49 protein-coding genes, 1 tRNA gene and 2 other RNA genes (2 of these 52 cut by a window edge) are annotated in these 57,671 nt (G+C 37.9%); 17 read left to right on the forward strand and 35 right to left on the reverse strand.

What is annotated here, in order from left to right:
* Together ACFIMK_RS07710 and ACFIMK_RS07715 are read left to right on the forward strand one after the other, a co-directional pair.
* Positions 1-70 carry the 3' end of an MFS family transporter gene (locus ACFIMK_RS07710; protein ID WP_375612015.1) on the forward strand. The gene continues 1,241 nt to the left of window position 1, outside the view, so only the last 70 of its 1,311 coding nucleotides appear in the window; the start codon falls outside the window, past its left edge; its stop codon occupies positions 68-70.
* A 654-nt stretch (positions 71-724) separates the two neighbouring features.
* Positions 725-2,032, forward strand: a complete 1,308-nt coding sequence (locus ACFIMK_RS07715; protein WP_375683077.1) for an MFS transporter — start codon at positions 725-727, stop codon at positions 2,030-2,032.
* A gap of 68 nt (positions 2,033-2,100) precedes the next feature.
* Here the strand turns inward: ACFIMK_RS07715 and ACFIMK_RS07720 are convergent, their stop codons facing one another.
* Positions 2,101-2,406: a DUF2853 family protein gene (locus ACFIMK_RS07720; protein ID WP_375638327.1), complete on the reverse strand. Its 306-nt coding sequence runs from the start codon at positions 2,404-2,406 to the stop codon at positions 2,101-2,103.
* A 97-nt stretch (positions 2,407-2,503) separates the two neighbouring features.
* Between ACFIMK_RS07720 and ssrA the strand changes: the two genes are divergently transcribed.
* The 5 genes from ssrA to ACFIMK_RS07745 all read left to right on the forward strand — a co-directional run bounded on the left by ssrA (position 2,504) and on the right by ACFIMK_RS07745 (position 6,504).
* Positions 2,504-2,860, forward strand: a transfer-messenger RNA (tmRNA) gene (gene ssrA / locus ACFIMK_RS07725).
* A gap of 179 nt (positions 2,861-3,039) precedes the next feature.
* On the forward strand, positions 3,040-3,591 hold the full coding sequence (locus ACFIMK_RS07730; RefSeq protein WP_375612012.1) for an SspB family protein: 552 nt from the start codon (positions 3,040-3,042) through the stop codon (positions 3,589-3,591).
* 8 nt (positions 3,592-3,599) lie between these two features.
* Complete coding sequence (locus tag ACFIMK_RS07735; RefSeq protein ID WP_375612011.1) at positions 3,600-3,782, forward strand: DUF4169 family protein; 183 nt, start codon at positions 3,600-3,602, stop codon at positions 3,780-3,782.
* A 10-nt stretch (positions 3,783-3,792) separates the two neighbouring features.
* The gene (locus tag ACFIMK_RS07740) at positions 3,793-4,044 is read left to right on the forward strand and encodes a ribbon-helix-helix domain-containing protein (protein ID WP_375612010.1); all 252 of its coding nucleotides are present in this window, start codon (positions 3,793-3,795) and stop codon (positions 4,042-4,044) included.
* Between the two features lie 120 nt (positions 4,045-4,164).
* A complete protein-coding gene (locus tag ACFIMK_RS07745; RefSeq protein WP_375683076.1) occupies positions 4,165-6,504 on the forward strand; it encodes an ATP-dependent helicase in 2,340 nt (779 codons plus the stop codon).
* A gap of 56 nt (positions 6,505-6,560) precedes the next feature.
* Here the strand turns inward: ACFIMK_RS07745 and ACFIMK_RS07750 are convergent, their stop codons facing one another.
* Complete coding sequence (locus tag ACFIMK_RS07750; RefSeq protein WP_375668342.1) at positions 6,561-7,190, reverse strand: DapH/DapD/GlmU-related protein; 630 nt, start codon at positions 7,188-7,190, stop codon at positions 6,561-6,563.
* Positions 7,191-7,326: 136 nt separating this feature from the next.
* Here ACFIMK_RS07750 and ACFIMK_RS07755 point away from each other — a divergent pair, with 136 nt between their 5' ends.
* The 4 genes from ACFIMK_RS07755 to ACFIMK_RS07770 all read left to right on the forward strand — a co-directional run bounded on the left by ACFIMK_RS07755 (position 7,327) and on the right by ACFIMK_RS07770 (position 11,969).
* Positions 7,327-7,908 (forward strand): SCO family protein, encoded by a 582-nt coding sequence (locus ACFIMK_RS07755; RefSeq protein ID WP_375628847.1) that lies wholly within the window; start codon positions 7,327-7,329, stop codon positions 7,906-7,908.
* A gap of 28 nt (positions 7,909-7,936) precedes the next feature.
* The gene (locus tag ACFIMK_RS07760; RefSeq protein ID WP_375668341.1) at positions 7,937-8,806 is read left to right on the forward strand and encodes a 50S ribosomal protein L11 methyltransferase; all 870 of its coding nucleotides are present in this window, start codon (positions 7,937-7,939) and stop codon (positions 8,804-8,806) included.
* A 22-nt stretch (positions 8,807-8,828) separates the two neighbouring features.
* Positions 8,829-10,655 (forward strand): aminopeptidase P family protein, encoded by a 1,827-nt coding sequence (locus tag ACFIMK_RS07765; RefSeq protein WP_375671893.1) that lies wholly within the window; start codon positions 8,829-8,831, stop codon positions 10,653-10,655.
* A gap of 909 nt (positions 10,656-11,564) precedes the next feature.
* Entirely contained in the window at positions 11,565-11,969 is a 405-nt protein-coding gene (locus ACFIMK_RS07770; RefSeq protein WP_375638329.1) for a hypothetical protein, read from the forward strand.
* Positions 11,970-12,681: 712 nt separating this feature from the next.
* Here ACFIMK_RS07770 and ligA read toward each other — a convergent pair.
* From ligA to ettA, 24 genes are all read right to left on the reverse strand, one after another.
* Complete coding sequence (gene ligA / locus ACFIMK_RS07775) at positions 12,682-14,841, reverse strand: NAD-dependent DNA ligase LigA (protein ID WP_375638330.1); 2,160 nt, start codon at positions 14,839-14,841, stop codon at positions 12,682-12,684.
* A gap of 111 nt (positions 14,842-14,952) precedes the next feature.
* Entirely contained in the window at positions 14,953-16,614 is a 1,662-nt protein-coding gene (gene recN, locus ACFIMK_RS07780) for a DNA repair protein RecN (protein WP_375628839.1), read from the reverse strand.
* 6 nt (positions 16,615-16,620) lie between these two features.
* A complete protein-coding gene (locus tag ACFIMK_RS07785) occupies positions 16,621-17,514 on the reverse strand; it encodes an outer membrane protein assembly factor BamD (RefSeq protein WP_375638331.1) in 894 nt (297 codons plus the stop codon).
* Positions 17,515-17,672: 158 nt separating this feature from the next.
* Positions 17,673-18,557 carry a UDP-3-O-acyl-N-acetylglucosamine deacetylase gene (gene lpxC, locus ACFIMK_RS07790; protein ID WP_375683075.1) on the reverse strand — a complete coding sequence of 295 codons (885 nt, stop codon included), beginning with the start codon at positions 18,555-18,557 and terminating at the stop codon, positions 17,673-17,675.
* 214 nt (positions 18,558-18,771) lie between these two features.
* The gene (gene ftsZ, locus ACFIMK_RS07795) at positions 18,772-20,544 is read right to left on the reverse strand and encodes a cell division protein FtsZ (RefSeq protein ID WP_375638333.1); all 1,773 of its coding nucleotides are present in this window, start codon (positions 20,542-20,544) and stop codon (positions 18,772-18,774) included.
* Positions 20,545-20,607: 63 nt separating this feature from the next.
* Entirely contained in the window at positions 20,608-21,909 is a 1,302-nt protein-coding gene (ftsA, locus tag ACFIMK_RS07800) for a cell division protein FtsA (RefSeq protein WP_375613372.1), read from the reverse strand.
* On the reverse strand, positions 21,906-22,817 hold the full coding sequence (locus ACFIMK_RS07805; RefSeq protein ID WP_375618227.1) for a cell division protein FtsQ/DivIB: 912 nt from the start codon (positions 22,815-22,817) through the stop codon (positions 21,906-21,908). Before ACFIMK_RS07805 ends, ftsA begins: the two co-directional genes overlap by 4 nt.
* Positions 22,805-23,725, reverse strand: coding sequence for a D-alanine--D-alanine ligase (locus ACFIMK_RS07810; protein ID WP_375611998.1), 921 nt, complete (start codon positions 23,723-23,725; stop codon positions 22,805-22,807). Before ACFIMK_RS07810 ends, ACFIMK_RS07805 begins: the two co-directional genes overlap by 13 nt.
* Before the next feature lie 237 nt (positions 23,726-23,962).
* Positions 23,963-24,940: a UDP-N-acetylmuramate dehydrogenase gene (murB, locus tag ACFIMK_RS07815; RefSeq protein WP_375638334.1), complete on the reverse strand. Its 978-nt coding sequence runs from the start codon at positions 24,938-24,940 to the stop codon at positions 23,963-23,965.
* Positions 24,918-26,345, reverse strand: coding sequence for a UDP-N-acetylmuramate--L-alanine ligase (gene murC, locus ACFIMK_RS07820; RefSeq protein ID WP_375632331.1), 1,428 nt, complete (start codon positions 26,343-26,345; stop codon positions 24,918-24,920). Before murC ends, murB begins: the two co-directional genes overlap by 23 nt.
* On the reverse strand, positions 26,329-27,465 hold the full coding sequence (gene murG / locus ACFIMK_RS07825) for an undecaprenyldiphospho-muramoylpentapeptide beta-N-acetylglucosaminyltransferase (RefSeq protein ID WP_375638335.1): 1,137 nt from the start codon (positions 27,463-27,465) through the stop codon (positions 26,329-26,331). The genes murC and murG overlap by 17 nt, the downstream gene beginning before the upstream one ends.
* Positions 27,458-28,612, reverse strand: a complete 1,155-nt coding sequence (locus tag ACFIMK_RS07830; protein WP_375638336.1) for an FtsW/RodA/SpoVE family cell cycle protein — start codon at positions 28,610-28,612, stop codon at positions 27,458-27,460. The genes murG and ACFIMK_RS07830 overlap by 8 nt, the downstream gene beginning before the upstream one ends.
* 143 nt (positions 28,613-28,755) lie before the next feature.
* The gene (murD, locus tag ACFIMK_RS07835; RefSeq protein ID WP_375613367.1) at positions 28,756-30,150 is read right to left on the reverse strand and encodes a UDP-N-acetylmuramoyl-L-alanine--D-glutamate ligase; all 1,395 of its coding nucleotides are present in this window, start codon (positions 30,148-30,150) and stop codon (positions 28,756-28,758) included.
* A gap of 4 nt (positions 30,151-30,154) precedes the next feature.
* Positions 30,155-31,225, reverse strand: coding sequence for a phospho-N-acetylmuramoyl-pentapeptide-transferase (gene mraY, locus ACFIMK_RS07840; RefSeq protein WP_375611992.1), 1,071 nt, complete (start codon positions 31,223-31,225; stop codon positions 30,155-30,157).
* Between the two features lie 22 nt (positions 31,226-31,247).
* The gene (gene murF / locus ACFIMK_RS07845; protein ID WP_375668336.1) at positions 31,248-32,669 is read right to left on the reverse strand and encodes a UDP-N-acetylmuramoyl-tripeptide--D-alanyl-D-alanine ligase; all 1,422 of its coding nucleotides are present in this window, start codon (positions 32,667-32,669) and stop codon (positions 31,248-31,250) included.
* Positions 32,666-34,117, reverse strand: coding sequence for a UDP-N-acetylmuramoyl-L-alanyl-D-glutamate--2,6-diaminopimelate ligase (locus tag ACFIMK_RS07850; RefSeq protein WP_375611990.1), 1,452 nt, complete (start codon positions 34,115-34,117; stop codon positions 32,666-32,668). The genes murF and ACFIMK_RS07850 overlap by 4 nt, the downstream gene beginning before the upstream one ends.
* A gap of 23 nt (positions 34,118-34,140) precedes the next feature.
* Entirely contained in the window at positions 34,141-35,883 is a 1,743-nt protein-coding gene (locus ACFIMK_RS07855; RefSeq protein ID WP_375638338.1) for a peptidoglycan D,D-transpeptidase FtsI family protein, read from the reverse strand.
* On the reverse strand, positions 35,883-36,287 hold the full coding sequence (locus tag ACFIMK_RS07860; protein ID WP_375638339.1) for a hypothetical protein: 405 nt from the start codon (positions 36,285-36,287) through the stop codon (positions 35,883-35,885). Before ACFIMK_RS07860 ends, ACFIMK_RS07855 begins: the two co-directional genes overlap by 1 nt.
* Positions 36,284-37,282: a 16S rRNA (cytosine(1402)-N(4))-methyltransferase RsmH gene (gene rsmH, locus ACFIMK_RS07865; RefSeq protein ID WP_375638340.1), complete on the reverse strand. Its 999-nt coding sequence runs from the start codon at positions 37,280-37,282 to the stop codon at positions 36,284-36,286. Before rsmH ends, ACFIMK_RS07860 begins: the two co-directional genes overlap by 4 nt.
* Before the next feature lie 264 nt (positions 37,283-37,546).
* Positions 37,547-37,937, reverse strand: an RNA gene (gene rnpB, locus ACFIMK_RS07870) — RNase P RNA component class A.
* Between the two features lie 83 nt (positions 37,938-38,020).
* Positions 38,021-38,530: a lytic transglycosylase domain-containing protein gene (locus ACFIMK_RS07875; protein WP_375613362.1), complete on the reverse strand. Its 510-nt coding sequence runs from the start codon at positions 38,528-38,530 to the stop codon at positions 38,021-38,023.
* A 1,362-nt stretch (positions 38,531-39,892) separates the two neighbouring features.
* The gene (locus ACFIMK_RS07880) at positions 39,893-40,270 is read right to left on the reverse strand and encodes a hypothetical protein (protein WP_375613361.1); all 378 of its coding nucleotides are present in this window, start codon (positions 40,268-40,270) and stop codon (positions 39,893-39,895) included.
* A gap of 2,163 nt (positions 40,271-42,433) precedes the next feature.
* On the reverse strand, positions 42,434-43,372 hold the full coding sequence (locus ACFIMK_RS07885) for an ArsR/SmtB family transcription factor (protein WP_375613360.1): 939 nt from the start codon (positions 43,370-43,372) through the stop codon (positions 42,434-42,436).
* Between the two features lie 666 nt (positions 43,373-44,038).
* Positions 44,039-45,688, reverse strand: coding sequence for an energy-dependent translational throttle protein EttA (gene ettA, locus ACFIMK_RS07890; RefSeq protein ID WP_375638341.1), 1,650 nt, complete (start codon positions 45,686-45,688; stop codon positions 44,039-44,041).
* A 161-nt stretch (positions 45,689-45,849) separates the two neighbouring features.
* Here ettA and ACFIMK_RS07895 point away from each other — a divergent pair, with 161 nt between their 5' ends.
* Both ACFIMK_RS07895 and pncA read left to right on the forward strand, forming a co-directional pair.
* The gene (locus ACFIMK_RS07895; RefSeq protein ID WP_375613358.1) at positions 45,850-46,386 is read left to right on the forward strand and encodes a hypothetical protein; all 537 of its coding nucleotides are present in this window, start codon (positions 45,850-45,852) and stop codon (positions 46,384-46,386) included.
* 46 nt (positions 46,387-46,432) lie between these two features.
* Complete coding sequence (gene pncA / locus ACFIMK_RS07900) at positions 46,433-47,041, forward strand: bifunctional nicotinamidase/pyrazinamidase (protein ID WP_375638342.1); 609 nt, start codon at positions 46,433-46,435, stop codon at positions 47,039-47,041.
* A gap of 471 nt (positions 47,042-47,512) precedes the next feature.
* On the opposite strand, the gene ACFIMK_RS07905 is transcribed toward pncA, so the two are convergent.
* The gene (locus ACFIMK_RS07905; protein WP_375628804.1) at positions 47,513-48,565 is read right to left on the reverse strand and encodes a DUF475 domain-containing protein; all 1,053 of its coding nucleotides are present in this window, start codon (positions 48,563-48,565) and stop codon (positions 47,513-47,515) included.
* Between the two features lie 358 nt (positions 48,566-48,923).
* On the opposite strand from ACFIMK_RS07905, the gene ACFIMK_RS07910 reads away from it, so the two are divergent.
* Both ACFIMK_RS07910 and ACFIMK_RS07915 read left to right on the forward strand, forming a co-directional pair.
* The gene (locus tag ACFIMK_RS07910) at positions 48,924-49,463 is read left to right on the forward strand and encodes a helix-turn-helix domain-containing protein (protein ID WP_375628802.1); all 540 of its coding nucleotides are present in this window, start codon (positions 48,924-48,926) and stop codon (positions 49,461-49,463) included.
* A gap of 389 nt (positions 49,464-49,852) precedes the next feature.
* Positions 49,853-50,032, forward strand: a complete 180-nt coding sequence (locus ACFIMK_RS07915; protein ID WP_142416545.1) for a DUF1508 domain-containing protein — start codon at positions 49,853-49,855, stop codon at positions 50,030-50,032.
* 530 nt (positions 50,033-50,562) lie between these two features.
* Here ACFIMK_RS07915 and ACFIMK_RS07920 read toward each other — a convergent pair.
* The 4 genes from ACFIMK_RS07920 to ACFIMK_RS07935 all read right to left on the reverse strand — a co-directional run bounded on the left by ACFIMK_RS07920 (position 50,563) and on the right by ACFIMK_RS07935 (position 51,799).
* On the reverse strand, positions 50,563-50,733 hold the full coding sequence (locus ACFIMK_RS07920; protein ID WP_375613355.1) for a hypothetical protein: 171 nt from the start codon (positions 50,731-50,733) through the stop codon (positions 50,563-50,565).
* 52 nt (positions 50,734-50,785) lie between these two features.
* A complete protein-coding gene (locus ACFIMK_RS07925; protein ID WP_375613354.1) occupies positions 50,786-51,097 on the reverse strand; it encodes a hypothetical protein in 312 nt (103 codons plus the stop codon).
* A 306-nt stretch (positions 51,098-51,403) separates the two neighbouring features.
* On the reverse strand, positions 51,404-51,652 hold the full coding sequence (locus tag ACFIMK_RS07930; RefSeq protein WP_375613353.1) for a hypothetical protein: 249 nt from the start codon (positions 51,650-51,652) through the stop codon (positions 51,404-51,406).
* 21 nt (positions 51,653-51,673) lie between these two features.
* Positions 51,674-51,799, reverse strand: a complete 126-nt coding sequence (locus ACFIMK_RS07935; RefSeq protein WP_375613352.1) for a hypothetical protein — start codon at positions 51,797-51,799, stop codon at positions 51,674-51,676.
* A 610-nt stretch (positions 51,800-52,409) separates the two neighbouring features.
* On the opposite strand from ACFIMK_RS07935, the gene ACFIMK_RS07940 reads away from it, so the two are divergent.
* A complete protein-coding gene (locus ACFIMK_RS07940; RefSeq protein WP_007347852.1) occupies positions 52,410-52,724 on the forward strand; it encodes a helix-turn-helix domain-containing protein in 315 nt (104 codons plus the stop codon).
* Here the strand turns inward: ACFIMK_RS07940 and ACFIMK_RS07945 are convergent.
* Positions 52,648-52,830, reverse strand: coding sequence for a hypothetical protein (locus ACFIMK_RS07945; protein ID WP_375611974.1), 183 nt, complete (start codon positions 52,828-52,830; stop codon positions 52,648-52,650). The two genes, ACFIMK_RS07940 and ACFIMK_RS07945, sit on opposite strands and share 77 nt — an antisense overlap.
* Positions 52,831-54,527: 1,697 nt before the next feature.
* Positions 54,528-54,604: transfer RNA gene (locus ACFIMK_RS07950), tRNA-Ile, on the reverse strand.
* 170 nt (positions 54,605-54,774) lie between these two features.
* Here ACFIMK_RS07950 and ACFIMK_RS07955 point away from each other — a divergent pair.
* On the forward strand, positions 54,775-55,518 hold the full coding sequence (locus tag ACFIMK_RS07955; protein ID WP_375683074.1) for an SIMPL domain-containing protein: 744 nt from the start codon (positions 54,775-54,777) through the stop codon (positions 55,516-55,518).
* A 29-nt stretch (positions 55,519-55,547) separates the two neighbouring features.
* Here the strand turns inward: ACFIMK_RS07955 and ACFIMK_RS07960 are convergent, their stop codons facing one another.
* Both ACFIMK_RS07960 and rpoD read right to left on the reverse strand, forming a co-directional pair.
* Positions 55,548-56,009, reverse strand: coding sequence for a YcgN family cysteine cluster protein (locus tag ACFIMK_RS07960; protein ID WP_375628795.1), 462 nt, complete (start codon positions 56,007-56,009; stop codon positions 55,548-55,550).
* Positions 56,010-56,619: 610 nt separating this feature from the next.
* Positions 56,620-57,671: the 3' portion of an RNA polymerase sigma factor RpoD gene (gene rpoD / locus ACFIMK_RS07965; protein WP_375613401.1), read on the reverse strand. It continues 964 nt past the right edge of the window; only the last 1,052 of its 2,016 coding nucleotides appear in the window; the start codon falls outside the window, past its right edge; it ends in the stop codon at positions 56,620-56,622.

The following is a 57,671-nucleotide window of genomic DNA, read 5'->3' on the forward strand; positions in this document are numbered from 1 at the left end:
CATCTCTATTCTTCTTATGCCCGATATAGATAAAGGAGGATATCTCGATAAAGACGATAGACTTCATTAAACTTATTTTCTGGATAAAAAAAGCCCAAGAAATTGGGCTTTTTTTGATCTCCTCTCCACCCTAGTAAAGAACGAAAAGCCCGCCCCGCATTCATCTTACAAACAACTCAGTTTCTTTTAAATTGTCTATAGTTACTGCCCTCTTTAATGTAATTTACTTGATAAGATTCTATGGGCAGCCCTACCCTAAATATTTATCACGATATCTAAAAAACACCTCATACGGAAAACCTTATCTGAGGCTTACCTCACCCTCCTAAATGATGATGTGTTATGATACAATAAGATAATTAAGGACACAAAATCCCCTTTTACATTACTTAAGCTTTTTGAAATATTTTCAGTTTTGGGGCTTTCTGCTCATAAAGACCATCTCTTCTATAATCCTCCGGTATGATGCCAATATTGCATTCTTCTCATCAAGTTTAAAGGTATCTTGATCTACTTTTCAATGTTCTCTCCCTTTAAATGCAATGTGATAACTTTTTATTCTACAACACAAGTAAAAATCTTAAAACGAATGACAACATAACTCTAATAAATCATCTTAAAGAGTTTCCCTAAGAAATTATTATAATACCATTGAATTTTTCTGGAAATCATAAACAATTATGTTTAGAAAATATGAACTATAAATCCAAAAGGGGAACAATTCATGAAAAATGAAACAACTTCAGCATCACAGGATGCAAGAAAACGTGTTTTTGCTATTATAGCAAGCGCATCAGGAAATCTCGTAGAATGGTATGATTTTTACGTTTACTCATTTGCATCAATTTATTTTGCATCACAATTCTTTCCCTCCGATGGTGATACGATTACGCCACTGTTAAAAACCGCAGGTGTGTTTTTTATTGGCTTTCTTATGCGCCCTATTGGAGCTTGGTTTTTAGGGTTTGTCGCCGATCGTTATGGACGTAAACGCTCGATGCTTATATCCATTTTTATGATGTGTGGTGGCTCTTTTTTCATCGCCATACTTCCCACCTATGAAACCTTAGGAGTAACATCAGCAATCCTTTTACTTTTAGCTCGGATGATGCAAGGACTTTCAGCAGGTGGTGAATATGGTACAGCAGCCACTTATATGAGCGAAGTTGCTCTCAAAAAACATCGTGGGCTTTTTGCTTCTTTCCAATCTGCCACCCTTATTACAGGTCAACTTCTTGCCAGCTTCATTATATTTATTCTAGCATCTTATCTCTCTGAAGATCAGTTAAAAGCATGGGGATGGCGCATTCCTTTTGTGATTGGTGGTTTCGGGGCAGTGATTGCGATTTATCTGCGTCGTTCTCTCCACGAAACAACCACGAAAGAAAGCCGCTCTCACAAACACTCTGGCAGTCTTAAGGAACTTCTCACCAAGCATACAAAAGCCGTTGTCGTAATTGCATGCTTTGCATCAGGAGGATCACTCACATTTTACACCTTTACGACTTATATGCAAAAATATCTGATCACAACCACCGGCTTTGATAAACATACCGCAACAACGATTATGACAGCTGTACTATTTATTTTCATCCTATTCCAACCCATAGCTGGTATCATAGCCGATAAAATTGGAACAAAAACTTTACTTATCATTTGGAGTATACTCTCTGTCATCTTTACATTTCCTGGACTCTGGATAATCGGTAATACGCATAGTATATGGGTTGCCTTTTCCGTCATTATTGGCTTGCTCTTCATTATGAGCATGTATACATCCATCTCTGGTGTCGTCAAATCAGCAATGTTTCCCTCTTCAATACGCGCATTAGGCGTTAGCATCTCTCATGCCATTGGCAACGCCTTATTTGGTGGTTCTGCTGAATACGTTGCGCTTGGATTTAAAAAGTACGGTCATGAATCACTCTTTTATTTTTATATAACCGTCGTGATGATCATGGCATTCATTGCTCTTCTCTTTGTCCCGAGTATGCGTAAAGGAGGCTACCTCCAAGAGGATGAAAAACATTAACCCTTTTTATCAACGAAAAAGCCCAAGAAATTGGGCTTTTTTTATCATTATCACAAATTTAATATTGTTTAAATTTTATGAAGTGCATTAAGTTGCTTAGCAACTAGATAATAAAAAGTCAGTCGACTTTTTCTACGCTCTCCAGACATCATCTCAGCCACTTTTGAAACAGCCGTTTTAGCACTCTTCTCATCGGCTTCTAAAACATCTTGAACCCATTTTTCAACACGTTCTAACTCTTTTGGATCCGATATAGCAACAAGCGCTGCATCCTGCTTTTTCATCACTAAAGCTAAACGACGGCTAAGTCGTTCTACTGCTGCTTCATCGGGATTTGAATCATATAGTTTAATATCTGCTAAATTATTTGTCATTTTGCATCATCTCCTCTCCAAAAATGAGCGGACTATACTTTACAGCCGCATCATATAGCTCCATAAATAATTAGAGGATTAAAAATATTAACAACCCCCCCTTTTCCTAAGACTGTTCTTCATCTATATTTAGAGGGCTGGTTTACCAGCTATGGTAATAAATGGACGGTGAAATAAACCTATTGGACCCGGGGGCGGTACCCGGCGCCTCCACCAAAATATAAGAAACCAAAATTATATTTTGGTGGGGGCGAAATAGGATCGACAAGGGTGTAAAGATCGCTCTTTTACTCGGCATTGTACCACCGTTATCGGGCTAAATGAGTAGTTGCAAATGACAACTATGCGGAAGCACGTCTCGCCGCTTAAGGTGGTGTGAATGTTTCAATTTAAGTCTTAAACCGTCGCAGGTTTAAGCGGGGTTCGGAGGCACCTGGCAACAGAAGCCTTCACTTTTTTAAATGTTGTTGATTGATCTATCAGACATTATCAGACATTATTTACCATAGAGTTTCGTATTTATTCGATTTATTGAGGTGCATCGTAGAAAAAATCTGCTAATTTAAAATATATTCTGTCACACAATATCAATACGCCCCATTCTGCTACGTGAAATAAAAGGAATAAACTTCGATGGTTAAAGATCAAATCCGTTACGATATTCTCGTTCAGGATGCGCTTCGTGGAGTTATCCGTAAAGTTTTATCGGAAGTTGCCAAAGCAGGTCTTCCGGGAAATCATCATTTTTTTATAACTTTTTTGACAAATGCCCCAGGCGTTAAAATTTCTCCTCGGCTAAAAAATCGCTATCCCGAGCAAATGACAATCGTCTTACAACATCAATTTAGAGATCTCAGTGTTTCAGAAACAGCTTTCGAAGTAACCCTCTCTTTCAGGGAAATAACCGAAAAGCTCGTGATTCCTTTTACTTCCATTCAGGTCTTTTATGATCCTGTAGCAGCATTTGAAGCAGCATTTGATCTGCCCTCAAATCTGACCTCTGGAGAAAGTGAAAATTCAGAAAATACCTCAACTACGCCTATTACCTTATCAAACAAACAAAAAAAAGAAAATACGCTTACAAAAGAACAAAATCTCAGTACAAATAAAGAACCTTCAAATAACGATGCAAAACAAAATCAAAGTGCTGATGTTGTCTCTTTAGATTCCTTTCGGAAAAAATAATTTTTCTCATGACTGAATTGATTAATCTTCGCCAATTTCGAAAACAAAAAAAACGTACAGAAAAATCTCTTTGTGCTGAGCAAAATCGTTATCGTTTTGGACGAACAAAAACTGAAAAAAATTTTGAGCAGCAAAAATCTTTAAAAATGCAAAAATTTCTTGATCAAAATCGTTTGCGAAACGACGAATAAAGGTGGAAAAATGCACGAAAATAATTCTATCGATTGGTCAAAAGTCATTCCACGAAAGATATCTGTTCGCGTTGATGGACACGCAACAAGCGTCTCTTTAGAACCACCATTTTTAGATATTCTAAAAGATATAGCCCGCAAAAAAGGACAATCTTTAGCCTTTATTATTACCGATATTGATAGCAAAAGACCACAACAAGTAAATCTTTCGGCTTCGTTACGCGTTTATGCCCTTCAAAGCGTTCTCACCCAAAGCCTTTAATGTTTGTGCTTATTTTTTTACGTTCTCTTTCTGTCTGTTCAACTGAAACTGTTGTGACTTTTTAAGAGAAGTTTTTTTAATCTAGAACTTCAATAAAAAAAAGACTACAAAAGAGAGATAATGAGTAATTTTTCTGATCATACCATACCTTTCTTTGAAGAAGATTCCCCTCCAGACCATGATAAGAAGAGCTCTGGTTTTTTCTCCCATACTCTAAAAGAACAAAAATCATATAACACAGACTATTTAGAACAACTCAATCCAGAACAGCAACAAGCTGTTATGAATACTGAGGGACCTCTTTTAGTTCTTGCAGGTGCTGGTACAGGAAAAACACGCGTTTTAACAACCCGTATTTCTCACATTTTACGCTCTGGACTTGCCTCTCCTCAGCAAATACTTGCTGTCACTTTCACCAACAAAGCAGCACGTGAAATGAAAATACGTATTGGTGAACTTATTGGAGAAGTTGTTGAAGGTATGCCTTGGCTTGGAACCTTTCATTCCACTGGAGCTAAAATTTTACGCCGTCACGCAGAGCTTGTTGATTTAAAAAGAAACTTTACAATTCTCGATAGCGATGATGTTCTTCGACTTTTAAAACAACTTATTCAAGCTGAAGGATTAGACGATAAGCGTTGGCCCGCACGAAACCTTGCCATGATGATTGATTCTTGGAAAAATCAAGGACTCTCACCAACACATATCTCAAAAAGTGATGCTCATTCCTTTGGTAATGGCATGGGACGTGAACTTTATCACAGTTATCAAAATCGATTAAAAGATCTTAATGCTTGTGATTTTGGTGACCTTCTACTTCATTCTATCTCTATCTTCCAACATAATCCAGATATCCTTCGCGAATATCATTCTCAATTTCGTTATATTCTCGTCGATGAATATCAGGATACAAATACAGCACAATATCTTTGGCTTCGCCTTTTGGCCCAACATCCTCAAGGTCAACATGTTAATCTTTGTTGTGTTGGCGATGATGATCAATCCATTTATGGATGGCGTGGTGCAAAAGTCGAAAACATATTACGTTTTGAAAAAGATTTTCCTTCTGCTAAAATTATTCGTCTAGAACGCAATTATCGCTCAACATCTCATATTCTCAAAACCGCCTCCCATCTCATTGCGCATAATGAAGAAAGACTGGGAAAAGTCCTTTTTTCTGCTCAAATAAAGAGCGAGGAAGAAAAGGTAAAAATTCATTCAGCATGGGATTCGGCAGAAGAAGCACGAGCAATTGGAGAAGAAATCGAACGCGCACAACAAACCGGTCATGCATTAAATCATATGGCTATATTGGTACGCGCATCATTTCAAATGCGTGAATTTGAAGATCGCTTTGTAACGCTTGGCCTTAATTATCGCGTTATTGGTGGTCCTCGTTTTTATGAGCGGATGGAAATACGTGATGCCATGGCTTATTTACGCGTTGTTGTCCAACCCACTGATGATTTAGCTTTTGAGCGTGTTATTAATACACCGAAACGCGGCATAGGAGATGCAACCCTGCGCATTCTTTATGAGAGTGCACGTGCACGTGCTGTTCCTCTCTTTTCTGCTGCCGCTGACATCATTGAAACAGATGAATTAAAGCCTAAGGCACGCAGTGCGTTACGAAGCCTCATTGAAAACTTCCGCCGCTGGCAAAATATGCTTCAAGACACTCCTCATAGAGAACTTGCCGAGATCGTCCTTGATGATTCTGGTTATACAACCATGTGGTTAGAAGATCGTTCACCAGAGGCTCCTACAAGACTAGAAAATCTTAAAGAAATGATTCGTTCCATGGAACAATTTGAAAATCTTCAAAGTTTTTTGGAACATGTTGCACTCGTTATGGAAACGGAAAATAATGAAAATATGGATGCAGTCAACATCATGACACTTCATTCAGCCAAAGGGCTTGAATTTGAAACAATTTTTCTTCCAGGTTGGGAAGAAGGACTCTTTCCCCACCAGCGCTCATTAGATGAAGGTGGACGTTCAGGATTAGAAGAAGAACGGCGTCTTGCTTACGTAGGTCTAACAAGAGCAAAAAAACATTTGCATATATGGTTTGTATCGAATCGAAGAATTCATGGACTTTGGCAACCTGCTCTTCCCTCCCGTTTTCTAGATGAATTACCAGCAGAACATATAGAAGTTGTAGAAATGGAAACATCCTATGGTGGTTATGGAAAATCTTCCTTTCAATATCACGATTCTTTTTATAATGACTATGCAACACCAAGACAAAAGCGTGCACAAAAAAACAAGAATATTGAAGGAAAAATTATCACGCAATCAATCTCTCATACACCATCAGATTTTTCTGTCAATGATCGGATTTTTCACATAAAATTTGGTTATGGTTATATTATAGCAATAGACGATCGTAAATTGACAATAATGTTCGAAAAAGCCGGAGAAAAGCGTGTACTAGATAATTTTGTAAACAAAGCTTAATTACAAGCAAACCATGATCCGTTTTTCCAAGAGATCATTTTGTTTTATTCTGACTATCATTTCCATTTGCGAACAAAGGCTTCAATGGGCAAATTTTGCATATCAGGCAATGCGTCGTGAATTTTATTAAGTGGCCAATCCCACCAAGCCATATCTAAAAGGCATTCTATCACATGATTGGGAAAACGCATCCGCAATCGCTTAGCAGGCACCCCAACGACAATCGTATAAGGCATAACATCTTTCGTTATAACAGCGTTCGCGCCAATGATAGCGCCATGACCAATTGTCACCCCAGGCATAATAACCGCACCATGTCCAATCCACACATCATGCCCAATAATAACACGTTTTGCACAACGCCTTTCACGAAAACCACTATCTAATGCCATATAACGAAAATATTCGTTTGGACGATAGGTTATTTTATGCGTTGAAACGCGCTCCATAGGATGCTCCAACGCATTCATCCGTACATGAGATGCAATAGAACAAAAACGCCCAATATCGCTATAAATAGCCTCACTATTACGCTCTAAATAAGAAAAATCTCCAACGGTTACATCCCGTAAAATCACCCGCTCATTAATTTCCACATAGCGCCCTAATTTACAACCATGCAGCCGCGCTGTCGTATGGATACGAGGTTCACTTTCATGAAATCGAAGATCTTTCTCAATATTCATACATCTTTCACCAATGTTTTATCAATAGATATGGAAAAACATACCAATCAAGCCAATAAAATCAACCATGAAACAAACATTGCAAAACAAACCTGCCGATGTTACAATTTCTCGATCTATCTAAGAGAGTCAAACTATGAAAAATGTAATACGCATCTTGGGGCTGACAATCATATTTCTTGCAGGTGTTTTTATTTATGATACGCTGACAAATAAGCCTTTAGGTGATAACTTTACTCTCACTGATTCTAATGGAAAAAATATTACTGAGGCTGATGTTCGAAGCAAGCCTTCAATAATTTTTTTCGGCTTCACTATGTGTCCTGAAAGCTGCCCTACCACACTGATGAATCTTGATCGATGGCTTACAGCCCTTGGGCCTGAAGCTGATAAATTAGGTATATGGTTTGTGACTGTTGATCCTGAACGTGACACACCAAAAGTACTCCATGATTATCTCAGTAATTTTAACAATAAAATTGTTGGCATTAGTGGAGATCCTGATAAAGTTCATAAAATGGTCAATTCTTTCAACATCGTTGCTGAAAAAGTCCCTGAAACAGATGGAAACTATACATATAACCATACAGCAGCAATTTTTTTACTCAAAAAAGGTGGAAAATTAGCTGGCGTTATTCGTTATGACACGAAAGAAAGCGATAGCGAATTAAAAGATGAAATCGCCATTGAACGGTTAAAAAAACTCATCTTAAACTAAAAAAAAGCCGATCAAAAGAAAGAACAGCATGTCGCAACAAATTCGCCTCTATTATACTGCTTCTAAAAATGAAGCAGAACGGTTCTATACCCTTATAGAAACAGCCTTTGACGAAGAAGGTTATCCTCTTGCTCTTACAGAGATAGATGAACAAAATGCTGTATATGAGCTTTCTCTATATGTCGATCAAGACAATCAAGAGAACGCATTAAAACATTTTGCAAGCGTTCTCTCTATAGATTTTGATAAAATTAATATGGAAGTTTTACCCAACATTGATTGGGTACAAAAAAGCCTAGAAGGACTAAAACCTGTGCAAGCCGGTCCTTTTTTCCTTCATGGAAGTCACAACCGAAACGCCATTCCAGCAAATGTTCTCCCTATTGAAATTGAAGCTAATCAAGCTTTTGGCACCGGACATCATGGAACAACAGCCGGTTGTTTAGAAATGATTGCCAAAGTCATGAAACACGAAAATCCCCAAAATGCCCTTGATCTTGGTACTGGGAGCGGTGTACTAGCCATTGGCATAGCAATGCTCAAACCAATTACTGTGCTTGCATCCGATATTGACCCAATTGCTATTCAAGTTGCACAACACAATATCGAATTCAATGGTGTCAATGAATATGTTACAGCTATTACAGCAACAGGTTTTGCCCATGATGCAATTGCATCACGAGCTCCTTTTGATCTCATTGTTGCCAATATCCTTGCTAATCCGCTTATTGAACTTGTGCAAGAAGTGGTAACGGCACTTCAAAAAGGGGGATCACTTATACTCTCTGGAATTCTTGAAGAACAACATGCCCATGTTTTGGAGACTTATATAAAACAAGGACTGAAGCATATCGAAACATACCACCGGCAAGGATGGGTTACGATACACCTGAAATAAAATAAAAGAAAAGGACGTCGTTATGTATCAATCTTTTGAGGCGACAACAAATCCTGCTTATGCAGCAGAACGCATTTCTTGCCTTCGTAAAGAACTCGATCACCTTGGACTCGATGGTTTTCTTGTTCCGCGGTGCGATGAACACCAAGGAGAGTATGTCCCTCCTCATGCTCAACGCCTTAGCTGGTTAACCGGCTTTACTGGATCAGCTGGGATTGCACTGATTTTAAAAAACAAAGCCATCATATTTACAGATGGGCGATATAAGCTCCAAGTTCGCCAACAAACTGATCCTGATATTTTTAATTATGAAGATCTCATAACTTGTCCTCCCTCACAATGGCTTGAAAAAAATGGTCAAAAACTTTCTATTGGCTTTGATCCATGGCTCCACACGATTGCTGCCACCGATGCATTAAAAAACGCATTAGAAATGAAAGCAGGTGGAAAACTTGTAGAAGTTCAACATAATCCCATTGATCTGCTCTGGCATGATCAACCAAAATTACCACAATCTGCCTTATCAATTCACCCTCTCAAATATGCTGGGTGCGATACAGATGAAAAACTCGCTTTGATTTACAAAGATATACAGCAAACTCATGCAAATGCTTTTATTTTTACAGACCCCTCTTCCATTGCATGGACATTCAATATACGGGGCAATGATGTTTCCAACACGCCTTTTTCCCTTTGTTTTGCTCTCATTCCACTTAACAAAACACCAGCTTTATTCATTGACAGCAAAAAACTTGGTGTAGAACAGAAACAATATCTAGAACGTTATGCAAAATTATATGAACCAGAACAGCTTATTCCCAAGATCAAAGAGTATGTTCAAAAAGGGACAGTGTTTGCCTTAGATCCACAGCTAACATGCGAAAAATTACGAACTGTTATTGAAGAAAAAAATAGCTTTTTTATCACACTTACCGATCCTGCTGCTCTACCACGTGCCATTAAAAATGACACAGAACTCAATGGCGCACGCAAAGCGCATCTACGCGATGGTGTTGCCCTAACCCGTTTTTTTTCTTGGTTAGATAAACAAATACCAGGGTCAATAAGTGAAATTTCTGCTGCTCAAAAATTAGAAGAATTTCGCATAAATACAGCAAAAGAAATGGGAGAAAAACTTGAAGATCTTTCTTTTGATACAATCTCCGCAACAGGAGAAAATGGTGCCATTATTCATTATCGTGTAACAACGCAAACAAATAAACAACTCAAAGCCGGTGAACTTTACCTCGTTGATTCAGGTGGACAATATCGTGATGGCACGACTGATGTCACACGTACAGTAGCAATTGGGAATATTGGAGAAGAAGAAAAACGCTGTTTCACTCTTGTTCTCAAGGGCATGATTACTCTTTCAACTGCTTGCTTTCCCAAAAGAACCCGTGGACAAGACCTTGATGCTCTTGCACGCATTGCATTGTGGAAAGCTGGTTTTGATTATGCCCATGGCACCGGTCATGGTGTTGGATCTTATCTTTCTGTCCATGAAGGACCGCAAAATATTTCTCGTAAAGGGTGCCAAGAACTCATCTCCGGTATGATTCTTTCAAACGAGCCAGGCTATTACCGCGAAGGCGCTTTTGGTATCCGTCTTGAAAATTTGATGATTGTGAAGCCAGCACAAAAAATTGATGGTGGAGATATAGAAATGCTCTCGTTCGAAACACTTACACATTGCCCCATTGATCGACGGTTAATCCTTCCAGAGCTTTTGACACAAGAAGAACGACAATGGCTCAATGATTACCATGCGCGCGTTTATCAGATGAATGCACCTTACTTAAATGAAGAAGATAAAAAATGGGCAAAAGAAGCAACAATGCCCCTTTAAATGAAGCAACCTATAACTTTTACCCTTTCTACAAAACACTACACCCTTCTCTTTTAAAGAGAGAAGTGCGAATTTACCATCAGCAAACACAAAAAATATTTCTACAAGATACTTCAAGTTTTTTGCTGGTACGGTAAACGCTAACCTCGGTGAAGCAAGATGAGATACACCTATACGCGGTAATACTTATCTTGGCGATCTCCATCTAGACACTCTCATATCCCTAGTTTCTTTATATGGAAACTTTCGTTATATTTTGTAACCCTCCGCATCGTATTTCTAAAACACCTATTATAACCAGCTTATTACGCTGTTTGGATTCAAAAATTCTGCATATTTATTCGAATAAATTTTACCTTTTTGTTTGCTTCACAATGATAATTTATATTATTTTAATTCTTGAATCATTTACAATAGCTGTAATTCATTATAATACATATTGCTACAATGAAATAGAATCTGCCATGAAATAAAATTAAGTATTTAGAATTAAAAGAAGGAGCATGATGATAACATCAGCGTTAAGATTTTTTATTTATTTGCATAGTTAACAATACAATATTATTTTCTAGACTATTACTTACTGTTGAAAAAACGTTATCCACAATATAGATAGTTTCCAACTGCACAGTATAAAAACAACATATATGGAGGCATGTGTTTTTACCTGAATGTGTTATTCAGCTAAAAATTAACGACAATAACAGAGGATATAAAAACTAGATAACACAAAAACAGTCACGTAAATAAAGAAGATTCAAACTCTCTACAGAGTTTTACAAATGCTCTGAAAAATACACAATAAAACGTGTGTCTTATAGCTTGTTAGTTAACAAAATCTTAAGCACAGATCTTAGTAATCTATATCCTTTCCTTATCCAGTATTTTAGAAATAAAGTGACTATCTTAATGCGTATAATTTTATTTTATTCCGTAATATTATTATTTGGATACTATATTGGGCCTTCTGTATTGAAGGAAATTACTAAATTTAAGCGAGTTCCTATTGCTTTATTTTCTGAAAATCAAGTCATTACTCAAAATCAGTACGATAAATTATACGAAGAGTACGTAAAGACACAATATCCTGATAATATATACGAAGAGCGCCTAGAAATTGCAAAAAAATATCTGGATAATAAGAGTTATGGTGTATATCATGTTCTAAGCCCTGGGATGATAGTACTAATTCCTGAAAATATAAATCTTATCCATGCGAAAGTTGTTTGGTGTGCATGCCTTGTGGACTTATTACAGGGAGAGTACAATAAAAAATTTCCAGCATTATCCCTCCCTACCTACCTACATACATAAGCTACATTCTCAATATAATTGGAAAGAAAACGATTTCATTTGGGCAAAAAATTTAGTCATGAACTCGACAGATCCAATGTTTAGATACGCACGAATGGTATTTAATTCTGAAATATTCTCAATCCAAATACTAGCTCTAATAAACGAAATTTCCTATGCTGAGAAATTTGAGAGAGATGAAGGAAGTCAGGAAAAAAATTATGCTGCTAGACGCATTAGCGAATATCCGAAATTTTGTAATGAAATTGGACAAGTGTACCATCTAATAATGCCTGATAAGTATAGGTACCAGTAATCTTTTATAAATTCAACATAATAAACAACTCGCATTTATATCCCTTATTCATTTATAGCGGAATGTTTTATTATATTTTGTAATCTTCCGCGTTACATTTCTATTACGTCATTATAATCGGTTTATTACGGCATTTTGGATTAAACTCTACATATTTGTTCAAAAATTTTACCTTTCTTCACAGTAATAATTTATATCTTTTACTAATAATAACCTTGCATATTCTTCATCATAATAGTTTAAGTTTAATATTTAAGCTCAGCGTTAATCATTTTTAATAACTTAATAAATATCAAAATATATTGGCATTCTATGTTTACAAAAAATAGCCCCTTTATCTCCTTTTTGATTCCAGCTCCCCCAAATGTAAGAGAGATAACCACACAAACAGCATACGCATCTTCTAGAAAACATCCTCTAAACATTATGTTTCTCAATCAGCTGTAGCCAAGCCTCTTCATCGATAACCTCAACACCTAATTCTTCAGCTTTAGCCAATTTGGAGCCCGCTCCAGGTCCTGCAACAAGAAGATCTGTTTTTTTAGAAAGTGAACCAGATGTTTTAGCCCCTAATCGCTCTGCCAATGCTTTTGCTTCATCGCGTGACATATGCGCCAAAGTTCCTGTAAAAACAATGATCTTCTCCGCTATTGGTGAAGAATCTGCTATGATAGGCTCCTCATCAAGAGGAGTTACTTCTTCAAGCAAAACAGATAAAATCTCACGGTTATGCGCTTCTCTATAAAAATCAACAATTGCGCCCCCTACCTGTGGTCCAATTCCTTCAATATTGGTAAGTTCCATCCAAGCCTCATTTCCTTCTTCATTTTCCTTATCACATGGCATAAATGCTTCCATAGCCGCAGTTTCAAAAGCTGTATAATTTTTATAAGCACGTGCAAGGCGGCGTGCATTCACTTCGCCAACATGACGAATCCCCAATGCAAACAAAAAACGGCTCAAAGGAATTTCTCGGCGCGCATTAATAGCATCATACAGTTTCCGAACTGAAACAATACCAAAACCTTCCATATTTTCCAAACGTATCAAAGACTTTTCTTGGCGCCGTTGTAAAGTAAAAATATCGGCTGGTGTATGAATACAAAGCGCCTCATCTTGAGCATAGAAAAAAAACTCTACCTGTTTTTTACCCAAGCCTTCAATATCAAAAGCATTGCGTGAAACAAAATGACGAATACGTTCAATTGCTTGTGCAGGACAAATAAGCCCCCCTGTACAGCGACGCACGGCTTCTCCCACTTCACGAACAGCATGACTCCCACAAGCTGGACACAAATGAGGAAAAATAAAAACAGCAGCATCTTTCGGGCGTTTTTCAATGATAACATCAATAACTTGAGGGATCACATCACCAGCACGTTGTACAATCACGCTATCACCTACACGGATATCACGTCCTTCACGAATGGGCTCTCCTTTATGACCAATTCCCTTAATATAATCCTCATTATGCAAACTAGCATTGGTCACCACCACTCCACCAACAGTAATAGGCGTAAGACGTGCAACAGGTGTCAAAGCTCCCGTGCGACCAACTTGAATGTCAATATCTTCCAAAAGCGCTATCGCTTTTTCTGCTGGAAATTTATGGGCGATAGCCCAACGCGGCGAACGAGAAACAAACCCCAAGCGCTTTTGGAGCATCAAATCATTAACCTTATAAACAATGCCATCAATATCATAGCTTAAAGAATGACGGCATTCTTCGATATCGTGATAATAGCAAATAATATCTTCTACTGTCTTAAAGACTTTTGTTAATGGATTGATAACAAAGCCATACTCTTTTAGCTTTTTCATCATCTCCATTTGACTTTCTGCCAATATTTCACTCACCTCACCACAAGCATAAGCAAAAAATTGAAGTTTTCTGCTAGCGGTTATCCGTGAATCAAGCTGACGGAGAGAACCAGCCGCCGCATTTCGAGGATTGGCAAAGGTTAACTTGCCCTTCTCTTGTTGGCTGATATTTAGTGCTTGGAAATCTTCCCGCCCCATATAAACTTCACCACGCACCTCAATGATATCAGGAAAATCACCTTGCAAAACTTGTGGAATATCAGCAATTGTTCGGGCATTTGCCGTCACATTTTCACCGACAGTTCCATCCCCACGCGTTGCCGCACGCACAAGCTGCCCCTTTTCGTAGCGCAAAGACAAAGATAAACCATCAATTTTTGGCTCCGCTGTTATTTCCAACACTTGTGTTTCTGGAAGCCGTAAAAAACGACGAATACGCTCAACAAATTCAGTAACATCTTCAGAGCTAAACGCATTATCAAGTGAAAGCATAGGCTGTGCATGAACAGATTTTTCAAATTTTTCAGAAATTGGTGCTCCAATTTTATGTGAAGGAGAATCAATACGTATAAGCTCTGGAAAAAGAGCTTCAATTTCTGCATTACGACGACGTAAAGCATCATATTCTGCATCAGAAATTTCAGGCTGATCATCACGATTATAAAGCACATCATGACGTGCAATCTCTTTTGCCAACCACTCTAATTCACGTTCTGCTTCAACAGCTGTGAGATTTTTATATGCATCTTTGTTCATAAAATCTATTCCAAATTACAAGCGCTGCCACAAGGGCCTCCCACGCCTCCTCATCAAGTGAATCTCAATAAATATAAGCTTTCTAGTATTTTTATCGCTGACTAATTACCTTTATGCGAGAAGCTTTTGAGCCGCTGCACGCGCTTCTTCAGTAATCTGTTCTCCAGCCAACATACGGGCAATTTCTTCTGCACGCTCATGTTCTTTCATTTTATGAATCGCAGTAACAAAGCGTCCTTTATCATGACTCTCAATTTTTGAAATAAGAAAATGACCATGCGCTTTCGATGCAACCTGTGGAGCATGCGTAATAGCGAAAACTTGGACATGTTCTGATAAGCGTTGCAACCGTTGCCCAATAGCCGCTGCAACAGCCCCCCCAACGCCTGTATCAATTTCATCAAAAATCAGCGTCGGTGCTGATCCTCGATCAGATAAAACAACTTTTAATGCCAGCAAAAAACGAGATAATTCACCGCCAGAAGCCACACTAAGCATCGGCCCAGCACGTGTTCCAGGATTTGTCCGCACCCAATATTCAATACGATCACATCCCTCTGCACTCCGCTTTTCCATATCACTTTGCATTTCAACAATAAATTCAGCCCTCTCTAACTTCAATGCCGGCAACTCAGCCATAACACTTTCAGATAAATGCCTTGCTGTCTCCCGACGCTTTATTGTTAAGGCTTGCGCCAATGTATCATAATTTTTCTTTGCCTGCTCTGCCTCATCTTCAAAACGTGTCAATATGGTCTGAGCCTCTTCAAAATCAGCCAGTTCAGCATCCATTTTATCGCGTAACTGAACCAATTCATCCGCAGAAACTTGATATTTACGAGCAAAACCCCGAAGAGCAAAAAGACGTTCTTCTATCCGTTCCAATTCATCAGGTTCAAAGTCCAATGCTCGTATTGCCACCTCAATACCTTCTTGTGCTGTTGCAAGTGCATGCAATGCCTCATCAATAGATTTCACCACTGGTGCAATAAGTTCTTGCGCCTCAGGAATTTTCCGCTCCAAACGCCTCACCAAATTGGAAAGCACTGGGATTGGTGATTTTTGACCCGTTAAAAGATCATCCGCTTCTTTTATATCCGTTGCTATTTTTTCTAATTTAAGCATATCTGCACGGCGAAGAGAAAGAGCATCTTCTTCACCAACTTGAAAATCAAGCTTTTCAAGCTCTTCTACACACGCACGAAGATAATCAACCTCACGTACAGCGCTCTCTACTTTAAGACGCTGCTGTTGCAAACGCTCCTCACATTCACGCCATGTGTGATAACACTGACGCAAATTTTCCACTTCATCTTCAAGACCACCAAAGGCATCTAATAATTGGCGATGTGTAGCAACATCAACAAGCGCACGATCATCATGTTGTCCATGGATTTCAACCAGCAAACGGCCAACACTCCGCATCAATGCAACACTAGACACCTGATCATTGATAAAAACACGGCTACGTCCATCACTTGATTGCACACGTCGTAAAATAATATCACCCTCATCATCAAGACCATTCTCACGAATAAGTTGACGTGCAGGATGTGAAACAGACACATCAAAAACAGCTGTGACCTGCCCGCGGTCAGCCCCATGACGCACAAGCGAAGCATCACCCCGCCCCCCTAGAGCAAGTGATAAAGCATCAAGGAGAATAGACTTCCCCGCACCCGTTTCTCCAGTTAAAACCGTCAACCCCGCTGTAAAATGAATATCGAGCGTTTCGATCAAAACAATATTATGAATCGAAAGCTGTACCAACATAGAGAATCAACGTACCCTCTTCTTGTCACCACCTAAAGCATTTGAGATCCAAGAAGATTTATGCTCACGTGGTGATATTTTATTCTTCTGCAAGAGATTATAAGAAAATTTATACCACTCACTTTTGGGATAATTACGTCCTAAAATAGCTGCTGCCGTCTGTGCTTCCGCCGTTAAGCCGAGAGCAAGATTAACCTCAGTCAAGCGGAAAAGTGCTTCTTCAATTTGATTTGTATCAGAATACTCTTCAACTACGGTACGAAACCGTCTACTTGCCGCAAGATAGCGCCGCCCCTCTTCATAATAACGGCCAATCTGCATTTCTTTACCAGCCAGTTGTTCGCGACCAAAACGGATTTTATCCTTAGCATCCTTGACATACTCAGAATTAGGATAACGCTCTATAAGAAGCTGCATAGCAGCAATAGCACGTTTCGTATCACGTTGATCACGCGTAACATCAGGAATCCGACGGAAAGAAGAAAGACCAATAATATAGTATGCATAAGCCGAGTCAGTCGACCCTGGATAAAGAGTAATATAGCGTTGAGCCATACTAATTGAATCATCATACTTTCCGAGTCGATAATTAGTAAAAGCACCCATGACCAAAGATTTACGTCCCCAGTCTGTATAAGCGTACTGTTTTTCAATCTTCAAAAACTTCTTCGATGCATCCCCAAGCCGCCCACTTTCAAGGCTAGCAAGCGCCTGATTATATAAAACATCTGGTGGCTCTATTTTCAAAACATAAGCAGATGGATCAAGGGTATTTTTCTCTTTAAAGAGGCATCCCGCTAACATACAGGTGCTTCCCAAAAGCACCACCCCCAATATCTTGCGTACAATGTTAGATTTTCTATATGTCATATTTCCAATGTACACATGAGATTTTTTCATAGTTTTTCCGGCCTCCACAGAATATCACCTTGTAGCAAAAACAATTTATCAAAGGTTTTATACCATATCACTTTAAAATCCACATAACCAATTTAGCAGTTTAGGTCAATCATCCCCTTAAAAATCAAATAAACGATAAAAAAATCTTGCCAATTTTTTTACTTTTTCTCTAAAAAGCTTTTTTCATAATATGATTCGTCTGCCAAAACAGCCTTCACCAATTGCGCATTAATTCTATGCCCACTACAATAAGAACGAAATAATCCAATAAAAGGTGCCCCAAGCAAAGCAGTATCACCAATCGCATCAAGCATCTTGTGCCGAACACATTCATTCTCCCAATAAGGACCATCGGGATTTAAAATTTTATCATTAAGGTCGATAACAAGAGAATTTTCCAAAGAAGCGCCTCTCGCCTTTCCAGAAAGCCTTAATTCTTCCACGTCTTTGATAAAACCAAAAGTGCGCGCACGTGACAAATCATCCCTAAACCCTCGTGTGGTAAGATCAAAACTGAAATGTTGCTTACCAATAGCAGAAGAAGGAAAAGAGATCGTTATATCAAAACGACGTCCATCGAATGGCAAAAGCTCTGCAACACCATGAGCTCCTTCAACCCGCACGGGCTTTTTTATAATGAAATAAGAACGCAACGCATTTTGCTGTACAATACCAACATCTTCAAAAGCTTGGCAATATAGCCACGCTGAACCATCCAAAATAGGAATCTCATTATGTGACACTTCAATAACAAGATTATCCAAATTATAAGCAGCAATTGCCGCCATCAAATGTTCAATTGTTTCAATCCTTACATCTCCATCTCCAAGTACTGTTGATAATTCAGTTTCTCCTGTTTGCGATGCATGGGCTTGAAATATTTTCTCTGTTCCGTCTAATCCACAACGCTTAAAAACAATACCACACCCAACATCCGCTGGACAAACCTTTACCACTGACAAACAGCCACTATGAACGCCAATCCCCTTAAATGTTACTGCTTTTTTAAGAGTAGACTGATATTTTGGTACTAAATTCATCATATCATTTTATTAAATTGCTTGTACATCTTTTAACAAAATTTATAAAACTATAAAAAATATTCATAGTAAATAATACAAAAAAACCGCTTATTGTAAGCGGTTTTTTTAAAACAAAGTATTTTATCCAAAATACAGTAATATATTTTACTGTATAATTTTTGTCTGATCATTAAAGAAATAATAAAATTTCTTACTTTACCTCATTTTTCATCAATTAATTTGCCTGACGACGTAAAAATGCTGGTATTTCCAACTGATCTTCTTCACTTATAAAAGTACGCTGATCTTGTGGTACCTGAGGATGCAGCTCACCAGAACGACGTGGAACATAAACAGAAGCATCTTGAGAAAGCGCCTGAGAGTTTTTATTGTAAACATGAGAATCTTTCTGCTGAGACGATCTAACAGCAGGCTCCAGCCTCGCTTCTGGCTCAGCTTCTTCACGATGTGTCAAGCTCTGTTTCAAACGCTGCCAAAGATTACGAGGACCCTGATCCGTCACAAATGTTCTTTGGCTTTGTCCATGAGCAACAGGAGGAAAATCCTTTAACTCAGGCATACGCATTGGAGCGCGCGCTTGCATTTGTTGCATTTGTTTTGGTTGCACTGGCTTTTCTTTTTGCTTCACAAGCCCTGTCATCTCATCAAGAACATGCGCTGTTGCCTCCATACTCACAGGAGCCGTCATCGCCTGTTGAGAACCACGGCTTACTTGCATACGAGGCACATTTGATCTCTGTTCCTGAACAGCATTTGAACCATACGCAACAGCATTCGTTGCACTTCGTGTTGTCATTGCTTCTGCAGGATGTGCAAAAATTTGACTTTTGGGACGGAACTGTTCTCCGGTTGATTTACCCTTCTCTATTTCAAGTGATTCGATCACTTCTACCATTGACTCAGAACGCAGAGGCGATGATTGAACATGAAAAGAACTGTGTGACGTTCCAGGATCGCTCTTGCGTATTGAAGAAGCAGGCCTTTGAATCTGAGGATGAGAGGACTGAACCACATCACTAACTTCACGATCAATACCGGTGGCAACCACAGAAACACGAATAACACCTTCCAATGACTCATCATCAATAGCGCCAAAGATCACATTCGCATCAGCATCTACTTCTTCACGAATACGATTAGCAGCTTCATCAACCTCAAAGAGAGTCATATCACGACCACCCGTAATAGAAATCAATAAACCACGCGCCCCACGCATAGAGGTATCATCCAACAATGGATTTGCAATAGCAGCTTCAGCCGCAGCCAAAGCACGCCCATCACCAGATGCCTCACCCGTTCCCATCATAGCTCGACCCATTTCGTGCATAACAGAACGAACATCAGCAAAATCAAGGTTAATCAAACCCTCTTTAATCATCAAATCCGTAATGGAAGCAACACCAGAATAAAGCACTTGGTCAGCCATAGCAAAAGCATCAGCAAACGTTGTCTTATCATTTGCAATACGGAAAAGATTTTGATTGGGAATAACAATCAATGTATCGACAGACTTTTGTAATTCTTCAATACCAGCCTCTGCCGTTTTCATACGACGTGCGCCTTCAAACTGAAACGGCTTTGTCACAACACCAACAGTCAAAATACCTTTTTCACGCGCTGCGCGAGCAACAACGGGAGCAGCCCCTGTTCCAGTTCCTCCCCCCATACCAGCAGTAATGAAAACCATATGAGAGTCTGCAAGATGATCAATAATTTCATCAATACATTCCTCCGCCGCCGCTTGTCCAACTTCAGGCAAAGCCCCAGCACCCAAACCTTCTGTCACAGCTGCCCCAAGTTGGATAACACGTTCAGCCTTTGACATAGCCAAAGCCTGTGCATCCGTATTTGCAACAACAAAGTCAACTCCCTGAAGACCAGCATTTATCATATTATTCACGGCATTCCCGCCACCACCTCCAACACCAAAAACGGTAATGCGTGGCTTCAATTCCGCGATATCTGGCCGATGCAGATTAATCGTCATTTTCTTTTCCTTCTCATAAGACACCGCAAGCCAAAGCGATGAAATTTATCCAACTAGACTTAACTAAAAACTCTCACGCAACCACTGACCAACACGCTGAAAATATCCACGCGTGCCCATCGATAAATGATTTCCTGCCGCCTGCATTGTTTTTTCTTCAAAACCCACCAATTGCGGATAAATTAACAACCCAACAGCAGATGTAAACGCCGCCCCTTTTGCAAGAGAAGGAAGCCTCGAAATACCTAAAGGCCGCCCGATACGAACATTTCTTCCTAATATAGTACGTGCCATTTCTGGCAATCCTGTTAACTGGCTTGCTCCCCCAGTCAAAATAACACGTTTACCAATGATGTGACCAAAACCAGAACGATTTAAACAATCACGGACCATTTCTAAAATTTCTTCAACACGCGCACGAATGATACGCCCAAGAACCGCGCGAGGATATTGAGTTTCACGCTGTTCACTCCCAATTTCTGCTACATTAATCATTTGCCGCTCATCAGCACTTGTTAAAAGTGCTGAACCATAAACAACTTTTAAACGTTCCGCCTCTGTTAAAGACATAGAAAATCCGCGCGCAACATCAAGAGTGACATGATGCCCCCCAACAGCAAGAGCATCTGCATGAATAAATTTCCCCTCAAAAAACACTGAAAATGTTGTTGTTCCACCACCAAAATCAATACATGCAGCCCCTAAACGCGCCTCATCATTCATCAAGACAGCAAGACCACTTGCAAAGGGAGTAGCAACCATTGCTTCAACACTCAAATGTGCACGATTAATACAAGTTTCCAAATTACGCAAAGAGGCTGTTTCTGCTGTTACCACATGCACGTCGACACCAAATGTTTCCCCTGCCATGCCAATAGGATCAAAAATTCCTTTATCTCCATCCAATACATAAGAAACTGGAACTGAGTGCATAACATGACGTTCAGCATCAAAGGCTTTACGCGAAACATCTGAAAAGGCCATACGCATATCACGCTTGGTGACTTCACGACCATTCAAATGAACCTTTCCATTAATCAAAGCACTTTGTAATCGACTTGAGGAAAAATTCACAATCACTGAATCCACCACCAAACCCGCCATTTTTTCTGCCGCATCAACAGCCAATCTTATTGATTGTTCTGCTGCAAACATATCCATAACAACACCGGATTTAATACCACGTGAACGCTGCACTCCAAAGCCTAGAATTTCCGTAGAATGTGTACGACCATGTAAATAGTGTGCATGCTTCAAAGGACGCAAACAAGCAATAAGACAAACAATCTTACTTGAACCGACATCAAGTACCGTTAAAAAACGTGTTTTACGCCCCTTCAAATGATGTGATCTGAGTAGCATCATAGGCTTCCTGCCTTTCGCGCTTTTAAAATACGTTCTTCTTCTGCTACAGTAGTATGATAACGCTCCAACGTTTCATCTGATAAAGAAACAGTAATTCGATCAGCAAGACGTAAATCAACACTGAGAATATCGCGAGATAAAAGATCTTGCATTGTACCGGACGAAAAAAGAGAAGAAAGCCTTTCAAGAGCACCATTTTCAGGCAACATAACGCGCATTCCATTATTCAAAACAAGATCCCAACGTCGATCACCTACCCGCACAAAAGCACGAATACGATCATATACTTCCGGATAGACTGACAGCGCTTGAATAAACACTTTAGCAGCATTTTGTGCACCCTGCCCAACCACAAGAGGTAAATCCCGAACAATTTCTCCTTTAAAAGGCACAATGACACGACCTGTATTATCAACAATATCCATTATGCCATCATGTTGCCAAATGGCATAGGGTTCACGCTCCACGATGGAAATGCGCATTCTATTGGGATAAATTTTCTGAACATTAGCCGATTGCACCCAAGCCTGTTTTTCCAACAGAGAACGCGCTCTTTCAACATCAAAAGTGAATATAGAAGGCGCAACATCAAGTTTTAAAATTTTAAAAATATCCTGCTTTGCCAAGCGCTTATTACCGCTTATATCGACATGAGTGACCACAAAACTACTATCCAATATGATCGTATTTACGATCACAGCCATCTGACCACTTGATGAAAGTCCATAAAAAGCCGTAACAAAGAAAAACCACACAACAGCAAAAGAGCCAAAATGGCGTGGAATATGAATATTGACAAAAACAAACTCAAACATAAACCGAAGAAAACGACGATAAAGACGTGGCAAAGCCGGCACTGAAAGCACCTCCATCGGAACATTTGTTTTATTAACATTCAACGCATACATGATGCGTCCTCCACCATCCATTGAACAATATCGCCGTAAGTACGGCCGCTCGCTTTTGCAATATCAGGAAGAAGAGACGTCGAGGTCATACCTGGTTGCGTATTAATTTCAAGCCAAACCAATTCTCCCGTTTTTTCATCAAAACGAAAATCAGAACGGCTAACACCTCGACACCCTATCGCCTGATGGGCTGCTAAAGACATTCTTTGCACACTTTGGTAAATATTTAGTGAAAGTTGTGCAGGACAAATGTGAAGAGAACCACCCGTTTTATATTTTGAGTCATAATCGTAGAATGGAAAGTGTTTATCGGGAAGAATTTCACACACATCCAGCACTTCGTTCCCCAAAACAGCACAAGTCAATTCACGACCAGGAATATATTTTTCAATCATCACCTCATCGGCATACCCCCACTCAGCTCCCCCAATATTATGCGGCGGTGCAGCTTCATTTCCTTGAACAATGACAACACCAAAACTTGATCCTTCACACACAGGTTTAATTACATAAGGAGGCTCCATGGGATGCGTTCGGCCCAAAGCAAAGCGGCTCATGATACGAGAAGGAGCAACACAAACCCCAACATTTGCAACGATAATTTTTGCACGTCCCTTATCCATTGCCAAAGCAGATGCCATCACGCCAGAATGAGTATAAGGAATTTTTAAATATTCAAGAATCCCCTGAATCCGGCCATCTTCACCAAATGGACCATGCAATGCATTGAAGGCAATATCGGGCTGCAACTGTTCAAGAACAGAAGCAATATGAGCATCAACATCCACGCGGCTCACGCGATACCCCTGCACCTCTAAAACATCAGCACACGCCGCCCCTGAAGATAAACTTATAGACCGTTCAGAAGAAAAACCTCCCATTAACACAGCTATATGTTTATCTTTCATAATAAATCACCCTCTTTCGCATACTATATGTAGTCTATATAGAATACATCAGCACTACATACAGGAAAAACAAAGTTTATCCTTGCGAATCAATAACCTAGCATTTTGCATAATGAATCAGACTCAAAAGCCGGATGCAAGAGATTCTTTGTTAATTTATTGATTCTTAATAGAAATTTTTTATTATCTCTTTGAAATGACTCAATTTTTTATTTTCACTTTTTAGTGAACAATAAATCAATGAAATGGATCAAAAGGAGAAACACTTCGACCACGCTCAAATTGACCAATACGCTCTATTTCCCATTGTAAAAGGTGGGCTGAATTTGCAAAAACACGCGCACGCACTGTTTCTCCCAATACTTCAAGATCATATCCTGTTGCTTGCCCTGTATTAATCATAAAATTACAGTGCATTTCACTCATTTGAGCGCCACCAATCCGTAAACCACGACACCCTGCTTCATCAATCACGCGCCACGCAGATCCATTCTCAGGATTTTTGAAAGTTGATCCCCCTGTCTTTTCACGAATAGGTTGCACAGTTTCTCTGTGGAGGGCAACTTCATCCATAGCAGCACGAATATCATCTTTATTGCCGAGTTTTCCTTCTAATAAAGCAGCCGTAAAAATAAAATCTTTAGGAATATCACAATGGCGATAGGAATAATGCATATCTTCCACACTCAAGATATGACGTTGCCCTTTACGATCCAGCGCATAGACCTCGACAACACGCGCTGCGGTTTCAACACCATTCGCACCTGCGTTCATTTTGAGAGCTCCTCCAAGACCTCCAGGAATACCATGATAAAAATGAAAACCTGCAATCTCAGCTTCTAAAGCGGCAGCAGCTAAATGTTTATCCGCCGTACCAGCACCAACTAAAAAGCCTTTTGGAGAAACTTGCTTCACTTGCCCAAATTTTTTTGGCGAAAGACGAATCACAACACCAGGAACCCCCCCATCACGCACCAGAAGATTAGAACCAATACCGACAATTGTTACAGGAACAAATTCAGGCAAATTTTGAAGAAAGAGAGCCAAATCTTCTTCATCGACAGGCTGATAAAAAAGCTCTGCCAACCCGCCCGTGCGAAACCACGTTACCTTACGCATCTCAACATTAGGTGTAAGCTTTCCTCTCACGCCACCTAACAGTGGTTGCAATTGCGCCAATAGCGCCTCACCATCAATGTGCTGAAAATTTATCATGACCATCCAATACCGCTAACTGATGAGGCAAAGCACAAGCCCATTGTGTGATATTGCCAGCACCAAGAAAAACAACATAATCCTCTGCCTGAGCAAATTTTGAGACAAGAGACACAACATCTTCCAAACCATGTATCAAGCGCACATCACGATGACCCGCCATTTTAATATGCTCTACCAATTCTTGAGAACCAAATCCTACAATAGGCTCTTCACCAGCCGCATAAACGGGCGTAATCAACACTGTATCTGCATCATTAAAACAAGCAGCAAAATCATCAAATAAATGATACAAACGCGAATACCGATGGGGTTGTGCAATCGCAATAACACGCCCTTTTGCACTCTCACGTGCAGCACGCAAAACAGCCTTTATTTCAACAGGATGATGTCCATAATCATCAAATATTTCAATGCCACGCCAACTTCCTGTTCGCGTAAAACGCCGTTTTACTCCGCCAAATTCTGCTAAGCCCCTTTTTATAGCTTCATTTGAAATGCCAAGTTCATGCGCAATAGCAATCGCCGCCGTTGCATTGGCAACATTATGCTGCCCTGCCATGGGCAAAAGCAAATTTTTCAACTCAATCTTTCTTCCTGTTTTGCGTGAGCGAACAAGAACATCAAAATGCGTTTTTTGACCATCCATCGAAAGATTAAGAAAACGAACATCCGCTTGTGGATTTGCACCATAAGTGATCACCCAACGATCATCAATACGGCCCGCCAATGACTGAACCTCTGGATGATCAAGACACAAAACAGCAAAACCATAAAAAGGAACATTTTCTACGAATTGCCGAAAAGCCTCACGCACAGCATCAAAACTTCCATAATGATCCAAATGCTCAGCGTCAATATTAGTAATAACAGCAATATCAGCAGGCAGCTTTAAAAATGTACCATCACTTTCATCAGCTTCAACAATCATCCAATCGCCATCTCCCGTACGAGAATTCGTACCATAAGCATTAATAATACCGCCATTAATCACCACTGGATCAAAATGACCAGCATCAAGAAGGGCTGCGACCATTGATGTGGTTGTTGTTTTACCATGTGTACCACCCACTGCAATTGCACGCCGAAATCGCATCAGCTCCGCCAGCATTTCTGCACGTCTGACAAGCGGCAAATGTCTTTCCTTTGCAGCAATATACTCAGGATTTGTTTTTTTAACGGCAGTAGAAAAAACAACAACCTCTGCATTCCCTAAGTTTTCAGCACAATGACCTATATGAACGTTAATTCCTTTTTTCCGCAAACGTTCAACATTTGCACTTTCAACTTGATCTGACCCTTGAACTTTATAGCCAAGATTATAAAAAACCTCCGCAATTCCACTCATACCGATCCCCCCGATTCCGATAAAATGGATAACGCCTATATCAAGTGGCATTTTCATTAAAAAGCTCCTCTTTTATATCTGACAACAATCGCCCTGCAGTTAAGGATTCAGCCATATCAGCAAGGCGACGGGTTGCATGAGGTTGTCCAACTTTTTTTGCAGCAAGCGCTTGTTTTTCCAATAAATGGGGCGCACAACAAGCGTGCATTAAAAGAGAAGAAAGCTTTTGTGCATTTAAATCTTTTTCTGATATAATTTGTGCTCCCCCCACACGAGCAAGCAAAGCTGCATTGGCAGCCTGATCATGATCTAAAGCATGGGGATAGGGAACAAGCAGAGCAGGTCTACCAATCACCGCTATCTCACAAACGGACGAAGCCCCAGCGCGCGACAAAATAAAATGAGCATGTGCCATACGTTCAGCCATATCATCAAAGAAAGGAGCAACTTCTGCTTGTACCCCCATATCACGATAGATTTTGATCAACCTTCCTGCTTCACCGCGGACTTGCTGTACAATTCGTAAACGTTTACGGTTCTTATCATCAAATAAAGCAATAGCTTCTGGAACAATATGTGAAAAAGCAGAAGCCCCTTGACTACCTCCAAAAATCAAAAAATTAAATGGCTTTTCTCCCTCTGAAGAATGATAAGGAATTTTGGCCGCCTTCAACACAGCCTCACGGACAGGATTCCCCGTCAAAAGTATTTTATGAGCATAAGCGCCATTTGGCGACAACAAACCACCAGCGATTGCACGCACAAAAATTGCCAACACCCGATTGGCACGCCCCATAACAGCATTTTGTTCATGAATAAATGTCACACGCCTCGTTAAAGCCGCAATAAAAAGAGGAGGAAAGCTCGGATACCCCCCAAATCCTCCAACAAGAACAGGACGTAATTTATAAAACAACGCCAACGATTGCCCCATACCCCTTAGCAAAGACCAAAACGTCTTTATCAGAGCAAAAGGATGGCGTCGTGTAAATGTTGCCGATGAAACGATATGAATATGCTCTTCATCAAAACACCGAACAAAAGGGCGTGCTCTTTCATCTGTTATTAAATGAACATCATATCCACGCTGCCTTAATTCAACAGAAAGGGCTTCAGCAGGAAAAAGATGTCCACCTGTACCACCAGCCACCAAAATAATAACTTTTTTATCATTCATAAGGGGTATCCAAGACAGAAGAGGAAGAAAAAGCTGAAAGGCGCGCTTCTGGCCAACGACGTGTTAAACTAAGCAAAATGCCCATTGAAAACGCAATCGCCACCATCGAAGAACCACCATAAGAAATAAAAGGCAATGTCATACCTTTTGGAGGAATTAAGTGAAGATTAACGGCCATATTAATAGCTGATTGAAAGCCAATCATCATTGCTATGCCAGTAATACCAAGACGTATAAAGGAATCACGTGTATTCATGGCTATATACAATGAACGCATAACGATAAAGCCAAACAGCATCATAATTAATAAACAAAGAATAATACCATATTCTTCAGCAGCAACGGAAAATACAAAATCTGTATGGCTATCAGGAATGATACGTTTTACTGTGCCCTCCCCAGGACCTTGCCCAAACCAACCACCATTCAAAATAGCCTCACGTCCCACATCCACTTGAAACGTATCCCCTTCACCTGTCAAAAAACCATTGATCCGCTCGCGCACATGATGCAGAAAAAGATAAGCTAAAATAATTCCTACAACGCCTAAAATGAGAAAGAGAAAAATAATAGTAAGAGGGACACCAGCAATAAAAAACAGCCCCCCCCATGTTGCACTTATTAAAACTGTTTGTCCAATATCAGGCTGCAAAACCAGAAGCACACAACAAATGGCATAAAGTAGAATCGCTAACGTATAACCCAGAATGCCCCTCTTGCGTATCTGTTCCGAAAAAAGCCAAGCGGACATAACCACAAAAGCTGGCTTCATAAACTCTGAAGCCTGTACAGAAAAACCAAATAGTAGAATCCACCTCCGTGCTCCCTTTAATTCTGGACCCCAAAATAAGGTTGCAACCATAAGAGCAAGCGTTACAATGAGCAAAAGAGCACATAAACGACGAATATTAGAAAGCGAAAAAAAGGAAATGGTAACCATCGTAAAAAATGCTGAAATGCTAAAAATGATATGCCACCGAACAAAATAAAAACTATCAGCAATTCCGATTTTTTTTGCAATAATAGGGCTGGCAGCAAAAGACAGCATAATGCCAATTCCCATTAAAATTAAACAAGCTGCAAAGATAGAGCGATCAATCGTCCACCACCAATTAGCAATTGGATCTCTATCTGCACGCGTCACCATGGTATCCACCTTATCCATTTTATAAATTATCTCAAAGTAATATGGTTCCCCAGCCTGTTTAACAAACACTTTAAAAACTAAATTACACAAAAAAAGATTCTGGAGTCTTAACGCAAAAATATTTTTTTATAACTGATGCTTTTTTATTGTAACTGCATCACAAAAGAGACAAATGCTTCGCCTCGCATTTCATAATTTTTAAATTGGTCATAACTTGCACAAGCAGGTGACAAAAGAACCGTCACCTCTTTTTCCTTACAACCCATTGCGTCAACAGCTGCTTCACGCACCGCATTTTTCAAAGTTAAGCTCATAGAAAAGGGAAAAGCAGATCCAATAGTGCGAGCAAATTCTTCCGCCGCGCTCCCAATCAAATAAGCTTTACGAATTTTAGGAAAAAATTCTCTAAGAGACTCTATCCCTCCCTTTTTTGCCTGTCCTCCAACAATCCAAAAAATATCATTAAAGGTGGAAAGCGCAGGAGCTGTTGCATCTGCATTAGTAGCCTTGCTGTCATTGATAAACAAAACCGCCCCCATTTTACGCACCTGCTGCATACGATGATCCAACCCTTTATAACTTGCCAAATGCTTGTTCACAGAAGGATCGGTTATTTTTAAAGCCTGCAATGTTGCTAATGCCATAAGGGCATTTTGCGCATTATGACTCCCACGTAACCCCGCCATAGGAGCAAGATCTGCAAGCATATGACTCTGTCCTTGACGAACAGAAAAGAGCTTGGTCCCATCTGCATAAAAACCATTTTCAACAAAATGATCCTTGGAAATTGCCTCAATTTGCTTCCCATCATGAAGTAACTGTTGATATAAAACCCGACAAGCTGCATCATCAACTGAAATGAAAGCCTGAGAAGCCTGAGCAATCAGATGCCTTTTGGTTTGCACATAACAGGCAAAACTCCCATGTCGATCAATATGATCAGGTGTTAAATTCAATAAAAGTCCAATGGTCGGCTGAAGAGAGGGAGTAAGATCAATTTGAAATGATGAACATTCAATCACATAGATACGTTTTTTAACAAATGGCTTAAGCGTCAATATTGCTTTTCCGATATTTCCCCCCATCTGCACATCATAGCCCATTTTTTCCAACAAATGCGCAAGTAAAGCCGTTGTGGTTGACTTGCCATTCGTCCCCGTAATCGCAATGAAAGGAACATCTTGGTCACACAAACCATAATGTTGTAAAAAATGCTGGCGCGCACGAACAAATAATTCAATATCACCGATAATTTCTATATTTTTTTTTCGTGCTTTTTCAACAATCCAATGGGGCTGAGGATAACTTAAAGGAACTCCAGGAGCTACAATCAATGCAACAAATTCTGACCAATCTTCATAACGGAGATCTCGTGTTGGAATATTGTGCCGAAAAGCCATTTGCACGCTTGAAGAACTATCATCCCACGCCACCACTTCTGCGCCACCGCACATCAATGCTTGTGCCGTTGCTAGTCCAGACTGTCCCAATCCAAACAGAGCAACTTTTTGACCTTTATAACACGTAACAGAAATCACATTCTCACCGCAATTTAAGTGTTGAAAGACCTATGAGAGCGAGAACAATCGAAATAATCCAAAAGCGTATCACGACTTGGCTTTCAGTCCAGCCTTTTTTCTCAAAATGATGATGTATCGGTGCCATAAGAAACACGCGTTTTCTTGTTAATTTGAAATAACCAACCTGAATAACGACTGAAAAAGCTTCCACAACAAAAAGCCCACCAATAAGAACCAAAACAATTTCGTGTTTCGTAGCAACCGCAACAGTCCCTAAGAGTCCTCCAAGAGCCAATGAACCAGTATCTCCCATAAAAATAGCTGCAGGTGGTGCATTAAACCATAAAAAACCAAGCCCTGCCCCAACAACAGCTCCCAATAAAACAGCCAATTCACCTGTTCCCGATACATAATGGATTTGGAGATAATCAGCAAAATTCATATTACCAGAAAGATAAGCAATCAGAGCAAAAGATAAAGCTGCAACCATCACAGGAACAATAGCAAGCCCATCGAGTCCATCCGTTAAATTAACCGCATTACCCGTCGCAACAATGACGAAAGCAGAAAAAGGAATAAAAAACCAGCCCAAATTGATAAGATAATCTTTTAAAAAAGGCAAAGCTAATCCAGATGAGCCAATTTTCAAGATGGCAAAAGCCGCAATTGCCGCAACAAAAAACTCCAAGCTTAATCGTGCTTTCCCAGAAAATCCTTTGTCTGTTTGTTTTGTGACCTTAAGATAATCGTCATAAAATCCAATTCCCCCAAAAGAAAGCATAACCAATAGCGATACCCAAAAATAAATATTCGATAAATTACCCCATAAAAATGCCGATACCACAATGCCGATTAAAATCATCAATCCACCCATTGTAGGTGTTCCAGCCTTTTTAAAATGTGTTTGAGGACCATCAGCACGAATCGGTTGCCCCTTACCCTGCCGCAATTTAAGAGAAGCAATGATGCTAGGTCCAAACAAAAAGACGATAAGCCCCGAAGTAAGCATAGCCGCTATCGTGCGAAAAGTAATATAACGAAATACATTCACACCTGGAAGCCAATCACTAAACGAAGAAAAAAATAGCATCATGGAATAAAAAAACCTCTTAAAACTATGAAGAAACCGCTTTATAGCGATCAAGCAATGCAGTCACAATATTTGATGAACAAAGGCTATTGGATGATTTAACCATAAGCAGATCCCCAGAAGAAATTTCTGCTAAAAGAAGCGATAAAATTTTCTCAATATTTTCAGCATAATGAACCTTAACACCAGCAGACAAATCACTGACTAAAGATTTCATCGCCTCACCAAATAGAAAAACCGGATTAGCACCAGAAAGACGTATTGGTTTTATTAAATCACGATGAAGCTTTTCACTATACTCCCCTAACTCTAGCATATCTCCTAAAATAGCAATTCGCCGCCCCCCTTTCCCTACAGGCCCTGTAGCAAGAAGCTCAAGTGCAGCACGCATAGAAGCAGGATTTGCATTATAGCTTTCATCAATGAGATAAAATTCACCCCCATTTGATAAAGACAGTCGATAACGAACACCTCGCCCCTTTTGAGAAGAAAAATGGCGAAAAGAAAGAAAAACAGGCTCTAGCTCAACCCCCATAGCATCACAAGCAGCAATAACCCCTAAACTATTTTGCACAATATGGCGCCCAGGAGCACCAATTTGGACCTCCCTATCCCGCCCCCCCATACGCACAATCATAGAAGAACTATCGGTTAGAAGACGTATATCATGCGCTTGATAATCAGCATCTTTAGTCTCACCAAAGCTTAAGATCTTTTTTACACCGCATTTCTTTGCTTTTTGAACGAGATAAGAAAAAAAATCACTATCCGCATTTAAAATGGCAATGCCTTCCTCATCCAATCCTTCAAAAATTTCAGCTTTTGCCTTTGCTATTTCTTCAAGATCCTTGAAAAAACCCATATGTCCTGCACAAATATGCGTAATGAGAGCAACATGCGGACAAACCAGTTTGACCAGAGGGCGAATTTCATCTCTGTGATTCATGCCAATTTCAAAGATACCATAATCACTCTCCACAGGCATCCGCGCTAAAGTGAGTGGAACCCCCCAGCAATTGTTTAAAGAAGCGAGATTCGCATGAACATTCCCAGCCGTTGCAAGTGCTTGTTTCAAAGCTTCTTTTGTCGTTGTTTTTCCCACCGATCCTGTTATCGCGATAATCTTAGCTCTTGAACGTTTGCGTGCAGCTTGTGCAAGTTGTTCTAAGGCTTTCAAAACATCAGGAACGACAATGAGTGGAGCCGATATCTTTTTCATATCCCTCAAACGGTGTTCCGCAACGATAAGAACGCCTGCACCTCGTTCATAAGCTTGCGCAGCAAAATCATGACCATCAAGATGATGCCCTTTAATGCAGAAAAAAACATCCCCTTCCGCAAGAGTACGGCTATCAATGGAAACCCCAGAAAAAGTTTCTGGCAGGCTTCCCATTACAACACCATTAACTGCAGCAACAAGTGCTTGCTTATCCCATAAAGCTGTCATTTTTTTCGGTCCTCTAAAGCTTCTATCGCTTTCAGACGATCTGAAAAAGGATAAGTTGTCTGCCCTATAATTTGGCCATCCTCATGACCTTTTCCAGCAATGATTAATGTATCACCAACTTTCAAAAGCTCCACCGCGTAAGAAATAGCCTCTCCACGATCTGCTATCTCTATTGCTGTTGGCACCGCCTGTAAAATATCCTTGCGTATTTTTTCTGGCATTTCTGTGCGAGGATTATCATCCGTTACAATAACAATGTCCGCTTTATCCGCCGCAATTTTTCCCATCAAAGGTCTTTTCCCTTGATCACGATCTCCTCCACAACCAAAAACAACGATCAAGCGCCCTTGCGTAAAGGGACGAACAGAAAGCAAAACCTGCTCCAAAGCTTCTGGTTTATGGGCATAATCAATGTAAACAAGCGCATTATTTTCTGTCTTTCCCACAAACTCTAACCGCCCAGGTGCTCCCTGCAAAGTTTCAAGCGCAGAAAAAACCTTACGAGGTGAAACGCCCGTTGCAATTGCTAACCCCGCTGCCATAAGCGCATTGGCGACCTGAAAATCTCCAGCTAAAGGCAAATCAAATGTATAAATATTGTTTTCCACACGACACTCAATACACTGTTTTGAGCGTTGATGTTCGACACGATTAATCGTGATAAATTGCCCCTTACGACCAATTGTCAAGACACGGCGGCGCGCTTGTGTAACAACATCAATAACCTTTTGTGAATAAACATCATCAGCAAAAATCAAAGCAGGAGCAGATACAGGCAAAAGTGTATCAAACAACCTCATTTTAGCCCGCAAATAATCCTCTACCCCCGTGTGATAATCCATGTGATCTCGCCCTAAATTGGTAAAGGCACCAGCCGTTAAACGGACTCCATCAAGTCGTCCTTGGTCAAGCCCATGCGAAGAAGCTTCAAGAGCTGCATGAGTCACACCTTCATGAGAAATTTCATAAAGAAGACGGTGCAAGACGACCGGATCAGGTGTTGTGAGAGAACCATAAACATTCCGTTTAGGAGAAACAACACCAACCGTTCCTATACTCGCAGCACAAAATCCAGCATAAGTCCAAATTTGCCGAAGAAAAGAGACAACAGATGTTTTACCACTTGTACCAGTCACAGCAACGACCGTTTCAGGCTGAGAACCGTAAAAACGTGCAGCTGCCAACGCTAAACTATGACGAACATTAGAAACACGTAAAATGGGAACAGATAAATCCTCAAGAACAGCATGATAATCTGTAACGATTGCTCGTGCGCCACGCTTTATCGCATCATCTATATAGTGCCTTCCATCACTTTTTTTTCCTTGAACAGCGACAAAAACATAGCCTGGCAAAACTTGCCGAGAATCCACACTGATTCCTGTTATTTCTATTGAAGAAAGACTTTCATCTTCAACACATTCTGTAAAAACTGTTCCCAACAACATGATAACGCACCTTTATATTCATTTTACCGTTGTTTAACGAAACTTGAATTGCTCTTTTTACTTAAAAGAGGCTCATATTCTTTTTTAAAATCGGGTTTTACACCAAGAAAACTAGCTGTGCGACGAACAATATTAGCAAGCATTGGTCCAGCATTCATTCCCGCTGTTGCTGAACGCTGTCCCTCCTCTGGCTTTGGTTCATCGATAATTGTTAAAACAACATAAGCAGGATCTTCAATAGGAAAAGCAGCAAGAAAACTATTGAAATTTTTTGTTTTAGAATATTTTCCATTTTCAACTTTTTCAGCTGTTCCTGTCTTACCACCTACACGATAGCCTTCTACTTTTGCATTACGTCCAGAACCAATATCACTATTTAATTGATAAAGGTAACGCATATTTTGACTTGTTTTAGCCTGCAAAACCCGTTTTGCATGGTGCAGAGTTTGTTCTTTTGTGCGTTTTAAAAATGTCGGAGCAATTAACCAACCACCATTCATTAAAGCAGCAGCCCCGACAGCTGTTTGCAAGGGTGTTGTTGCCATACCATGCCCAAAAGAAATCGTCATAGAATGTATATCCTTCCAATGATGTGGCACAATAGGGTGGGCAACTTCAGGCAACTCTGTTGTGAGACGATCCAGTAATCCAAGTTTTTGTAAAAAACCACGATGTTTATCAATCCCTATCGCCAATGCCTCTTTAGCAGAACCAATATTAGAAGAATAAATAAAAACCTCCCATAACGTTAAGGGTCGATTTTTTCCATGAAAATCATGAATAGTATACCCACTACTTGCTTTTATTGGCTTTGAAGCATCAATAATACTGTTTAAATGAAAAATATTGGAATCAAGTGCCATGGCGGTCGTAAAACTTTTAATAATTGATCCCATTTCAAAAGCTCCTGCCGTCATCCGATTGAGACGATCACTTTTTAAAGCTTCGATAGGATTTCCAGGATCAAAATCTGGTAGTGATGCCAAAGCCAAAACTTCCCCCGTATGTATATTTAAAATAACAGCTCCTGCAGCAATTGCCTTATAACGCTTCATAGCCTGAATAAGTTCATCATGAATAATTGCCTGAACACGCACATCAATCGAAAGCTGAACTTGTTTTAACGATTCTTCCATGGCAAGACCAGCGGCACGCAAAGCACTCAACCCCGCATCATCAATATATTTTTCCATACCTGCAATGCCCTGATTATCAACATTCACCATACCGAGAATATGGGAAGTTACAGGTCCATCAGGATAAAAACGACGAATTTCAGTCCGAAAACCAATTCCTGGTATACCAAGAGCCATAATTTGCGTCTTCTGCATTGGTGTTAACCCCCGCTGTATCCAAGAAAAACTAGATTTTCTTTTTAAGCGCTTATAGGTTTCCTGCCAATTAAGATCAGGCAAAACTGTTGAGAGCAATTCAATTGTTTCATCCACATCAATAATACGTCGTGGCTCAGCAAAAAGTGAATAAGTTTTAATATCTGTTGCCAATAAACGACCATTACGATCAACGATATCAGGCCGTGCCATCAATTGAAGAACTCCAGGCCCTTTTGCTTCTTCAATCTGTCCACCTTCCAACCCATAAGAAATAAGGCAAGCCCCCATGATGCCATATAAAATTAAAAAGCAGAACAACGAAAAAAGCAAACGTGGACGACTAGAATAGGGACGACGAACAGAAACATTATGATTATTCAACGAATTCTTTAAGCGCTTTTTCTTCTGTGAGAATAAAAAAGTCGATTTCATTACTGCGCGCCTTTTTGGACAACACTATTGATCTGAGAAACCCGATTATTTGTCAAAATATCTTGATTATCTTCCAAGATATTTTGTTTAATCACTTCTTCAATTTGATCATGTACCCGTACCGGAATGTCTTTAAACTCCACGATTTGACGCGGCTGTATAACCTCTAACCCAAGTTCTTTCTGATAACGTTTCGCAAGTTTTTGCATGCGTGAAGGCCTTATCATCACAGCCCACTCAGCATGAAGCAAACTTACCGTATTTTTTGCTGCAGCAATTTCATGCTCAAGATGAAGAACTTCGTTCATTCGCTTTTGAACATCATATTTTACCTTATAAGTAAGTCCTGCCATACAAATCATAATCAACACTAAAATCATATCAAATGTACGAAAAACTGTCATTTTTTGCTGCCTTCAAAACTGGCAATCTCTGCTAAACCAAATAATTTCATATCTGCTGCAAAAGCCTCTGCTTCAGTCCGTACACCAATACGCAACCTCGCAGAACGTGAACGAGGATTTTTCTGTAACTCCTCTTTAGTTGCCGTGATCCCACCTCGAAACAAAGGAAAAAATGTTGCTGGAGCAGCCTTTATTTCTGGCAGATAGCGTGATCTCATACATTCTCCAGAACGAGCCGAAAAAAATCTTTTGACCATACGATCTTCAAGAGAATGAAAACTGACAACCCCCAAACGGCCTCCAGCTTTTAAAACGCGTTCAGCAGCAAATAAACCACATGCCAATTCACCAATTTCATCATTAACATAGATACGAAGAGCCTGAAATACACGTGTTGCCGGATGAATACGATCTCCCGGCTTACGTCCTATCAACGTTTCGATAGCATACGCCAAATCACCTGTACGCAAAAAAGGCTGCACAACACGACGCTTTTCAATCATCCGTGCAATTCGCCCCGCATAACGCTCTTCCCCTAATATCTTAAAAATACGTGCCAAATCCCTTGCTTTTAAATGATTGACAACATCGCTGGCTGTAAAACCAGTCTGAGCCATTCGCATATCCAATGGACCATCTTTTTGAAAAGAAAAACCTCTTTCTGCTTCATCAAGCTGCATTGAAGAGACACCAATATCCAAAATAACTGCATCCACCTTCTCTTCAACGACACGATCGAGCTGTGAAAACGCCATATGGACCAAACGAAGGCGTGGAAAAAATTCATCAACAAGCGATTGTCCCGCGCTGATAGCATGAGGATCACGATCAAGAGCAATCACCTGTGCTCCTGCCTTTAATAAAGCGCGCGTATACCCACCAGCACCAAAGGTGCCATCAATCACTTTTGCTCCAACCAATGGCATAAGCCCAGCCAAAACTGGCTGTAACAACACTGGAATATGGCGTTCAGCTCTTTGATCCTGCTTTATCAAAATAATCCGTCTTGAAGTTATGCTGTCTTAAATCAACAGCTCTCTCATGGCAACTGATCTTAGAATAACCTGGCCTTCAACTTTCACATTAATCACAATGAACGAAAAAACTAAAGTTATCCCAAAACAGATCCTAACGCATTATACTTAAAGAAATGTTATAATTTTTTTAAACACCCTTTGCTCAAGTGTCCATTTCAAACACATAGACTCCATAAAAGACCATATATAATTGATCTTATAAAATATCGCCTATCATCATGAAATATCAGTCGGCCTATAAGCCGGGTTCTGTAGAGTAAAGCTTACACTTTACATGGCAACCATTCATCTGGGACGGATGTTACCATCCGCCTCGTGCAACCTACCCGAATGACTCGCCCGGAAATCGGCTGCAAATTAAATTTTGCACGTCATTTCTATTTGGTCTTGCTCCCGGTGGGGTTTACCTTGCCACATTCATTACTGAATGCGCGGTGGGCTCTTACTCCACCCTTTCACCCTTACCTATAAAAATAGGCGGTTTACTTTCTGTGGCACTTTCCCTAGGGTCACCCCTGCCGGGTGTTACCCGGCACCGTCTTTCCATGGAGCCCGGACTTTCCTCACCTGCCGTATTTCAGTATCAGACAAGCGCGGCTGCCCAGCCGACTGACATACTGATTTATAAAACATTTTCTGCTCCGTGAAAATAGCATCTTAAAATATTTTATGACAAACCTCTCTCAACAGATGTTTTTATTTTAATGAAGCCAGATAAGTCTTTACTTTTGCGCAATATTTCGCTGAAATGGAATTCATTTTTTTTGCAGCATGACCTGCGTTATATTTAAGGATTGTACCACACGTACTTCCACCACTGAGTTTATAGGCCCTTGCCAAATAACGCATACCATATTCAAGATTGGTCGCAGGATCGTACAAATCCTGTACAGAACCACTAAAGCCCAACCCTCGTGCCGTAGAGGGTTTAATTTGCATCAAACCTATTTCGCCAGCAGCCCCCTTTATACCTGCCTTATAATTACTTTCAACTTTTACAACAGCATGTGCTAAATTAACGGGAACATTATATTTATTCGCAAGTTTCTGAATAAGAAACTCATAAGGACGAGCAGAAATCTTAGAAGCAACAATCACTGAGGTTTCTCCTGATTCCGCAACATTTAAGACACTATGAGTCCAACTTATATCAAATACAAAAAATACAGCACATGCTGTATTTAACAAGATTTTCAAAAATTGCATTTTCTTTCTCTTCACTCAAACATTCTCAAATTCTAGCCGCAAGTAATTTGCAAATGTATTATACAAAAAAGAAAGCAAAAGAACGTCTTTAAAAAGGAAATAGTAAGACAATTTCAAGCTAAAATTATGAAATAAAAGAATATATCTTTATGCACAAGTCTCAGATTTCTCTATATCATAAAATAAAAAAATAAAAAGACTATAATCAATCTTATAGCGTATCAAATAAAATGATATAATCTATAACTTGCGGCTATCTCTGTTGTATCAATCAATTTTTATATTAAAAAATAGCATCTGAACTAGATGTAATATTTTTTACATAAGATTATTAATTTTTTTATTGAGATCAATCCCTCAAAGAAAGAGAGACAAGAGCATCTTTTTACCGAAGATGCTCGATATCAAAAAAGGTTCACAAAAAATATAAACCGTTATCAACGCTTCTCTCTGATTAATAAACACCCACTGCACTCTTTATGTCCGATAAAACCTCAAAAAATCACAAAACAAATCCCCCCATCATTGCGCATAAAAAATTCATAAATATACTAAAACCATCATACTCTTTACCAATTCAAAATATTGGAACAGACTTTTAGCTCTCAAGATGTCTCAAAGAAGCTTTTTAATTCCTTTTTATAAAGAGTTTTTATCCACACAAGCCTCTACTTGTGGTATACAAGAAACTGATTTTAATTTTTTCACCATGGATAAATTTAAAATGAGAGGATTTTACAATTCTTAAGATTCTCATTCAACATAAAATGATAAATTATCATTATAAAACAATATACTAAAAAAGTTATATCCGTTTTTATCCCTACAACAAAGCTTAACAATTACTTGTGTCTATTTTTTTTGAAAAATGTTAGAAAACTCAATACCCCCAAAGCCTTTTTAAATAAAAATAGACCTCTCATCTTCATTCAAATATTTTTTCTTTGTCACAGACTATCATCTTATCAGTCTTGCACCTCATTTTCAGAAATCATACAAGTGGATAAATATCCTAAAATCCGTAGAACAAAAAAAGCTTAAATCCTTTAAAAAATTTTATTTTCTCATATCAAATAAAAAAATAACCGGTATATAAAATGCAGTTAACGTGTTTTATTATAGTCAATACTGCTTTTGTCATTGTAGCGATTGATAATGCAATTAACTTGGACCAATACCCTTGATAGACTTTCTATCACTCCTGTAATGATTGCAACATTACCCTTATACTCCAATTGCTTACCTTTTGAGAGATAAATTTTGTTAATACCTTACAAATTAATTATCTCCTCGCACTTTTCAAAATTTCACGAAAAGCTCTTTCTCCTTAAAATAAAACCCAAAAGCGCAATTAAAAAATAGCTAAAAATAAGCATTAGCAACGGAAGGACGAGAAATCGCTTTCGAGAGAGCCATAGCAACAGTTTCACCAGATTTTTGAGCCTGCTCACGACTCTGACCACTTTTAGAAGCAAGCGCAATTACATCACGACGCAGCTGCGCAATAAACAACTCTTGCTGTTGAGGGGTCATTTTAGAAAGATGCTTGATAATATCTGGAAAAGATACGGACAATCTCTCTAACAACTCCTCCTCTGTTACATCAAGCTGCTGAGAAGAAAAAGAAGAGCGACCGGAAAAAAACTGATAAACAGCACTACTTTGAGAAGCAAAAAAGACAGCGCCAGAAATAAAAAACACAAATAAAATAAAAATAATACGATGTGAAAAAGATCCCATTATCTCTTACCTAAAGATCACAGAATACAAACATAGCTTCCTTTTATGATTCTCCTTATAACATGCAACAATGCCTCAATAAAGAAAAATCAAATTATTAAAAATGAATACGCTAACACTATCCGCCCAATAAGACTCGCCCCTCTATGTATTTAGGTACTATAGGCGAAACAATAACAGATCTTACACTTCCCCCCTAATAACACCTTATATTTCCTAAAATAATTACAAAAAGCCTGACTGAGGAAATCCTCAGTCAGGCCAGACAATCTAGGGGATCCCCGGGGGGGGGGGGGGGAGGAGGTTCCCCGATTGTCCTCTTACATCAACCACTAAGATAGCCGATGCAATATTCTTGCTATGGAATAAAATTCTTTAAACAACAAGAAATTCTTATCATCTTCTACGCAAAAAAACATAAAAGAATTATAAATTATTTAAAAATGTTTAAATTTAGGCAAAAAAAGTTCAAAATGACCCAATTTGAAGCAATTTTATTTCAAGAAGCATCAATTAGAATCTACGATCATTATAACTTTTAAATAGTTTCTTTCATAACTCTGATGATCATATTAAAAAACAGTAATTTCTACGTATCCACCCTATAAAAATCAAACTACGTAAAAGTAGAATCACTTTTCCAACAGCAATCACCACAAAAAGAAAAACGTAGATTTTTAAAATCTTACACAAATAACCGTAAAAAATGGAAAATATCTTCTTGCAAGAAAGCTATGAATTATTTAAATTAAAACAATAAATTAGAGAAAATAAAATCTTATCTACCTTTATAAAAAATTTCTGTAAATGATCATTAAAATATTGTTACATCCCTCATGTAACAATCAATGAGAAACTTAAACAGCTTAATCTTATGAGAAAATGAGAACTCTGAAGATATTTGTTTCGAATCACGCCCCATCGTCATTCCAAATAACGATAGACCATTTTACAATAACCAACAGTCTCTAACGCATTTTAACATAACAAACCGAAATCAATGCAGACATTTTCTCTTAATCTCTATCATTTAAATGATCCCGTAAAATAATACACACAGTAGTTTCTATGCTCAAAAATTTTTATAATCTGTTCTTCTAACGTAAACAATTCATTGATTTACAATCATAACTCATCATTTTACAATTTACATGAGAAACCTCAAGAACGTAAGATTCCCTTATTTTCAATCTTCGTCTATTGAATTAATGAATAGCCATACTATCGCACATCACAAACAAGAAGAAGCATATGGATAAAAAACATAAAACGATGATGCCGGCTTACAACTTTTACTTAAACTAAAGACGATGGTGCCCTATCAATTTTACGCTATACCCACGGACTGCGTCATAAGATGAGCGGCAAACATAAAAAGAAAGAAAATACTTTTGGCAAAAACAATGAACTTATTTAATAACCTTCATAACTTCTCATGATAAAGAGATACGAAACTTTAGTGTAATATCACACTTTTCTTTCCTACTTTCAGCCACAGACTATCCCTAGATCATCGCCGATCTTATTTTTATGAATATAATGCATTGTCTTACCCTTTTACTTTTTCGTCTTTTTAGAGCATCTTTTTGCACCCCTCACTAAAAGTTCCAACGTACTCCTTATCTAAAAACCTGTTTTAAAGAGATATTTTAAGATCTATTGGGCACCACCATCTTTGACATTTATGAAGGTATGAGCCTTCACTATGATTATATTGTGCGGCATTATATCATATTGCAGCCGCCCTCACATTTAGAAGATGTATTTTCTTTTACAAACGGTATCATTAAGATAAATACCTTCTTTTGTAGCAGACAAACAGACTCTTTCGGATTCTGAAACAGGAAATTTGAAATGAAACAACATTCCTGTATTTAAACCTCTTATTGAGTCTAAAAAAATCAATGATCTTTTAAAATCAATATATTGGCTAATAACATAAATATGATAGCAAGAACACCTTAAATAATGATCCTCATAGGCTTAACTCTATAGAAGGTGCTTCATTATACAGCCTACACGCCGCTATAAAACACCAATACTCCCATATAAAAACATAATACAAATGTAAAAAACAATAGCTTATCAATGATTGAATAAAGTTTTATCTCTACGCTATTCCTTGAGAAAAATCAGAGTATAAAGCACGTTAACAAACGCGATTTATGCAAAATCTACTTGTTTATCTTTGATATCGTCAACCAATAAACGCGGATCACGAGCAAGCCAAAGCGTAGCAATCCCCTCCTCACTGTTTTCATTTTGTATAGGAGTAAGACAAACCGTTTGTTCTAGAACAAGTCCCGCATTTTTAAGCCATTGTTCTATTTGTAAAGCCGAAAATCCAAAACGCATATGCACTTGATCAGAATATGAAGACTCAATTTCATGATAACCAAAATCCACAATCAATAAACGGCCATGAGGACGCAAAACACTTGATATCTCATGAAGGAATATTTCAGGATTTTCAAGAAAATGTAAAACCCAATGAAGAATAACTAAATCAAAAGTTGTATCTCCAACAGACAAGTGAAAAACATTGCTATCAAGCACAACTTGAACCGCATGCGTATAAAGATTAGAAAACAATTTTAAGATAGAGTCTCCACCTCTTCCAATATTCAACATCGTCTGAAATGGTTTATCGCCAATGATTTCAAGTAACGAGTTTTCTACACCATGATCTGCCATATAGGATGACCGTAATACATCCCGTTGCAACGCATTTTGTAAGAAATGCTTCTTCCTCGTTTTTTGACGCTGCTTTTTAACATCCTTCAAACGTTCTAAATCATGCGCTAACAACACATCATCCTTTGGCAAAGCCGAAAGAATACCTATCACAATGTCTTTACCCCAAAAATCATGACAAAGCTTAAAATAAAGGCTATCCCCCTTCTGATAACGCTCAATCAATCGTGCTTCGTACAATAAACGTAAATATCGTGATATACACGCTTGCGACTGATCAAGAATAAAAATAAAATCAGGAATTGTTAAATCTTCATGATGTAAGAGCCTAAGAACACGTAAATGGCTTACTTCTGCGACCGCTTTCAGCAGCACAATCATTGCATCTAAACTTGCACTTTTTTTCATAATTATCCCCTAAACATTCCTATAAACATTTGTTTATAGGAAAAAAAGTCAAGCATACAACGCATATTCTCATCTATTTTGTTCTCTCTATTTTATCATACTATGAAAAAAATAGGCTAATGTAAAAAACGAACAGATCTTATCTCCCTGCTTCTCGTTATAATGAGAATACATTGATTTATAATAATAATTCATTTTTAACTTGAATAAAAAACCGGAATACCGTAGATTTTTCTCATTTCAAATCTATTCATGATAAATCAATCCAAATCATTCTCTTACAGCTCATAAACGGAGGGGACAGATGGATAAAAATACCTTTTATGCCCACCTCAAAACAAAAACTGCATACTATTGAGAAAAAATAACATGATAATGCCAGCTTGCATTTTTATTAAGTAAAGATGATAATGCTCAATGACCAAGGCATTTGTAGAAGTAATACTATACGCTCCATTCCCTCCTTTTCATTGCAGTTTTACAAAAAATAACCGGTTATATATCATGAGTAAAATAACCCTATTTAGGTCATAATTTCATAAAGTGTCTCTTACTCTTTTCAATGAATAAAAACTCCCACAGAGTACACACACACTTTATTTATGAAATAACAAACGCAATAAAATACACTATTATTCTAACAAAGTTGCGATAAGATAAAAAATTCTAGCGTGTAAGAGGTTTATAATTTGCATGCTTAGGATTAAGAGATTCCGCCCCAAGACGACGAACTTTATCAGCCTCATATTCAGCAAAATTACCTTCAAACCATTCTACATGACCATCACCTTCAAAGGCTAAAATATGTGTTGCCAATCGATCAAGAAACATACGATCATGCGATATGATAACTGCACAACCAGCGAAATTTTCCAATGCATCTTCCAATGCACCCAATGTTTCAGTATCAAGATCATTTGTCGGTTCATCAAGAAGAAGCACATTCCCCCCCTCTTTTAGAAGTTTCGCCAAATGTACGCGATTGCGCTGCCCTCCTGATAAATTTGCCACCTTCTGCTGCTGATCTGCCCCCTTGAAATTAAAAGCCCCGCAATAAGCGCGGCTATTCATCTCATATTTGCCTAATTTAATAATGTCATTTCCACCAGAAATTTCCTCCCAAACAGTTTTATCCCCCACCAAGGAATCGCGACTCTGATCCACATAACTCATGTGAACTGTTTCACCGATACGTATCTGACCTGAATCGGGCTTTTCCTGTCCCGTCAACATTTTAAACAAGGTCGACTTTCCCATACCATTGGCCCCAATAACGCCGACAATGCCACCAGCAGGAAGTTTAAAAGAAAGAGAATCAATCAATACACGTTCACCATAAGCTTTAGAGAGATTATCAACCTCAATAACAACTTGTCCTAACCTTTCTCCAATAGGAATAATGATTTGCGCCTCTCCAGGACGGCGCTCACGTGCTGCTTGAACCAACTCATCATAAGCCTTAATCCGAGCTTTTGACTTTGCTTGTCGCCCTTTTGGACTAGAAGCGATCCATTCTTGCTCACGTGATAAAGCACGTTGACGCGCTGCCTCTTCACGGCCTTCCTGAGCCAAACGCTTGGCTTTAGCCCCCAAATAAGCAGAATAGTTCCCCTCATAAGGAATACCTCTACCGCGATCTAATTCTAAAATCCAACCCGTTACATTGTCGAGAAAATAACGATCATGGGTTATCAAAAGCACAGCCCCAGGATATTCACGTAGATGCCTCTCAAGCCAAGCCGTCGTTTCAGCATCTAAATGGTTTGTCGGTTCATCCAAAAGTAATAAATCAGGTTTTGACAAAAGCAATTTACAAAGTGCAACACGCCGCTTCTCACCACCCGAAAGTTTTGTTACATCCCCATCGGCTGGCGGACAGCCAAGAGCAGCCATAGCCATTTCCACTTGACTTTCTAAATCCCAAAGATTCTGACTGTCAATAATGTCCTGAAGCTGTGCGCTTTCATCAGCCGTTTCCTCGCTATAATTCATCATCAATTCGTTATAACGCTCAAGAACTTCCTGTTTATCTGCAACACCTTCCATCACATTACCACGTACATCTTTGCTCGCATCAAGCAAAGGTTCTTGTGGTAGATAACCACAGCGTGCTCCTTCAGAAATCCATGCTTCTCCGGTATATTCCTTATCTAGCCCAGCCATAATACGTAAAATAGTTGACTTCCCTGCACCATTTGGCCCTAAAATACCGATCTTTGCATCTGGATAAAAAGACAAATGAATATTTTCTAGAACTTTTTTATTGCCGTAAGACTTGTTAAGCCCAGCCATATGATAGATAAATTGACGTGCCATAAATTTCTCTTTATACTGTGCGATATTAAAGATTAGGATTTTGAAAAAACTGCTTTTGCTTTTTGAAACTGTACAGTAAATAGTACTTACATCGTATCAAAAGCTTTTCGCTTTATATTGGTACATTTTTTCTAATCTCACAAGCCCCAGTATGGTCCTGAATGCAAAAAAACATCCCCCTAAAAAGCAAAAAGCAAATCTTTTTAGCTGTACCTGAAACCTGTTATCAAACATTACCTCTCTTTTCCATACCAGATATAACATTGTATTTTTATCGTATTAAACCAACTTATCAATGTAATATGGTACCACAAAGAAAAGCAATTCTCTATGCGCCTTCTTTTCTCGCTTTATGGGCTTTATATTACGCAGTAAAAAATCCTTCTCTTTTTTCATCGATTTTTTGCTACGGAAAGCAATGGACTTCACCCCTTGCCTTGATATGGCTTAAATTACGTTTACAAAACGACCGCCGCCTTATGGGATCTGACGTCCCAAGCCCAATGATCATGAAAGCTTTGCATCAACACGTAGCAACAAATGAATACAGTGCCCTTCCCATTGGTACGTGGTTACAATTCGTAAAAAACTATAAAGCCAATTGTAAAAACTTATCCATCCCCCTCTTTTGGCTTGATAATTATAAAAATAATATCAATATCCAGCACATCATTTCAAAACTTCAAGACGACATATAGCTTTTTAAAAATACGATAAAAGCTCATCTCGTATAGGAATATATTTATGGAAAAAAAAGCCTTAATCGTCATTGATGTTCAAAATGACTTCTTACTAGGTGGAGCACTTGCCGTACCTCAAGGTGATGCTATTTTACCCGCCGTCAATAATCTCATAAATCATTTTCACCACGTTATCTTAACCCAAGACTGGCATCCCAAAAACCATTGCAGCTTTGCTTCCTGCTATCCTGAAAAAAAGCCCTATGATACAGTCATTCTTGACTATGGTCCTCAAATACTTTGGCCTGATCATTGCATACGAGGAACACAAGGAGCAGAATTCCATCCATCTCTTAGAGTAGAAAAGGCACAACTTATCCTTAGAAAAGGCTATAATCAAAAAATGGATAGCTATTCTGCTTTTCTTGAAAATGATCAAAAAACACCAACAGGTTTACATGTTTATCTCAAAGAACATGGTTTTACCAAGCTCATTATGTGTGGCTTAGCAACTGATTTTTGTGTCGGATTCTCTGCTCTTCACGCCATACAATACGGTTTTAAAGTCAGTGTTTCATTAAATGCTTGTGCTGGTATTGATGTAAACGGATCACTAAACACTATGCTTAAAACTATGAACGAAGCAGGGATAGAACTGTTAATGCTCTCCTAAAATATTCTTTTCTCATCTACCATTATAACATTCTGATTTATAATGAATAAATTTTTTTACCTATTTAAGTAAGGAACGAAAATATCGTAAAATTCTCTCATTTCAACCCTATTTCAACACCATTCTCTTAAAACATCACAAATAGGATTGATGTATGAATAAAAATCTTGCAAAAAAAACAGCCAAAAGGCTTCTTATGAATCATTAAATGCAAGAGCAGTTATGATACTGAAAGCTGGTAAAAAGTATAGCGTAAACTTGCACCTTATATTGAAGTCAAAAAGCCTCTATACGTCAAAAGTTATCCAAAAGATTATACATTATTTCCCTCATGGAGGGGAAATCGTGCAATGATCTCCTCTTTAAAACAAAAACATCAATAAGCAATAACATGGCATTTTTTGCACAAAAGACCTCTTTCTATTCAAAGATATGCGATAAACAAAAGTGTGAAAAAGGAAGAAATCTCCATTACTTAGATACAACATGTTTATCTAATTGACGATGCTTAAAACGAATCGAAGAATATAATGCCATTCCAATAATACAGACTCCCACAAGTCCTGTTAAAACTTCAGGAACCGATATAATCGTTTGCAGATACATAATCACTGCAAGAACTAGAATTGCATAAAAAGCACCATGCTCTAAATAACGATAATGCAATAATGTTCCTGATTCAACCAACATAATTGTCATAGAACGAACGTAAAATGCTCCGATACCAAGACCTATCGCAATAATAAAAAGGTTGTGTGAAAAGGCAAAAGCACCAACCACGCCATCGAAAGAAAAACTAGCATCAAGAACTTCTAAATAAAGAAACGCCCCTACTCCCCCGTGAGCTACTGTTGTTAAAGTCTTTTGAGGAGTATCCAAGAGATGACCGACAACTTCAACACCGATAAAGGTCAAAAGTCCATAAAGTGCTGCTAATAAAAAAGTTATTTTATTTTCTGCGTCAATCTGAGCTGAAACAAATAAGATCAAAATCAAAACAATTGCAATATCAATTCCAACAAGCGCCCCAAACTTTTGAGCAGATCTCTCTATAACATTAAGCCAATGCACTTCTTTTTCAGAATCAAAAAAATATTTTAAGCCAACCATCATAAGGAAAGTTCCTCCAAAAGCAGCAATCCCCATATGCGCATCGGTTAAAACTTCAGCATATCGATGTGGTTCCCATATCGCTAATTTGACTGCCGCAATTGGATTAATCCCAACAGCAACGACAACCACCAATAATGGAAAAACAATTCTCATCCCAAATACAGCTATCAAAATACCCCATATAAGAAAACGACGACGCCACAATGGACTCATTCTACTAAGAACACGCGCATTGATAATAGAATTATCAAAAGATAAAGAAATTTCCAAAATTCCTAAAACAAAGCAAATAAAAAAATATTTAAGAAAACCAGTAATACTTTCCGTTTCAAACCAACCAATAACCCCTCCTAAAAAGACACCAATAATCGTGAAAAAAAAAGCAAACCCAAAATAGCGTAATAGGGACATGATCATTCCTCAAAGTTTATTTTCTACTTCATCTAAGCACACCCAGTACCAATCCAAAGTTTGCATCTCTTTAAAGTTGCATCTATTAATGCAGAGGTGTATAGAATATATATGGTAAAGTTACATGAAAATTCTCTCAAAAAAAGCAAGAGACAAATGTAGCAACAAGGAATTTTGTTTTGAAGTGAATATCAATTGTCAATACAATAAGTGCAAGATTGCTTTCTATCTACACAAATAAAAAAATAACAAGAAATTAAAGCTATAATATTGACATTATATCATAGAATATTAATACATAGTGTGCTTTTATTATTTAATGATTTATACCATGATGATTTACCGAGGGAGATAATTCGTGGCACGTCCTGAAACTGAATCAAAAACCATATTTGGAAAACGTTTACGTTATGTACGTCTTGCTTTAGGCGATCCATCGCGTGAAACCTTAGCTAAAAGTTTTAGCATGACAAAAAATTCCATTGCTTTTTATGAGCGTGGAGAGAGAGAACCCAATCTTAGTGTCTTACAAACATACCGCACGTTATATGGTGTCAATATTAATTGGCTTTTAACTGGACAAGGAAAAATGTTTGACACCGAATATACAAAAGGTGATTTTGACTGGAATTATTTTATTAAAAAAATCGAGGGACTGGAAGAAACACTTGCCGATAGTGATCGTAACGAAAAACTAAATCAAGAAAAAATCGACAGTTCTTATGAAAAATTGCAGCAATATTTGTCAAGACAAGGTTTATCAAATGGTTTTAACTCTAAAACTACAACCTCTCTTATCGATATGAAAGCTAAAATGGCCAATTCTTATACCCTTAGCTTATTCATTGATTTACTCATTCGAAGCGTATCCCAAAAAGAGGTTATAGCTAATCAATAAACGTCTATTTCAAAAGAAAAAGCAAGAAATGATTAAACACCAGTATGGAAAGAAGTATTTTTTTACTTTATCCGTGCTGGTGAAGTTTTATATAATTTATAAACTTTATTTCTGTAACGACAGAAAAATATTTGCGTTGTAAATGAAAGTATAGTGTCTTTAAATTAAAAAAAATAATTTTATAGTATAAAATTCTCATTCATATCTTATTGACAATAAATTTTTTCTTGTTAAAAGAATAATAGCTCTCATAGAAATTATTTTTTAAGGTCAGAAAATTTAAGGGGAATATATTGACGACTTCCTAGAGAGACATACATTAATGTTTACAAGCGGATTAGTTAAATATTTATCCTGAAAATTATCAGCTATTTTATGAGGTGGGAAGCATGTATTTTGAGGTGTTTCAAGGAGTTCACAATCAATGGTACTGGCGTTTAATCTCAGGAGATGCACAAAAAATTGCTTTTTCTAGTAAAGGTTATCCAACAAAACAAGATATCCTAATCAATATTGAGCAAATAAAAGAAATTACACATAAGGCTCTTATTAGAGAACTACAGTCCTAACGTTCTTTAACATTAAAACAAGCGTTTATTTTGTATAATGGTATGGTAGTTACTTTTGTGATAAATGAAAAGTGATTGATTTGCCCTCAATGAGAGGAAGTTTTTGTATTATTTCTGACACTCACAAAGAACATTCATATTCTTACAGATTATATGTTTATTTTCAATCATACTCAAATCTCTATAGCCTTTATCAAAAAGAAAATCTCTTAAGTGTTGTATTTTTCATAAAAAATAAACGCACATGAAGAGAAGATAAATCATCAATGAGAAATATATTTACTCTAAAAGATATTAATATCTTTTACGTTCATATTCCTCTTCTGTATCTGATAATCATAACTGACTTACCCATTTCATCTTCATAAAAAGCAAATATCTCTTTCTTTCTATTATCATGCAATTTTTTATACCTATTAGCTGAAACTATCGTAGCATTTATACCTTACATCTAAAAAGAACGTGCAAAACTGTTTCCAGCAATAATATAAAATTGCTGGATTGTATAGACGCGCTTTTTAATAACTAGCCTACCTATAAACTGGTTTATCATCATAAACTCTTATTTTATGATCAACGACGCTCTGTCTTATAACCTTAAATGTTGTCATAAAATCAGAGTAAACTTGAATATTCTCTTCCAATACAATCTCTCCATCAGCACCATAATTGGCTTCATTAAAGTTTATCTCTCTCGTCATTCCAATCTTCCTAACACATTTCCAAACCCTTTAATGCAAAATATGAATACAATCACTCTTTATCATCTTCAGATTTAAGCATTTTTTTATATTTCTTTTCATTTTTTTCATATTGCTTAATTTGTTTTTTCAGTTTTTCAATTGCTTGGTCGCGTCTTTTAATCACCATACTTTGCTCTCTAATAGCCCTATCTCGTTCTTCAGTCATCTTCATAGAATCTCTTAAAAACTCATGCTTTATTCTTCTAGATTCCTCTTTTAAAATTTTCACTTGACTGCGATAATATAAAGAAAATCGAAATATAACCCCGCTGCACAACAAAACAACAATCATTGCTCCCAATAAAATTTCGTTTACACTCATTTGGATCTCCCTTAATTGTCGCTCAAGTGATGATCTTGACCAATTTGTTTCATCCTCAATCAAAAAAAGAATGCAATAAATTGCATGTTCCAAGTGTGAACAATCACTCTCGGCGTTCTTATTTTCTCCATTAAAGCATTGATAAATGACGCAAACAAATCTCTGAAAGCGGCTAAATCTACACTCACACCAATTATTTGCGACACATTTATTGACACAAAATACAAAAAATAAGGAACGTCAAATAAAACTAACGACGCAATCCAATCATACAAGCCTTGCCCAAATCGTTCCTATCTTCCTTTTTTACGCCATGTGGAATGCGGCTATATATGAAAGTTTTTCATTATTACAAAAATCTTCAGTGTCACAAAGCACAGCATTTCTGTAAAATTTTGCCTTCCCACAAATCTTTACATCACCACAAACTAAAGCATCATTATAAACTCGAGCCTTTCTAAAATCACGAGTATCACCACAAAATTCAATACATTGAGCATTCAAAACTTGATCAAAAAAGACCGCATTAGCATAAACATATGCATCTCCACTCATATTCAAATAACGATAAAGTTCTTATTTTTCATAAACATGCGAACTCTTACGAACGACTAAACAACCATATGTTAATGCATTGTTATCAATAACAATATCATTATAAACACAGACTTCATTATAAACCGCAGCATCATAAAAACACATTCATCCCCATAAGGGCATTGATCGAATGTACAATTCTACCAAACAACCACCTTTGTGGATCAGATTACCTTCCTGTTTAATAAAATATCCAAGATCACTTTTTTGATATTTCCCATTTTTTTACGCATATATACGATATACCATCTGATAGTGATCTAATTTATTACAATAAAGAAGAAATCAGTATTCTTTGTCTATGCAATTTACATTTTTTCTACAGCCATTATCCTATCTCTTAAGGCTCTAAAGCTTCGTTATATTCACACACTACCCCAACATCAGAATTTTTTTTACAAATTCTGATGTTGGGGTATATCTTGATTTATAATGCTGCTACGTATACTATCATAGTGAAATCTCATAAACATACGAGTGTGTATCGCCCTTTCTGGTATACACATTTACTTTTTCACAACCGTGGAACTAAGCAACCATTTTTATTGATTCGAATCTGAAAGTGTATGGGGACATTTTGTTATTAGTTAAAAACAACTCTATATGCTTCCTTAGCGAAGAGCTACACATGGATATTTTCACGCTCCTTGTATCATATATTCTGGATTCGCAACGCAATATTAACGCTATAGCGTAAATATGTAAAGGTCTAAAAATGACAAAGACTGAAAAAGATTGGTTCCAACGCTTAGTTGAATTGATAAAAAGTGACGGACGAACAATGATTGAAATAAGCAGAGCTGCAGGCTGTGGACAAAATTACGTCCAACAAATGATAAATGGAGGCAAGAGGCCTTCTGTAGATAAACTCATGGCTATTTTGAATACACTGGGAAATGCTAGTGCCATATATGTAATAACTGGTTTCAACATCTCCGATGAAGACTTAAAACTCATAACTTTGATTTCGTCTGGAGATAAAAAGAAGATTGAAGCCTTAAATGTTCTGTTGAATGAGCAGAATCTGTAGCATTTTCTACTTTATCCAATATCGCTTGCTTTTGAGACGTCGATAAAGACTCCCATTTCACAATAATATCAGATAAAGTTGTTTCAAATTTTTTATCATTCTTCATAGTCATACTCCATGTAGTCACACTATATAACGCTAAAGCGTTTAAAATATATCTCATACCTTAGAAAAAAATATTTGCAATAGGCAGTATGGAAGCAATTGTGTACAAACTTATTTTACAAAATCAGATGAAGTTCTATTAGTCATGTACCATGGTGAAACAGAAAGCATCACACGATCCAGACCTTCTTATGAAAATTGGTATAATCTATCAAAAACGCGAATAATGTTACGCAGATCTTGCGATTCGGACCAATAAAAACTAATGTGAAAATATCCCTGAAGACACTCCTGAACTCTATATAAGAGAACACGAAAAAGCTTTTTTGAAAAAAATACATCACAATTTATTCTACATAGCACCATCTATGTTTTTTTAACAATATTGCAAAGCGAGAATATAACAATGTTATAGGAATAAATTCTTATAAACAGAGCCACACTACCTAAAACTCTGTAACACATTTACAGGTAACCTCCCCTCTAAACGCACCTTGTAAATACTAATATAAGTCTCTATCATAAGCAAAAATGATACTATCAAAAAAATAAAACGAATCACCACGCACAATCTTTGTACGTAAATTTTATACAGATTTACAACAAGAGAGAAATTCCCTTATGCAAATGAAGAATTATATTTTAAAAGTATGGCTTTGAAGAAGAAGTATACTTTTCCAAAAAAACACCCTCCCTGCCAATAATTTTTCATAAGAGAAAAAACTCATAATAAAGATAAAACTCTCTATACGATCAATACGAGAAAAATGTTAGCAATACAAAAAAGTGCTAGGGTTACCGCAATATTGCCAATTCCTTATCAGAGTAAAATCAAAAAAGACATCTGCTCTTCAATAATAATTCGGATCACATGAAAACTCTATAATTTAAACATTAAGCAAAAAATACACAAAAACAGAAAATGGCATTTTAACAAATTTTCCAATATCATAGAAAACATTTCTTACAGAATAATAAAATGCTTATTACAATAGAATCTGGATGATGCAAAGCGATAGAAACAATCACTCAATTGACTTTTCAAAGAACAATTAATAAAATTCTTTTCAGAAAACACGCCACCGTCACTATGAGCAATATTTCTCAAGATATTAAATAGAATTCCTTTCTTGGGAAAAAGAAAATATCAACAAATGTTATCATCGTTGCCCCCATGATACATATGAATGCCCATAGATCACATTCTCTTATACACTAACCTTTCATCACAATGATGCTATTCGAACATCTAAAAGACATTAACATCACTTAGAAAAAAGCAAATTTACACTAAATGTTTTTTGAGCCATTTGTTCTGAACAGGTACAATCTTTAAAATTGGTTTTATTGAGGTCTGTTTATTTGCAGAACAAGTATAAATAAACTTATCCAATGAAGCTTTTAGCCTTCTATTTTATGAAGAACACCATATAGAAAAGTACAAAACAGTATATGAATTAAGAAAGTAAATAGCGACCCATATCAGTTAATCCAAATGCTAAAAGGTTGCAAATGAGAGAACTTCTTTGATGAGACTAAGAAAACATACCATCATATTAAAGCGACTGAGAGAAAAAACTGCAACAAACAACGACCAAAAGCTTCTAAAACAAACAGGAAAATAAATAAAAAACGAAAAAGGTAGAATCTCAAAACTTTTATATAAGCGATCCATTTTTCTATTGTACATTTCCCTATTGGTGGGCCCGGAGGGACTCGAACCCCCAACCAAGCGGTTATGAGCCGCTGGCTCTAACCAATTGAGCTACAGGCCCTAAATAGGTTGTTTCTCTCTAAACTAAAATGCCCTATGATACAAGAGCTGACAAAGATTATAACCCATCTTTTTCTCTTTTCTATTGGTTTTTTTTTCAGTGCTCTAATTTCTTTACAAAAACTCTTAAAAATGAGAGAATAATTAACTGACAAATATAAAGGTATAGATATGATAGAAAAGAAAATTCAACCACTGAAGAGTTCTCTGGTTAAAACAGTTATATTAGCATTTACACTCTTAGCCACATCGTTGACTGTACGTGCTTATGCTGAAGAAAATAAAATGAAAAATGCAACGATTACAGTGACAGCAATCGGAGAAAGTCAAGCAGCACCGGATATGGCCATTATTAATCTAGCCGTTGTTACCTATGACAAAACTGCCCAAAAGGCATTAGCTTCCAATAATCAATCCATCAATGATATTATAAACGCTTTTAAAAACAATGGCATCCAAGCAAATGATTTGCAAACATCAGGCTTATCCATTTATCAGTCGATCTCTGATAAACGCCACGAAAAAAAGAATAATGAAAAACTCTATCATGTTTCAAATTCTTTAACCGTGCGCATTCGTGATCTTACCAATGCTGGTAAAATCTTTGATCAAGCGATGACACTAGGTGTTAATTCAGTTAACGGCATTACTTTTACCAACGCAGATACAAAACCATTTTATCAAGAAGCACGTAAAAAAGCCATTACTGAAGCCATTGAAAAAGCGCAAACGATAGCGCAAGCAGCCGATTTAAAATTAGGAAAAATTATTGAAATCAATGAAAAGGATGATTACTATCACCCAACACCACGTCTCATGAGTAGAGCAGCAGATGTAAGCTACGCAAATACAAATTTTGCAGGTGGTGAATTAAATTATAACGTGAGCGTCACTGTAGTCTTTGCGATCGATTAAGTCACAAACAAGTTGTATAAAAAATCACATTACTGGCCTTCACGTAGAAGACCAGTAATGTGATAAAGATAATCTTCCTCAGATAATAATTCGTCTTCGTAAATCTCTATTTGTCCGCGTGCAGAAATATGCGCTGTATGTACCGTCTGACAATCCCCTGATACCAATGGATGCCACCAATGAAGATCTTTTCCCTCATAAATTAATCTATAAGCACAACTTTCTGGGAGCCAACGCGCTGTTTTAACTGTCGTAATGTCTAGCGATATACAATCTGGTACAATTGATTTACGATGAGCATAATCTCGACACCTGCAGGTTTCCCCATCTAAAAGACGACAAGCAATACTGGTTGCATAAAGGTCACCCGTATCATCGTCCTCAACTTTATGGAGACAACAACAGCCACAGCCATCACAAAGGCTCTCCCACTCAGAAATGGAAATCTCTTCTAATTTTTTTACTTTCCAAAAGGGAAGTTCTCCACTCATAAACTCAGACACACCTTTTTTAATTAAGACGATCTATAAAAAATGAAACGTTTAATTTCTATAATTTTATCTATTTCTGTCTCTTAAAAAGATTCAACTCAATGTATACTTTAAACCATGTTCTTAAAAGCTATCTGAATAAAAAGAGAATATTCAAAAATAGCGCATATAAATGAACATAACCTATTGAAACATCTCTTTGTAAACTTAACGAAGAATAAAATGCGTCACCTAAAATGATAGAAAAATTCCGCAAAGAACATACATTTTTCATCAAAAAGTCCGTATGTTGCAATATAAGTTTACTCCTAACAGATCTCATTTCTTAAAAACGAGCCGCGCTATACGCAAGGTAATGTTTTTATCGTTCATTTCTTGAAAGCCCCCTACTCTCTACTCCATAACCACCCTTTGCCCTATATCTATTCTTTTGAGAAAGAGAAGTATAAAGCCCCAAAGCTAAGAAAAACATTAAACATCGAAAACTTTCTAGATTGTTCAAATTCTTCCTATGTTTTTCTCAAAAAAGTATCCAAGTACAACATGAAGCACCTCCCCCCTTCATTAGGAAGAAAGAGGGAGTTATTAAAATGCACACGAATTCTTTTATTTAAGAATCGAGAAAACTGCGCAATTTTCGTGAACGGCTAGGATGTTTTAATTTACGAAGTGCCTTTGCTTCAATCTGACGAATACGCTCTCTTGTAACTGAGAACTGCTGTCCCACTTCTTCCAATGTGTGATCGGTATTCATCCCTATTCCAAAACGCATCCGCAAAACACGTTCTTCTCGTGGTGTTAATGAAGCAAGAACGCGTGTTGTCGTATCTCGCAGATTAGCTTGGATAGCTGCATCAATTGGTAATAACGCATTCCTATCCTCAATAAAATCACCCAAATGGGAATCATCTTCATCACCAACAGGCGTTTCGAGAGAAATAGGTTCTTTTGCAATTTTAAGAACTTTTCGTACTTTTTCTAACGGCATAGAAAGCTTGCTAGATAATTCTTCTGGTGTTGGTTCTCGTCCAATTTCATGGAGAATCTGACGCGAGGTACGAACGATTTTATTAATTGTTTCAATCATATGAACAGGAATACGAATTGTACGTGCCTGATCAGCAATTGAACGTGTAATAGCTTGACGAATCCACCATGTTGCATAAGTTGAAAATTTGTAGCCGCGCCGATATTCAAACTTATCCACAGCCTTCATCAAACCGATATTGCCCTCTTGAATAAGATCAAGAAACTGCAAACCACGATTGGTGTATTTTTTTGCAATTGAAATGACAAGACGCAAATTAGATTCTACCATCTCTTTTTTCGCAATTGTTGATTCGCGTTCACCTTTCTGCACCTGCATAACAATCCGACGAAATTCACCAATCGAAATAGCCGTTTCTTGCGCAAGATTTTGTATTTCACTTCGCAGTTTTTGGATTTCTTTTGCTTCACGCACCGAAAACTCTTTCCAACCAGGTGTAGGCAAAGCAGAAATATAATTCATCCAATCCGCGTCCAATTCACGCCCTTGGTATTCTTTTAAAAAGTCCTCATGGCCAATGCCATAGCTATTGGCAATCCGTTTCAGCTTACCTTCATTATGAATCAATCTCTTATTAATGTCATAAAGCTGTTCAACCAAAGCTTCGATACGAT

The organism is Bartonella sp. AP280QHHD, assembly GCF_042196125.1.
Classification (GTDB): Bacteria; Pseudomonadota; Alphaproteobacteria; order Rhizobiales; family Rhizobiaceae; genus Bartonella.

Excerpts from the sequence above, each read along its gene's own strand:
- ACFIMK_RS07720 (WP_375638327.1), bottom strand. The coding sequence starts at position 2,406 with ATGACAAATAATTTAGCAGATATTAAACTATATGATTCAAATCCCGAT.
- ACFIMK_RS07750 (WP_375668342.1), bottom strand. The coding sequence starts at position 7,190 with ATGAATATTGAGAAAGATCTTCGATTTCATGAAAGTGAACCTCGTATC.
- ACFIMK_RS07920 (WP_375613355.1), bottom strand. The coding sequence starts at position 50,733 with ATGACGAGAGAGATAAACTTTAATGAAGCCAATTATGGTGCTGATGGA.
- ACFIMK_RS07760 (WP_375668341.1), top strand. The coding sequence starts at position 7,937 with ATGTCGCAACAAATTCGCCTCTATTATACTGCTTCTAAAAATGAAGCA.
- ACFIMK_RS07940 (WP_007347852.1), top strand. The coding sequence starts at position 52,410 with ATGACAAAGACTGAAAAAGATTGGTTCCAACGCTTAGTTGAATTGATA.
- ACFIMK_RS07810 (WP_375611998.1), bottom strand. The coding sequence starts at position 23,725 with ATGAAAGATAAACATATAGCTGTGTTAATGGGAGGTTTTTCTTCTGAA.
- ACFIMK_RS07830 (WP_375638336.1), bottom strand. The coding sequence starts at position 28,612 with ATGGTGACGCGTGCAGATAGAGATCCAATTGCTAATTGGTGGTGGACG.
- ACFIMK_RS07735 (WP_375612011.1), top strand. The coding sequence starts at position 3,600 with ATGACTGAATTGATTAATCTTCGCCAATTTCGAAAACAAAAAAAACGT.
- ettA (WP_375638341.1), bottom strand. The coding sequence starts at position 45,688 with ATGGCACGTCAATTTATCTATCATATGGCTGGGCTTAACAAGTCTTAC.
- ACFIMK_RS07885 (WP_375613360.1), bottom strand. The coding sequence starts at position 43,372 with ATGAAAAAAAGTGCAAGTTTAGATGCAATGATTGTGCTGCTGAAAGCG.
- ACFIMK_RS07730 (WP_375612012.1), top strand. The coding sequence starts at position 3,040 with ATGGTTAAAGATCAAATCCGTTACGATATTCTCGTTCAGGATGCGCTT.
- ACFIMK_RS07935 (WP_375613352.1), bottom strand. The coding sequence starts at position 51,799 with ATGTGTTTTTATGATGCTGCGGTTTATAATGAAGTCTGTGTTTATAAT.
- ACFIMK_RS07715 (WP_375683077.1), top strand. The coding sequence starts at position 725 with ATGAAAAATGAAACAACTTCAGCATCACAGGATGCAAGAAAACGTGTT.
- ACFIMK_RS07770 (WP_375638329.1), top strand. The coding sequence starts at position 11,565 with ATGCGTATAATTTTATTTTATTCCGTAATATTATTATTTGGATACTAT.
- ACFIMK_RS07855 (WP_375638338.1), bottom strand. The coding sequence starts at position 35,883 with ATGAAATCGACTTTTTTATTCTCACAGAAGAAAAAGCGCTTAAAGAAT.
- ACFIMK_RS07860 (WP_375638339.1), bottom strand. The coding sequence starts at position 36,287 with ATGACAGTTTTTCGTACATTTGATATGATTTTAGTGTTGATTATGATT.
- ACFIMK_RS07945 (WP_375611974.1), bottom strand. The coding sequence starts at position 52,830 with ATGAAGAATGATAAAAAATTTGAAACAACTTTATCTGATATTATTGTG.
- ACFIMK_RS07805 (WP_375618227.1), bottom strand. The coding sequence starts at position 22,817 with ATGTATGCGTTGAATGTTAATAAAACAAATGTTCCGATGGAGGTGCTT.
- ftsZ (WP_375638333.1), bottom strand. The coding sequence starts at position 20,544 with ATGACGATTAATCTGCATCGGCCAGATATCGCGGAATTGAAGCCACGC.
- ACFIMK_RS07960 (WP_375628795.1), bottom strand. The coding sequence starts at position 56,009 with ATGAGTGGAGAACTTCCCTTTTGGAAAGTAAAAAAATTAGAAGAGATT.
- ACFIMK_RS07895 (WP_375613358.1), top strand. The coding sequence starts at position 45,850 with ATGCAAAAAAACATCCCCCTAAAAAGCAAAAAGCAAATCTTTTTAGCT.
- murB (WP_375638334.1), bottom strand. The coding sequence starts at position 24,940 with ATGATAAATTTTCAGCACATTGATGGTGAGGCGCTATTGGCGCAATTG.
- ACFIMK_RS07880 (WP_375613361.1), bottom strand. The coding sequence starts at position 40,270 with ATGGGATCTTTTTCACATCGTATTATTTTTATTTTATTTGTGTTTTTT.
- ACFIMK_RS07915 (WP_142416545.1), top strand. The coding sequence starts at position 49,853 with ATGTATTTTGAGGTGTTTCAAGGAGTTCACAATCAATGGTACTGGCGT.
- ftsA (WP_375613372.1), bottom strand. The coding sequence starts at position 21,909 with ATGATGCTACTCAGATCACATCATTTGAAGGGGCGTAAAACACGTTTT.
- ACFIMK_RS07875 (WP_375613362.1), bottom strand. The coding sequence starts at position 38,530 with ATGCAATTTTTGAAAATCTTGTTAAATACAGCATGTGCTGTATTTTTT.
- ACFIMK_RS07905 (WP_375628804.1), bottom strand. The coding sequence starts at position 48,565 with ATGTCCCTATTACGCTATTTTGGGTTTGCTTTTTTTTTCACGATTATT.
- murC (WP_375632331.1), bottom strand. The coding sequence starts at position 26,345 with ATGAAAATGCCACTTGATATAGGCGTTATCCATTTTATCGGAATCGGG.
- murG (WP_375638335.1), bottom strand. The coding sequence starts at position 27,465 with ATGAATGATAAAAAAGTTATTATTTTGGTGGCTGGTGGTACAGGTGGA.
- ACFIMK_RS07765 (WP_375671893.1), top strand. The coding sequence starts at position 8,829 with ATGTATCAATCTTTTGAGGCGACAACAAATCCTGCTTATGCAGCAGAA.
- ACFIMK_RS07955 (WP_375683074.1), top strand. The coding sequence starts at position 54,775 with ATGATAGAAAAGAAAATTCAACCACTGAAGAGTTCTCTGGTTAAAACA.
- ACFIMK_RS07740 (WP_375612010.1), top strand. The coding sequence starts at position 3,793 with ATGCACGAAAATAATTCTATCGATTGGTCAAAAGTCATTCCACGAAAG.
- recN (WP_375628839.1), bottom strand. The coding sequence starts at position 16,614 with ATGTTGGTACAGCTTTCGATTCATAATATTGTTTTGATCGAAACGCTC.
- ACFIMK_RS07930 (WP_375613353.1), bottom strand. The coding sequence starts at position 51,652 with ATGAGTGGAGATGCATATGTTTATGCTAATGCGGTCTTTTTTGATCAA.
- ligA (WP_375638330.1), bottom strand. The coding sequence starts at position 14,841 with ATGAACAAAGATGCATATAAAAATCTCACAGCTGTTGAAGCAGAACGT.
- ACFIMK_RS07925 (WP_375613354.1), bottom strand. The coding sequence starts at position 51,097 with ATGAGTGTAAACGAAATTTTATTGGGAGCAATGATTGTTGTTTTGTTG.
- mraY (WP_375611992.1), bottom strand. The coding sequence starts at position 31,225 with ATGATGCTATTTTTTTCTTCGTTTAGTGATTGGCTTCCAGGTGTGAAT.
- murF (WP_375668336.1), bottom strand. The coding sequence starts at position 32,669 with ATGACAGCTTTATGGGATAAGCAAGCACTTGTTGCTGCAGTTAATGGT.
- ACFIMK_RS07850 (WP_375611990.1), bottom strand. The coding sequence starts at position 34,117 with ATGTTGTTGGGAACAGTTTTTACAGAATGTGTTGAAGATGAAAGTCTT.
- lpxC (WP_375683075.1), bottom strand. The coding sequence starts at position 18,557 with ATGATGAATTTAGTACCAAAATATCAGTCTACTCTTAAAAAAGCAGTA.
- ACFIMK_RS07755 (WP_375628847.1), top strand. The coding sequence starts at position 7,327 with ATGAAAAATGTAATACGCATCTTGGGGCTGACAATCATATTTCTTGCA.
- ACFIMK_RS07745 (WP_375683076.1), top strand. The coding sequence starts at position 4,165 with ATGAGTAATTTTTCTGATCATACCATACCTTTCTTTGAAGAAGATTCC.
- ACFIMK_RS07785 (WP_375638331.1), bottom strand. The coding sequence starts at position 17,514 with ATGAAAAAATCTCATGTGTACATTGGAAATATGACATATAGAAAATCT.
- pncA (WP_375638342.1), top strand. The coding sequence starts at position 46,433 with ATGGAAAAAAAAGCCTTAATCGTCATTGATGTTCAAAATGACTTCTTA.